The following is a 55,793-nucleotide window of genomic DNA, read 5'->3' on the forward strand; positions in this document are numbered from 1 at the left end:
CGACCCGCTGCTGGGTTCGGCGCCGACGGTGCGGTACCGGGGTGCGGGGCTGCCGGGCAACGCGGACGTGCAGAACCCGAAGGCGCTCAACGCGGTGCTTCCCGCCGACGTGGACACGTCCACCGGCAAGGACGGCGACAACGTCTTCACCCGGGCCCCGCAGCTCGGCAAGTTCACCGTCGCTGCCGCCCCCGGCTCCGCCGAGCGGTACACGCTGTGGGCCGCGAGCAACCACTACTCGTCGGGGCCGGACAGCCGGGTCGGGCAGCGCCGGGAGCAGGCCGCGTACGGCGCCGCGATCGTCACCGCGATCGAGGCGTCGGATCCGCACGCGCGGGTGGTCTATGGCGGGGACCTCAACGTCTTCCCCCGCCCCGACGATCCCATCGCCACGGCGGCCGATCCCACCGGGTCCGACCAGCTCGGGCCGCTGTACGAGGCGGGCATGCGCAACCTCTGGGACGACCTGCTCGCCGACGCGCCGTCGTCGGCCTACTCGTACAGCTTCGAGGGGCATGCGCAGACGCTGGACCACCTGTTCGTTAACGGCGCGCTGCACCAGGACCTGGTGCAGATGCGGGCCGCGCACGTCAACGCCGACTGGCCGGCCGACCACGCGGCCGACGGCAGCCGGGGCTCCAGCGACCACGACCCGCAGGTGGCCCGCTTCCGCTCCCGGGCCTCGCTGAGCGTCGGCGACGCGTCGGTGGTCGAGGGCGACCGGGGCACCCGGCCGCTGACCTTCACGGTCACCGTGTCACGCCCGCTGTCCCAGCCGGTGCTGCTCTGCGCCGCCACCTACGGCACCACGGCCCAGGCCGGCGCGGACTACGACCCGTACGTCGGCTGCAAGGTCCTGGCGGCCGGGCAGACCTCGCTGGCGTTCCCGGTGGCCGTGCGCGGTGACCGGAAGCGGGAGGCCGACGAGAAGGTGAACCTGGTCGTGGCCGGCGTGCCCGGCCTGCGCCTGGCAGACCCGATCGCCGTGGGCACCATCGCCGACGACGACTGACGTCGCACCGGAGCAGGTCCCGACGGACCGCCGCCCAGGGGGCCCCCCGGCGGCGGGGCCGCCGGTTCACCACGGGGAGAGGGGGGGGGGGACGCGCGGCAACGGGGGTACGCGCGGCGGCGGGGGCACGCTGCGGTACTTCGCGACCCGCACCTCCCACTGGCTGCGCCGCCGCATGGCGTCGCGGACCCGGCGATCGCGGTGGAACGTCTCCGGCGGGCGGGCCAACCCGTAGACGTCCGCCCACCACTCTCCCGGCTCGGGGTCGAGAATGGTGTCCAGGTGCGAGGGGTAGCGACGCCCCGCCCCGTCGCGGGTGTCCTGCCAGTCCCGCATCGGCTTCAGCACGCGCCCGAACTCGTCGACGACGGCCAGCCGGAACCCGGCGACCCCGATGATGCGGCGCAGGAGCAGGATGCTCGGCACCAGCCGGCCCGCCTCGATCCGCCCGACGGTGGAGTGGTTCACCCCCGCCCACCGGGCCAGCTCCCGCTGGCTGAGGCTGGCGTACCGCCGGACCGCCCGGACGATGCCCGCGGCCGGCCACGGCGTGTCGAACGGCTCGGTCAACATCACGGGCGGCTCGCGCGAGCCCGACGCGGCGCCCTCAGGACCCGGCGCGGCGCCCTCAGGACCCGGCGCGGCGACTTCGGAGCCGGGCGCGACGGCGGAGTCCGGCACGGCGGCAGAGCCCGGCACGGCGTCGGGATTCAGGGGCCGGCCACTCGCCGGTTCTGCGGGTAGGACGGTCATCCGGTCACGCTCCCCTGCTGCCGGGCCCTCCCGCAATCCCACCCACGCTGCCTGTGGATAACCCAGCCGCCTGTGGAAAACCCACCGTCCGACCCCACGCCCGCAGCAAGCCGACCGCCCCTTAAGTGGTCACGCTCAGCAACCAAAAGTGAGCGCTCGCCAATCCTCACTCTGTGCGACTTCCTCGGGCGCCTCGAAGCGACCCTCAGCGACCACATCTACGACCGAAACCGCCTGACCAGCAGTTTTATCTTCCGGCCCGTTTCGGAGCCACCCACCTCCGCGCGCCCTTTGCTCTGCAGCCACATACGCAACAGCCACGCAGAGTTGCCGGTGCGTAAATGGATGCAGAGCAAAGCGTCCGGAGGTCACTGACCTTCGAATGCAGGGCTATCACTTAACGTGACGAACGTTCGACCGTTTCCGGCGAGCCAACGGGTGCCGGGTAGCGGCGAGCCAAGGGGCGCCAGGCAGCGGCGAGCCAACGGATGCCGGGCAGCGCCGATGAGGTGGCACCGACATCTGAGGCTGTCGGCGAGGCGCCGAAAGCGCGCCGCCGGCAGCAGCAAGCACCAGCGCAGAGCCCGCCGGCCCCGGCACGACCCAGCACGGCACGACCCAGCACGACCCGGCACGGCACGACCCAGCACGACCCGGCACGGCACGACCCAGCACGACCCGGCACGGCACGACCAAGCACGACCCGGCACGGCACGACCAAGCACGACCCGGTCGGGCTCGACCGTGGACGTCCGTGCAGGTCGGCAGCGACGTGTTGACGAGCCGGGAAGGGGCGCCGGGCGGACGGAGTTGCGGGTCCGGCAGAGGGCGGCGGGTCGGGAGGGTGCCGGTCTGGCGGAGTTACAGGTTGGGCGGGGGCAGCCGGTCAGTAGCGCTGGCGGAGGAGTTGGGCGGCCTCGACGGCCCAGTAGGTGAGGATGATCTGCGCGCCGGCCCGACGGATCGAGGTGAGCGTCTCCATCATCACCCGCTCCCGGTCGATCCAGCCGTTCGCGGCGGCCGCCTCGACCATCGCGTACTCGCCGGAGACCTGGTAGGCGGCGACCGGGACGTCCACCGCCGCGCGGATGGCCGCCACCACGTCGAGGTACGGCAGGGCGGGCTTGACCATCACCATGTCGGCGCCCTCGGCGACGTCCAGCTCGACCTCGCGCAGCGACTCCCGCAGGTTGGCGGGGTCCTGCTGGTAAGCGCGACGGTCGCCCTCCAGGGCCGACTCCACCGCGTCCCGGAACGGGCCGAAGAAGGCCGAGGCGTACTTGACGGCGTACGCCAGCACGGCCACGTCCTGGTGGCCCGCGGCGTCGAGCGCCCGGCGTACCACCGCGACCTGGCCGTCCATCATCCCGGACGGCCCGACCACCCCGACCCCGGCGTCGGCCTGGGCGACGGCCATCTCGGCGTACGCCTCCAGCGTGGCGTCGTTGTCGACGCCGCCGTCGGGGGCGAGCAGGCCGCAGTGCCCGTGCGAGGTGAACTCGTCCAGGCAGAGGTCGCTCATCACCACCGTGGCGTCGCCCACCTCGGCGACGACGTCGCGGATCGCGACGTTGAGGATGCCGCCCGGGTCGATCCCGCCGGAACCGGTGGGGTCCCGTCGCTCCGGCACGCCGAAGAGCATGATGCCGCCGACGCCCGCCTGGACCGCCTCGGCGGCGGCCTTGCGGAGCGAGTCCCGGGAGTGCTGGAGCACTCCCGGGAGCGACGCGATCGCCCGCGGTTCCGTCAGCCCCTCCTTGACGAACATCGGCACGACCAGTTCGGCCGGGTCGACGCGGGTCTCGGAGACCAGCCGCCGGACGGCCGCGTTGCGGCGCAGCCGGCGGGGCCGGATCTCGGGGTACGGCATCACGGACCTCCTGCTACGACTACCGGAACCTCAGGGCGGTCGGCCCCTGCACCTTCGAGCCACGGCGCTGCTTCGCCGGCATGGCGGCGAGCTTCTCGCGCAGCTCGACGGCGTAGGCGGCCAGCGCCTCCACCAGATCGGGGACCGAGGCGTGCGGCGGCTGGACGTCGACCCGCAGGCCGAACTCCGTCGCGGTCTCCGCCGTCTTGGGCCCGATCACTGCAACGACGGTACGGGCGTGCGGCTTCCCCGCGATACCCACCAGATTGCGCACCGTGGAGCTGGACGTGAAGAGCACCGCGTCGAAGCCACCCGACTTGATCGCGTCCCGGATCTCAGCGGGCGGCGGGGCGGCCCGGACCGTCCGGTAGGCGGTCACGTCGTCGACCTCCCAGCCGCGCTCGGTGAGCCCGGCGGCGAGGGTCTCGGTGGCGATGTCGGCGCGCGGCAGCAGCACCCGGCCGACCGGGTCGAGGATCTCGTCGTGCGGCGAGAACTCGGCGAGCAGCCCCTCGGAGGACTGCTCCCCGGACGGGATCAGCTCGGGCTGGATGCCGAACGCGCGCACGGCGTCGGCGGTCGCCTCACCGATACAGGCGATCTTGACGCCGCCGAAGTGCCGGGCGTCGAGGCCGTGCTCGGCGAACTTCTCCCAGACCGCGCGTACCGCGTTGACGGAGGTGAAGATCACCCAGGCGTACCGGCCGTCGACCAGGCCCTTGACCGCCCGCTCCATCTGGGCGGGGGTACGCGGCGGCTCGACCGCGATCGTCGGCACCTCGCAGGGGATGGCCCCGTACGCGCGCAGCCGCGCGCTCATCACGCCGGCCTGCTCCTTGGTGCGGGGCACGAGGACCTTCCAGCCGTACAGCGGCCGGTTCTCCCACCAGCTCAGCTTGTCGCGCTGGCCGACGCCCTCGCCGACGGTGAGGACCACCCGGCCGGTGAAGCCGAGCGCCGCCGCGACGAAGGAGTCGACGGTCGAGGTGGTGGTGTACTGCGTCTCGCCGGTGCCGTCGCCGGTCACCCCGACGCCGGTGGTGCCGTCCACCCCGGCCGCGAGCAGCCCGTCGCGGATCGCGGCGAGGTCACCGGCGTCCACGGCCAGGGCGAGCGAGCCCCTGCCGACGGCCGCGGCCAGCGCGTCGAAGTCCAGCGCGCTGACGTCCTCGACGTCGGCCGCCGTACGCACGCCCGGCAGCGGCACGCCCGCGTAGGTCGCCACCCCCTCGGCCTGGCCGACGCCGGGGACCACCTCGAAGTGCGCGGCGGTCCGCGCGACCGCCTGCACCTCCTTGACGACCGACTCGTGGCCGAACGGGTCGCCGGCGACCAGGTGCACCGCGTTCAGCCCGGAACGGGCCGCCGAGATCAGCACCTTCGCCACGTCACCCGGCGCGCCCTCCGCCGGGGTGAACTGGGCGTCCTCCCTGGCCTGGGCGCGGACGGCGTCGAGCAGCGACTCGGGGACTCCCCGGTCGTACACCACCTGGTCGGCGTCGACCAGGGCGTCGTGCGCCCGGCGGGTCAGCAGGCCCGGGTCGCCGGGACCGGCCCCGACGAAGGCGATGCGGCCTACGGGCTTACGGGTGCGGGTCATTCTGTGCTCCCAAATTGCTGGGTCCCCGGGCCGGCGTGTCCATCGTGGCCGAGGATCGAGTCGGCGCCGAGGTCGAGGAGTTCGGCGGCGAGTGCCTTGCCGATCTCCGCCGCGTCGGCGAGCGTTCCGGTGCGGGACAGCCGGAGGTCTCTCGTACCGTCCGGACTGATCACCGCCCCGCGCAGATAGATCTCCTGGACGACATCGCCCTCGGCACCCGAGCCGGTTGGCTCGCCTTCGGCGACGACGGCGTAGGCGGCGACCGGAGCGGAGCATCCGGCCTCCAGGGTGGCCAGCAGCGCCCGTTCCGCGGTGACCGCGGCGTGGGACGGTGCGTGGTCGAGCACGGCGAGCAGCTCGACCAGGTCAGTGTCGTCGGCCCGGCACTCCACCGCCAGCGCGCCCTGGGCGGGCGCGGGCAGCATCAGCATCGGGTCGAGCGTCTCGGTGATCGCGTCGGTACGCCCGATCCGGGCCAGCCCGGCCCGGGCCAGGACGACGGCGTCGAGGTCGGCCTCCGGGCCGAGCACCCGCGCGAGGCGGCTGTCGACGTTGCCGCGGATCGGGGTGACCTCCAGCTGCATCCCGAGGGCGTGCAGCTGGGCGATGCGGCGCAGCGCGCCCGTGCCCACGGTCGCGCCGGAGGGCAGCTCGGTGAGCGTCCGGCCGTCCCGGGCGACCAGCGCGTCCCGCGGGTCCTGCCGCGTCGGCACCGCCGCGATGTGCAGCCCGGCCGCCGCCGCGGTGGGCAGGTCCTTGTAGGAGTGCACCGCGAAGTCGATGGTGCCGGCGGTCAGGGCGTCGCGCAGGGCGGAGACGAAGACGCCGACGCCGAGCCGGTGCACCGGCGCGGACGAGCGGTCGCCGGCGGTGACCACCTCGACCAGCTCGACGGGCCGGCCGGTGGCGGCGGTCAGGGCCTCGGCGACGTGGCCGGACTGGGCCATCGCCAGTTTGCTGCCCCGGGTACCGAGGCGCAGGGGCGTGCTCATCGCTCACCTCCGATGGGCGGGACGTCGGCGGAACCCGTCGACGGTGGAATGTCGGCGTGCCCGACGGGCGGCGGAACGTCGGCGAGGCCGAAGGGCGGCGGGACGTCGGCGAGGCCGAACGGCGGCGCGGCGTCGCCGGCGACGATGTCGGGGACGTTCTCGACCGGGGACGTCTGCGGCACCTGGAGGTCGAACAGCTCGCGCAGCAGGGCCGCGTACTGGTCGCCGCCGGGTTCGGCCGCCAGCTGGCGCACCCGCACGGTCGGCTGGTGCAGCAGCCGCTGCACGACCCGGTGCACCGTCCGGGCCACCTCGGCGCGCTGGTCGTCGGTGAGGTCCGGGCGGCGCTGGGCGAGCCGGCGCAGCTCGGCGCCGACCACGTCGTCGGCGCGGCCACGCAGGGCGGCCACCGTGGGCGCCACGTCGGCGCCGCGCAGCCAGGTGAGGAAGGCGTCGACCTCGCCGGCCACGATCCGCTCGACGGCGGCGGCATCGGTGGCGGCGGGCCCGTCGGCGAGCAGCGTCGCCATCCGGTCGATGTCGATGACCTCGACGCCGGGCAGCTCGGCGACGCCGGCCTCCACGTCGCGCGGCACGGCCAGGTCGAGCAGGACCAGCGGCCCCCGGCCGGGGTCGCGTCCGGCGAGCGCCCGGGTCACCACGTCACGGGTGAGGACCGCTTCGGTGGCCGCGGTGGCGGCCACTACGATGTCCACTGTGGAGAGAACGGTGGTCAGCTCCGCCATCGGTGTCGCACTGGCCCCGTACGCCTCGGCCAGCCGGACGGCCCGGTCGGCGCCCCGGTTGGTGACCGTGAGCGGCCCGGCGCCCAGCCGGGACAGCGTGGCGACGCCCAGCGAGCCCATCGCGCCCGCGCCGACCACCAGCGCGGGACGGCCGGCGAGGTCGCCGTCGAGGTGCCCGGCGGCCAGCTCCAGCGCGGCGGTCACCACGCTCTGGCCGGCCCGGTCGATCCCGGTCTCGGCGTGCGCCCGTTTGCCGACCCGCAGCGCCTGCTGCATCAGCTCGTGCAGCAGCCGCCCGGCGGTGTCGGCCCCGGTCGCGGAATGGTAGGCGTCGCGGAGTTGGCCGAGGATCTGCGCCTCGCCGACCACCATCGAGTCGAGCCCGGCGGCGACCCGGAAGACGTGGTCCACGGCGGCGGCGTCGAAGTGCACGTAGAGGTGGTTGGCGAGCGCGGCGGGCTGGCAGCCGGCCTGCTCGGCCAGCACCGCGCAGATGTCGCCGAGGCCGCCGTGGAAACCGGACACGGCGGCGTAGATCTCCACCCGGTTGCAGGTGGAGACGAGCACGGCCTCGGTCACGTACGGCTGGGCGACCAGGCGGTCCAGGGTGCGGGTGAGGTCCGCGGGGCCGACCGCGAGCTGCTCCAGCGTGGCGACGGGAGCGGTGCGGTAGGACGCGCCGACGACGAGCAGTTTCACGTGCCTATCGCCTCCTGCGGGTCGGTGACGGCGAGCCCCCCGGGCAGGGCGGTGAGGGCGGACCCACCGGTGGCGGGCAGCGCGGTCAGCGATGCCTTGCGGTGCTCGTGGAAGGACAGGATCTGCAGCTCGATCGCGAGGTCGACCTTGCGCACGTCGACCCCCTCCGGAACCGAGAGTACGCACGGGGCGAAGTTCAGGATGCTCGTCACACCGACGGCCACGAGCTGGTCCGCCACCGCCTGGGCGGCCGGGGCCGGGGTGGCGATCACGCCGATGGCGATGGCCTCCTCGACGGCGACCCGGGGCAGCTCGTCGATGTGCCGGACGACCAGCCCGTTGATCTCCTCGCCGACCCGGGCGGGGTCGGCGTCGAAGAGGGCGGCGATCCGGAAGCCGCGGCTGGCGAAGCCGTCGTAGCCGGCGAGGGCGTGACCGAGATTACCCACGCCGACCAGGGCGACGGCCCGTCGCTGGGTGAGCCCGAGCACGTACTCGATCTGGTCGACCAGCAGCGCCACGTCGTAGCCGACGCCACGGGTCCCGTACGAGCCGAGGTGCGAGAGGTCCTTGCGGAGCTTCGCGGAGTTCACGCCGGCGGCGCTGGCCAGCCCCTCGCTGGACACGGTCTCGTGGCCGGTTTCGGCGAGGTTGTGCAGGGCACGGAGGTATTCCGGGAGCCGCGCGACGGTCGCCTCCGGCAGATCCGGGAGCGCCGGTACGGCACCGGCGCGGCCGGGCGCGCCAGGGTGACGGTGCTGACTCATGAGACTCCGTGCGGTGCGATCCTCGGCCAACTCGGGCGGCCGGCCGTTTCGGGATCCCCGCTGGCGACCGAGATTGCCGGCTGTGCTAGCAGGGCGCGTCGGAACTACAGAGTAGGCGCTTGTGAAGGCGTGCACAAATCGCGATCTTGAAAGCTCGCGACGCGGCTTCACCAGCCCCTCCATTCCGCAAGATCGATCCAGCCACCCCGGCCGGCCGCCATCCGGCCTCCTGGCGGCGGTCGACCGTGCCAGCCGCGCCGATTATTGCTCAATTAAGACTTCTCTGACCAATCACGCGGCCCACGGCTCGCCCACGATCCGGTCACGGTAGGGCCAGCCCTACGCCGGAGAGGCGGGCCGACGGGATGGGTCGGCCACCCCGCGCTGCCTAGCCTCTTGACATGACCGCCGTACCCGTCGCCGCCGATCAGCCCGTGCCGGCGCCGACCATCTCCCGACAGCTCCTGCTGGACTCCGGCTACGTGCTGCTGGGCCTACCGCTGGCCCTGGCCAGCTTCGTCGTCCTGCTGGCCGGCCTGGCGGCCGGGCTCGGGCTGGTGGTGACGGTGATCGGCCTGCCGATCCTCAGCGGCACCCTCTACGCCGCCCGGGGCCTCGCCGACATCGAGCGGCTCCGCCTCCCCGCCGTGCTCCACCTGTCCCGGATCCGCCCCCAGTACCGGCTCCCCGAGCCCGGGGCGAGCGCCTGGCGGCGGATCTTCGTGCCGATGGGGGACGCGCAGTCCTGGCTCGACCTGGCGCACGGCATCCTCAAGCTGATCGTGGCCATCGTCACCTTCGTGGTCACCCTGGTCTGGTGGACCGGCGCCGTCACCGGCACCCTCTACTGGGCGTACGACTGGGCGCTGCCGCGCGGCGACCCGGACAACGTCGGCCTCCCGCAGCTCCTCGGCCTGGGCGACTCGACCGTCGCCCGGATCGGGCTGCACACCGCGATCGGGCTGTTCTTCCTGATCACCCTGCCGATCGTGGCCCGGGGCTGCGCGCTGCTCCAGGCCGGCTTCGGTCGCGCCCTGCTCACCGGCGTGGCCGAGATGCGCAACCGGATCACCGTGCTGGAGGAGCAGAAGCGGGCCGCCGTCTCCGCCGAGGCGAGCGCGCTGCGCCGGCTGGAGCGGGACATCCACGACGGCCCGCAGCAGCGCCTGGTCCGGCTCGCGATGGACCTCAGCCGCGCCCGCCAGCAGCTCGCCACCGACCCGGAGGCCGCCGCGCGCACCCTCGACGAGGCCGTCACCCAGACCCGGGAGACGCTCGCCGAGCTGCGCGCCCTGTCCCGGGGCATCGCGCCGCCGATCCTGGTCGACCGGGGGCTGCCCAGCGCCCTGGCGGCACTGGCCGGGCGCGGCCTGATCCCGATCGAGCTGCGGGTGGACCCGGAACTGGCCAGCCCGGCCGGCCGGCTCGACCCGGCGGTGGAGAGCACCGCCTACTTCGTGGTGTCCGAGGCGCTGACCAACGTCGCCAAGCACAGCCGGGCGACCGAGTGCCAGGTCACCGTGGCCCGGCACGACGGGCGCCTGGAGGTCGACGTCGACGACGACGGGCAGGGCGGCGCCCACCTGGCCAAGGGGCACGGGCTCGTCGGCATCGCCGACCGGATCCGCGCCGCCGGCGGCCGGCTGCGGGTGACCAGCCCGGCCGGCGGGCCCACCAGGATCCGCGCGGAACTCCCCCTGTGAGCCGTACGTGGTAGACAACAGGACATGCGGATCGTGATCGCGGACGACGCGGTGCTGCTCCGGGAGGGGCTGGTACGGCTGCTCACCGAACGCGGGCACGAGGTGGTCGCCGCCGTGGCCGACGGAGAGGCACTGGTGACGGCCGTGGTGGCGCACCGGCCGGACGTGTCGATCGTCGACGTCCGGATGCCGCCGTCGCACACCGACGAGGGACTGCGCGCGGCCGTGGAGGCTCGCCGGCTGGTGCCCCGCACCCCGATCCTGGTCCTCTCCCAGTACGTCGAGGTGTCGTACGCCGACGACCTGCTCGCCACCACCGGCGGCGGCGGGGGCGGGATCGGCTACCTGCTCAAGGACCGGGTGGCCGCGATCGACGAGTTCCTCGACGCGCTCGACCGGGTGGCCGGCGGCGGCACGGTGCTCGACCCCGAGGTGGTCGGTCAGCTCTTCGCCCGGCGCCGGCGCGACGACCCGCTGCGCGAACTCACCCCGCGCGAACGCGAGGTGCTCGCGCTGATGGCCGAGGGCCGTTCCAACACGGCGATCGCGAGGACCCTGGTGGTCACCGACGGCGCCGTCGAGAAGCACGTCCGGAACATCTTCACCAAGCTCCAGCTCCCGCCCGACACCGAGCAGCACCGGCGGGTCCTGGCCGTGCTGGCCTACCTGCGCAACTGACCACCGGGCCGGTCAGGGCAGGGTGGCCGCCAGGCCCACCGCCTCGCTGAGGGTGTCGGCGACCGGGTGACCGGAGGCGCGCAGCCGGTTCGGATCGGTGAACCCGCCGGTGTAGAGGACGGCGCGGCCGCCCACCGACACGGCGGCGTCGGCGTCGTCGATGGAGTCCCCGATCAGCACCACGTCCCGGCCGTCCACGCCCAGCTCCGCCAGGTGCCGCCGGAGGGACTCGGCCTTGCGGTCCCCGCCGACGCTCGCCCGCAGCCCGTCCACCCGGACGAAGTGCCCGGTGAGTCCGTACGTGTGCACGGTCGGCACCAGCTCCTCGTGGAACCACATGGACAGCAGGGACTGGCTGCCCGGCCAGGCCGCCATCGCGACGCCTGCGTCGTGCGCCAGCTCGCAGGTCGTCAACCCGGTGCGGTACGCGTCGTGGAAGATCCGGTCCAGCAGACCGAACGCGTCGTCGTCGACCGCCCGGCCGAGCACCTCGGCGTAGTAGTCGGCGATGGGCCGGCGGAACCGCACCCGGTGCTCGTCGGCCGTCACGGCGGGCCCGCCGACGCTGGCGAAGGCGGCGTTGGTGGAGGCGACCACCAGGCTCAGGTCGTTGAGCAGGGTGCCGTTCCAGTCCCACACCAGGTGGTGGCGCGCAGGGGTCATCCGAGCACCCTAACGCGCGGTCCTAGAGCTGCGGCGTGGTCAGGTCGCGCAGCAGCCGCTCCTCCTCCACCCGCCAGTAGCCGTGCTCCTTGCCGTCGAGCAGCACCACGGGCAGCCGGTCGCCGTACTCGCGTTCCAGCTCGATGTCGTCGGTGACGTCCTTCTCGGTCCACCGGTCCCCGGTGACCGCCACCACCCGGTCCAGCGCCACCTTCGCCTCGTCGCAGAGATGGCAGCCGGGGCGGGTGATCAGGGCGAGTCGGGGCTCACGCATCGGTCTCCTCCGTCGTGCTGGCGCCGGCCGGGGCCGGCGGGCGGGTCTCCGGTGACGCCGCCGGGGACGGCACCGGGGCCGCCGGGGGCGACGCCGGCCGGAGCAGGGTCTTGCGCACCTTGCCGATCACCGAGTGCGGCAACCCGTCGACGAACTCGACGGCGGTCGGGCACTTGAACCGGGCCAGGTTGCGGGCGCAGTGGGCGAGCAGTTCGGCCTCGGTCACCGCAGCCCCCGGCGCCGCCACCACGTACGCCCGGACAGTCTCGCCGGTGCGCGCGTGCGGTACACCCAGTACCGCCGACTCGGCCACCCCCGGGTGCGCGGACAGCACCAGCTCGACCTCGTGCGGGTACACGTTGAACCCGTTGACCAGGATCAGCTCGCCGATCCGGTCCACCAGGAAGAGGTCGCCGTCGTCGTCGGCGTACGCCACGTCGCCGGTGGCCCACCAACCGTCGGCGTCCGGGCCGCCCCGGCCGTCCGGCCAGTAGCCGGCGAAGACGTTCGCGCCGCGCACCACGACCTGCCCCGGGTCGGTGCCCGGCGTGACGTCGGAGAGGTCCAGTTCGTCGGCGTCGTCCTCGGGCTCGGCCACGCCGTCGCGCCACAGGTCGGACCCGTCGGTGCCGACCAGTCGCAGCTCGACGCCGGGCAGCGGCCGGCCGATCGAGCCGGGCTTCGGCTCCCCGCCGACCAGGGTGGAGGTCAGCACCGGCGCGGTCTCGGTCAGGCCGTACCCGACGTGCACCGGGCGCCCGGCGACCTCGGCGAAGCGCGCCGCGACGGCGGGCTCCAGCGGCGCCGCGCCGCAGACCACGACCCGCACCGACGCCATCGCCGCGGTGAGGTCGGCGGCATCCGCCGTGGACCAGGCGGCCACCATCGACGGTACGCCGACCAGCACGGTGACCCGGTGCCGGGCGATCTCGGCCAGTCCCGCGTCGGTGCCCAGGTCGTCGACGAGCACCCCGGTCGCGCCGTGGTGGACGACCGCGCCGAGCCCCGCGTTCAGTCCGTACGCGTGGAACAGCGGCAGCGCCAGCAGCACGGTGTCGTCCGGGCCGACGACGGGCGGGTCGATGCGGCCGACCTGCTCGTGGTTGGCCGCCAGCGCCCGGTGCGTCAGCATCGCGCCCTTCGGCCGCCCCTCGGTGCCCGACGTGTAGAGCAGCAGCGCCAGGTCGTCGCCGGCCCGTCGGGGGAACGGATCCCCGGCGGGCGCCACGGGGGGCACGGTGTGCACGGCGACGAGCGCGGGCAGGTCCCCGGCGATCCCGGCGACCAGGTCGCACACGCGCCCGGTGCCGATCAGCACCGAGGCGCCGGAGTCCGCCAGCACGTGCCGCAGCTCGGGGGCGGTGAGGCCGGGGTTGACCGGCACCGCGACCAGCCCGGCGCGCAGCGCGGCCAGGCAGCTCACCACGAAGTCCGGCGAGTTGCCGAGCGCGACGGCGACGCGGGGCGGGCACCGGCCGGTACCGCCGGGTGCCGGGTCGGACCCGGCCGGCGGCGTCCCGGCCAGGGCCGCCAGGGCGTGGGCGGTGGCCGTCACCGAGGCGTCCAGTTCGGACCAGGTCAGGGTCCGCTCGCGCCAGTGCAGCGCGGGTCGGTCGCCGCCGGCGGTGGCCGCACGGTGGAGCCGCTCGACGAGGGTCGAGGCGGAGCTGTCGGATGCGTCCTGCACGGTGGCTGAGTCTGGCACAGCGCGGGGCCTGTGGGCCATGCCGCCGAGTGGCGCAGGGACAGCCGGGGGCAGCGGGAACGCCGGCCCACGGCAGTCCCGTAGACGGGACGACCGGAGCCCGCGAGCCGGATGGCACCTGTTCCGCCGACGGGACACGTCCGGATCGTCGGCCCGGCCGCCCCGTCCTGAACCGACACCCGCGCCGCGACCCTCGCCAACGCCCACAATCCGGCCGCTGACCTGGAATTTCTTTCACAACCACGCCGCACTCCGAAAGTCAACCACACACGACGGACAACGGGTCCGCCAGGTGTGCGACGCCGCCGGAAATACTTCCGCCCTGTGTAACGGACTTGCCACGCGTGGGTGACGTTGGCCCTATCATCACTCGGGTCGGCTCACCCCATTTGCCGTGAGTCGACACCCCTCGGCCCGAGGAGGCCCCCGTGCCTGTGAGCGCATTGGACCAGCACCTCAAGGGGATCTGCCGCCCGTCGGCACACCCCGAGCCAGCCCTGCCCGGCCGTGCCGGCCGGGCCATGACGGCGACACGCCGACCGTCCCGGTCGGCCGGCGGGACGGAGGCGGCGCGGTGACCACCTTCGGATACGCGGAACGGCCGGCCGGCCTGACCAACCCGGTGATTCGCGGGCCGGTGAACGAACGACCCGCCGCCCGGGGCCCGCTGGACGACGCGGGCGGCCTCGCCGTCCGGGGCGAGGGCGCGTCGAGCCGGACCCGCAACCGGCCGCACCAGAACGAACCACCGCCACGCCCCGCGGCGCCGGGAGGCAACGCGAAGCCGGCCGGCGGGCGGGTCGCCGTTCCCGCCCGGCCCACCATGCCCGCCCAGGGCCGCCGCACCACGGAGCCGACCAGGACGCCCGACGAGTCGGGCACGGAGACGGCGGTGATCCCGGCGGTGCCGGCGGCCCCCGCCCCGGTCAACGCCGCCACGGGCTTCCCCAGCCGCCCGGACCCGTCCGACCCCGCCACGGAGGTCTGGGGGCTGGTCGAACGGGCCCAGGCCGGCGAGTCGGAGGCGTTCGGGCTGATCTACGACCGGTACGTCGACACGGTGTTCCGGTTCGTCTACTTCCGGGTGGGCAACCGTCAGCTCGCCGAGGACCTCACCTCCGACACCTTCCTGCGCGCCCTCAAGCGGATCGGCAGCTTCACCTGGCAGGGTCGTGACCTGGGCGCCTGGCTGGTCACCATCGCCCGGAACCTGGTGGCGGACCACTTCAAGTCCGGCCGCTACCGGCTGGAGGTCACCACCGGGGACGTGCTGGACGCCGACCGGGAGGACCGGGGCCCCGAGGGCAGCCCGGAGGCGGCGGTGGTCGAGCACATCACCAACGTGGCCCTGCTCAGCGCCGTCAAGCAGCTCAACCCCGAGCAGCAGGAGTGCATCGTGCTGCGGTTCCTGCAGGGCTTCTCCGTGGCCGAGACGGCCCGCGCGATGGGCAAGAACGAGGGCGCGATCAAGGCACTGCAGTACCGCGCGGTGCGAGCGCTGGCCCGGCTGCTGCCCGACGGCTTCCAACCGTAGTCCCGTTCCAGGAGACTGCCGTGCATCGATCGACGTACGCGCAGTTCAGCGGCGTCACGCCCCCGTGTCGGCGATCACTTTCCGTGATTTCGCCTCCGTCGGCCCCGTAACCCATGTCCGGTGCGGACCGTTTCTCCGGGTGCGACCGGTGGTAGCCCCGGTGTCCCCCGGGCCCCGAGGCCCGGTGGTGCGGCCGACCACGACCTTCGTCCTGGTGCCACGCCGTCACCGGTCGCTGTCGACGACAGCGGCCGACCGGCCGCGACCAGCGAGAGGAGGTGCCCACGGTGGACAGCAACCTCTTCTCCCGTCGGCGCGCGGAGCGTTTCGCGCAGCTTCTCGACGAGGCCAACGGGGGCCGGCGACACCACGTCCGTTCCCGGGCCGACGACCAGTTGGCCACCCTCGTCGCGGTGGGTCAGCGGCTGACCTCCGCCCCGCCCGCCGTGCAGGTGGACCCGGAGTTCCGTACGGGGCTGCGGGCCATGCTGCTGGCCACGGCCGAGCGCGAGGGCATCGGCGCCCCGGCCGCCGCCCCGGCCGAATCCTCGTCCCGACGTTCCGTCGCCGAGACCGGCCGCAACCGGCTGCTACCGGCGGTGACCGCCCGGCGGGCCCGTGCCCGCGGCGCCATCCTGGTCGGCATCGCGGCCGGCGCCGTGGCCGTCTCGGGCATCTCCGCCGCCAGTGAGAACGCCGTCCCCGGCGACGCGCTGTACGGCATGAAGCGCTCCACCGAGCGCGCCCAGCTCGCGCTGGCCAGCTCGGACGTCAGTCGGGGGCAGCTGTTCCTGGACTTCGCCCGTACCCGGCTCGCCGAGGCGGCCGAGATGCGCGGGGACGAGGCCGGCTTCAGCGCCGTACTCGACGACATGGACGCCGACACCCGCCAGGGCGTACGCCTGCTGACCACCGCCGCGACGCAACGCTCGGACCCGGCGGCGCTGGACGCGGTCAACTCCTTCCTCACCGGCCAGCGCCGGGCGGTCGCCGGGCTCCTCGACGACGCCGGCCGGGCCGACCGCGACCGCACGCGCCGCTCGCTCGCCCTGCTCGACGCGGCCCGCAAGCGTTCCGACGCGCTGCGCGCGGCGATCGCCTGCGGCCTGCCCGCGCCGGTGGGCAGCGACGCCCTCGGCCCTGCCCCCGCCAGCTGCCCCGGCGAACGCTGACCGTCGGCCGAGACGCCCGCGCCACAGTTCGTCCCTCGGACGGCCGTCCGCCCCCGGGCCCCGGCTACCCTCGCGGGAGGCACACGTCGCGCCGTCGAGCGGAGGGGAGGTCGCGTGGCCCGCAGCCGCAAGGTGACGGTCAGCACCGACGCCCACGGTCACACCGCCGGTTGGGCGGAGACCGACCTGGAGCCGTTGGCTCCCCCGGAACCCGACCCGGGCGCGGCGGCCTTCTTCGACGTCGACAACACGATGATGCGAGGCGCGTCCATCTACTGGTTCGCCCGGGGCCTCGCCGCGCGCAACTACTTCACCACCACCGACCTGGCCCGGTTCGCCTGGCAGCAGCTGCGGTTCCGGTTGCTCGCCACCGAGCACGCCGGCGACATGTCGCAGGCGAAGGAGGCCGCCCTCGCCTTCGTCGAGGGCTGGCGGGTGGACGACGTGGAACGCCTCGCGGAGGAGATCTTCGACGAGCTGATGGCACCCCGGATCTGGGCCGGCACCCGCCAGCTCGCCCAGCGTCACCTGGACGCCGGCGAGCGGGTCTGGCTGGTCAGCGCCGCGCCGGTGGAGATCGGCCGGGTGATCGCCGCACGGCTGGGCCTGACCGGCGCGGTCGGGACGGTCGCCGAGATCGTCGACGGCGCGTACACCGGCCGGCTGGTCGGCGACCTGATGCACGGCCCGGCCAAGGCGGAGGCGGTCACCCAGCTCGCCGCCGTCGAAGGGCTGGACCTGGGTCGCTGCACCGCCTACAGCGACTCGTGCAACGACCTGCCGATGCTGTCCATGGTGGGCCGGGGCGTGGCCGTGAACCCGGACGCCGCCCTGTTCCGGGAGGCCCGGCAGCGCGGCTGGGACGTCCGCGACTTCCGCACGGGCCGCCGCGCCGTCAAGATCGCCGTGCCGTCCACCGCGGCGGCCGGCCTGGTCGCCGGGGCGGTCACCGCCGGGCTGGCGCTGCACCGTCGCCGCCGCGACGGCTGACGGCGTGGCAGGCGTGCGAGGCTGAGGAAACCGCGCGAAGCTGAGGAACCACTGCCGCCGGGACGCTGATACCTAGGCGGCATAAAAATACCTGTGTGGTATCGAGTCGAGGGGACTGTGCCACGGTCGTCGCGGTCCCGGCGCAGCCGACCGTCGCAGTCCCGGCGCAGCCGACCGTCGCAGTCCCGGCGCAGCCGACCGTCGCAGTCCGGCGCAGCCGGCCACGGCTCAAGAAGCGGACCGTGCCGGCGTCGGGCGGGCGCCCCTCAGGGGCCGAACGGGTCCGGGCGCCGCTCCAGCAGCTGGTGCAGGGTCTGCTGGATGGTCTCCCGCACCTGGTCGGCGAGGTTGAACACGACCAGCGGGTCGTCGGCGGAATCCGTCAGGTGGGCGGTGGGGATCGGCGGACAGAACTCGATCAGCCACTTGCTCGGCAGCGGCACCATGCCCAGTGGACCCAGCAGCGGGAAGGTCGGCGTGACCGGGAAGTAGGGCAGCTTGAGCAGCCGCGCCAGGGGCTTGATGTCGGCGAGCATCGGATAGGTCTCCTCGCCGCCGACGATGGCGACCGGCACGATCGGGGTGCCGGTGCGCAGCGCCGCCGAGACGAACCCGCCGCGGCCGAATCGTTGCAGCTTGTAGCGGTCGGAGTAGAGCTTGCCGACGCCCTTGAAGCCCTCGGGGAAGACGCCGACCAGTTCGCCGTTGCCGAGCAGCCGCTCGGCGTCCGGGTTGCAGGCCACCGTCCCGCCGGTCTTGCGGGCGATCTCGGAGACGACCGGCATCCGGAAGACCAGGTCGGCGCCGAGCAGCCGCAGGTAGCGGCGGGCGGGGTGTTGGTCGTGCAGCGCGGCCGAGAGGATCAGCGCGTCCAGCGCCACGGTGCCGGAGTGGTTGCCGACCACCAGGCCGGCGCCGTCGGCGGGCACGTGCTCCAGGCCGGTGACCTCGGTGCGGAACCAGTCCCGGTAGAGCATCCGCAGCAGCGGGTGGAAGACCGCCTCGGTGATGTCGGGGTCGAAGCCGAACTCGTCGACCTCGTAGTCGCCGGAGAGCCGCCGGCGCAGGAACGCCAGCCCCTTGGCGACCTTGCGGTCCCAGTGGTCGCCCGGCCGGTCCGGCACCGCCGGCCCGCCCACCGGTGCCGCCCCGTTGCGACGCGCGCCGCCCGACTCCGGTCCCGCCACGGTGGCGGCCGGCTCGTCGGTGGCCCCGGTGCCGGGCTCGTCGACGGTGGCCGGCGGGTCGCCCGCGACCGGCTCGTCGGTGGCGGCCGTGTCCGGCTCTGAGGACGGGCGGTGGTGGTGCCCGTTGGCCCGCGCGGGCTCGGTGCCCGGTGCGCCGACGATCAGCGGTACGTCGTAGCGGCCGTCGCGCCGCTCGTCCGGCGCGTTCACGAGCCCTCCCGCACGGCCGACCGCACCTGGCGGATCCCATCCAGCACGAGTTGCTCCGCGACGGCCAACTGATCCCGGTGCACCACGACCCCGCCGTGGTGGGCGCGGATGAAGTCGTCGAACGCGGCGGCGGTCGAGCGCGGCGTGAAGCCGTACTCCCGCTCCAGCCGGCTGGTGTCGACGACCCGGCCGTGTACGAAGAGGTCGACCTGGTCCAGGCCGTAGCGGCCGAAGCCGAGGTTGCGGGCGACCGCGGCGGCGCTGGACAGGCCGGGCTCCAGCACCGGCACGGCGACCCGGCCGGCCCGGCGGATCGCCTGCGACAGGGAGAGCACGCCGGGCCCCGCCACGTTGTACGTCCCCGGGTGGTCCTCGACGACCGACCGGTGCAGCACCTCCAGCGCGTCGTCGAAGTGCAGGAACTGCAACCGCGGGTCGCGCCCGAACACGGTGGGCACGACCGGCCGGGAGAAGTAGCGGGTGAGGGTGGTGTCGGCGGTCGAGCCGATGAACGGCGCGAAGCGCAGCACGGTCGCGGTGACGTCGGACCGGCGGCGGCGGAAGCCGCGGACGTACCCCTCGATGTCGAGGATGTCGCGGCCGAAACCCCCGCGCGGCACCTCGCGCGGCTCGGTCTCCTCGGTGAAGACGGCCGGGTCGCGGAACGACGCACCGTAGGCCGCCGTGGAGGAGCGGATCACGAGCTTGCGCAGGCGCGGAGCGCGCTGGCAGGCGGCGAGGAGCTGCATCGTGCCGATGACGTTCTGCTCCTTCATCGCCGAGCGGCCGCCGTGCTGCGGGTCCGGCGAGGTGACCAGGGCGAGGTGGACGACCGCGTCGACGTCGAGGTCGGCGAGGAGGCCGCCGAGCGAGCCTGCGTCGATGCGGACGCGCTCGACCCGGTCGAGCAGATCGGTGAACTCGGCACCGGGCTCGGGCTGGTCCACGCCGATGACCCGCTCGATGCGGGAGTCGGCGGCGAGGCGGGCGGCGACGTGCGCCCCCAGGTAGCGGCTGACCCCGGTCACGACGACGACCCCCGGGGCACCTGGGGTGCCACCGGGGGTCATGCCGCGCACCTCCCCTGGCAGGCGGGATCGAGCCGGGAATTCCGCGGCGTGATCACCTGAGCCTCCGGGGGTCGACAGTTGGCAAGTGACGACGGGAGCCGGGCCGGGACCCGGCTCCGGTCACTTGCCGAGACGGCGACGCTGGACGCGGGTCTTGCGCAGCAGCTTGCGGTGCTTCTTCTTAGCCATGCGCTTGCGGCGCTTCTTGACCACCGAGCCCATACGAAAGCCTTTCGATGCAACGTGCGGGGCGACCGGGTGACGCCACGAGGTGACGTCGGCGACCGCTTGCGGACAACGGACCGGACCAGCGGGGTAAGCGGCAGGCGCGCCTGCGGTCACGGTCGGGGTCCAGGGTAGCCGGAGAGCGTCAGCAGGACCAACGCGCCCCCGTCGATGCCCGTTACGTCGCCCTCCGGGGGCCGTCCGCGGGAGGGTCAGGCGGTTTCCTGAAACGCGCCCCGCAGGTATTCGTGCACCGCGTGTTCGGGCACCCGGAACGACCGGCCGACCCGGACCGCGGTGAGTTCACCGCTGTGCACGAGGCGGTAGACCGTCATCTTCGACACCCGCATCACCGCCGCCACCTCGGCGACGGTGAGGAACTTGACCTCCGACAGCCGTCCGTCGGACTGCGACCCGGCCATGGCTCACCGACCCATCCCATGCCCGGCGCGTGCGACCGGACGGGTTCGTCCCGCCCGGACCGGCGACGCGCGTGTTACCAGTACGGTAGCGGGACGGCTGTGACCGGCGCGATCCCTTCGTACAACTGATCATGGTTCTCGTCGGTGACCACCCGACCGGTCGGTTCGTTGTCGAACCCGTTGCGCGCGGCGTCCGGTCGGTCCTGGTTCCGCCGGACAGGGGCCGCGGGCGCTCTCGCCCCGGCGATCCGGCGCATCCGGGTCGGGGCGGCCCGACGCCTCGGGGTCGGGCGGCCCGACGCGGAAGGCGCCCGGTGGCCCGACGCGGAAGGCGCCCGGTGGCTCCGGCGGCGCCACCGGAGCCACCGGGCGGGTGCCCCGGACCGCTTCCGGACGCGGACCGGGGCTCCGCGCTGGGAGCGGGCACCAGTGTGTCAGGTCGGTCGGCGCCACCCGACAGCGGTCGATCATGGATGCCACCGGCGCGGCCCCGGGCGCCACCACGGCACTGGTCGATTCCGTCAGCCGACCACGGCGCGGACGTACCCGACGCACCCGTCGTGCAGGACGGACCAGGGTTCGCCGAGGACCCGCTCAGCCGCCCGGTCGACCGGGGTGCGCTCGTGCACCACGGCCGCGAAGAAGGCGAGCAGCCGATCCGGGCCGAACCGGTCGACCAGGTGCCGGACCGCCAGGTAGGAGATGCCGTAGCTGCCGCTGACCCGCTCGGCCGGGGCATCGTCGGCCGGGCTGAGGCTGTCGAGCCGGCCGTCCCAGCCGCCGCCGAGCAGGCCTCGCACCTCGTCCAGTCCGGCGTACCGGTCGACCGGCACGCCGTCGGCGCCCGCGTACTCGGCCAGCCCTTCGACCAGCCACCAGGTGCCCTTGCCCGGGTAGCCCCGCTCGGGCAGGGACGCGGCGTGGGTCAACTCGTGCCGCAGCAGGTCGTCCATCCCGCCGGCGACGAGCCCGTCGGCGTTGAGCACCACCTCGTGGTGGCCGCCGCCGACCGTGACCGCGTACCCGCCGGTCCACTTCGGCCGGCCACCGCCGTACCAGCGCTGCCACTCGCCCCGGCCGGCGTAGAAGATCCGGTACCGGTCCGGGGTGCGGCCACCGACGGCGTACGTGTCGGCGAGCCTGGCGGCGGCCTCCGCCTGGGCCAGCAGGCCCGGCAGTTGCCTGCGCAGGGCGGGAGTGGTGGCCACGAGCGTACGCGGACCGACGGCCACGGCCAGCTCGCTGACCTCCCAGGGCCGGGTGCCGGTCGCCGCGGAGCGGGACGGTTCCACGGCCAGCAGCCGGGGCCGCTCCCCCTCCCGCCAGCGGGTGCCGGTCAGCACCCGGCTGGTGCGGCAGTCCGGCGTGACGAAGCAGTAGCGGAACTCGACCAGCAACCGCCACTCGCCGGGCCGGCCCTCGACGGGGGTGGGCAGGCCGTTGGCGGCGGCCTGCCAGGCCGTGACCCGCAGCGCGCGCAGCGCGGCGTACCGGCGGCGCAGGTCCCGATGCGCGACCGGCTCGGCGACCGCCAGGAACCCGGCGCGGTCCCCGCCGAGCAGGGCCGTGGACTGCCGGGCCAGTTCCGCCGTCATGCGCTCCCCGAGCCGGCGGGCGGCCGCGGTGGCGGGGTCGTCGGCCGGCACCGAGGACGAGGCCGGGGCCGGCCGGTCACCGGCACGCACCAGGCCGGCCACCAGCGCCGCCGGCAGGCCGCACGCCGCCAGCAGCACGACCACCGCCAGCGCCACCCCGAGCGGCCGAACCCGCCGCGCCGGCCGCCCGCCTCGCACCGCCAGCGGGACGGGCCCGACGGGCAGGTCCGGGCCGTCGGCGGGGGCGGGCCCTTCCGTCGCGGTGGCCGGCGTGCCGTCCGTCACCGGTCGGCCGTCCGTCGCGGGCTGCCCGTCAGTCACCCGCCGAAGGGTACGACCATCCGGCCGGCCGGGCGAGAAGGTACCGCGAGCCACGCCGCCGGCGGCCACGGCCCGTTCTCCGGCAGGGACCACGGGCTTGACCTCATCCCGGCTGCAGGTCGCACGATCGCGTCATGCCGCTCCCCCGCGCCACCGTCGCGCACCTGCGTATCGCCCGACCGAGCCGCGACCTGGCAGCCGCCGAACGCTTCTGGGCCGGCGGGCTCGGCCTCGACGTGCTCTGGCGCTCCGCCGCCGGGGCGCCGGGCGAGCACGACCTGCTCATGCTCGGGCGGCCGGGTGACCAGTGGCACCTGGAACTCGTCGGCGGGGAGCAGCTCGCCGTCGTACCCGCACCGACTCCTGAGGACCTGCTGGTGCTCTACCTCGACGACCCCGTCGAAGACGAACTGGTGAGGGAACTGCAACGGGCCGGCGGGACGAGGGTCTCCGCCGGCCCGTACTGGGACCGCTGGGGGGTAGCGGTGGCTGATCCGGACGGCTACCGCCTGGTGCTCTGCACCCGGGGCTGGTCGAACGGCTGACTCACTTCCTCGACATCACGGCCCGGCCGAAGAACACCAGGTTGGCGGGGCGCTCGGCGAGCCGGCGCATCAGGTAGCCGTACCAGTCCTCGCCGTAGGGCAGGTAGGTCCGCACGGTGTAGCCCTCGCCGGCGAGGCGGGCCTGCTCCTCGGGGCGGATGCCGTACAGCATCTGGAACTCGAACCGCTCGGGACCGCGGTCGAACCAGCGGGCCCGGTCCTCCCCGATGGCGATCAGACGGGGGTCGTGGGTGGCCAGCATCGGGTAGCCGTCGCCGGACATCAGGATGTTCATGCAGCGTACGTAGGACTTGTCCACCTCGCGCGCGGACTGGTAGGCCACCGACTCCGGCTCCTTGTACGCGCCCTTGCACAGCCGCACGCGGGAACCGGCCGTGGCCAGCTCGCGGCAGTCCGACTCCGTGCGCCGCAGGTACGCCTGGAGCACGGCACCGGTCGACGGGTGGTCCTTGCGCAGCTTGGCGAGGATGTCCAGGGTCGAGTCGGTGGTGGTGTGGTCCTCCATGTCCAGGGTGACCGTCGTGCCCGCCTCCTCCGCGGCGGCGCAGATCGCCCGGGCGTTGTCGTAGGCGAGCTGCTCGTCGAACATCTGGCCGAGCGCCGACAGCTTGACGCTCACCTCGGCGGCCGGCGTGAGCCCCGCGCCGGAGAGCCGCCTGAGCAGCCCGACGTACTCGTCGCGGGTGGCGGTGGCCTGCTCGGGGGTGACGGTGTCCTCACCGAGGTTGTCGAGGCTGACCGCGAGACCGTCGTCGACGAGTTCGCGGGTCGCGCGCAACGCGTCGTCGGTCTTGGCACCGGCGACGAACCGGCGGACGAGGTCCCGACTGAACGGGGCCGTCGCGACGAGCCGCTCGACCTGGGGTGACCGGGAGGCGGCGAGGATGACGGTACGGAGCATGGATCGAGCCTAACGCCCGCCGGTGGCCCCGCGCGGGGCAGCGGGCGCAGCCTGCGCGGCCAGGTCCCAACCGCATCACAGGCCTCCCCGGCGGGCGGACGGCGTTGGCCCCCATCGGTTACAACGATGGTGTGGAACAACGCCCCCGCCGCCGGCTCCGGTCGGCCTCCGTGCAGCTCGGCGCGCTCACCGTCCTCGCGCTCACCCTCTCCGGCTGCAACATGACCTCGGACGACGACGATGACGACTGCGCCCTCGGCCCGGTGGGCGGCGGCGACACCGTGGCCCTGGCGTTGCGGACGCCCGTGGTGACATCCGGGCGCACCGCGCCGGAGCCGACCGCCGCGGCGGTGCCCGACCGGGGCGGCTTCGGCACGCACCTCGCCGCCTGCGGCGGCTGAGGTGCGCCGGGAGTCGGTCACCCCCCGCCCGGACTGGGACGCCACGATCCGCTCGCAGGGCCTGGTGTACGTCGACACCGAGCTGCCCGACGGCGGCATCATGTCGTACTGGGACGAGACCGCCGCGTACGCCTTCGAGCTGGACGAGGTGCTGCGCCTGGAGGAGGCGACCGAGGAGCTGCACCGGATGTCGGTCGCCGCCGCCGAACACGTCGTCGCGCGCCACCGTCACGCCGAGTTCGGCATCCCCGACTGGGCGGCCGAGGCCGTGGCCCGGTCGCTGCGCGAGGCGCCCCCCACCCTCTACGGGCGCTTCGATCTCGCCTACGACGGGACCTGGCCACCGAAGCTGCTGGAGTACAACGCCGACACCCCCACGGCGCTGGTCGAGGCGAGCATCGTGCAGTGGTACTGGCTGGAGCACACCCGGCCGGAGCTGGACCAGTGGAACAGCCTGCACGAACGCCTCGTCGGCGCCTGGGCGAAGATCGGCGCCGGCCTGCACGACCGCCGGGTGCACGTGCTCTGGTCGAACGAGGAGGAGTCCGGCGAGGACCACATGACCGCCGGCTACCTCGCCGAGACCGCCCGCCAGGCCGGGCTGGAGGTCACGCTCCAGCCGATCCAGCACATCGGCTGGGACGGCCGGCGCTTCGTCGACGCGGCCGACCAGCCGGTCACCACCTGCTTCAAGCTCTACCCCTGGGAGTGGATGCTCGCCGAGCCGTACGGGCCACTGGCGCTTCGGCCGGGCACCCCGACGACCTGGATCGAGCCGGCCTGGAAGCTGCTGCTGTCCAACAAGGCGCTGCTCGCCGTGCTCTGGGAGCTCTATCCCGGGCACGAGCTGCTGCTGCCCGCGTACCTCGACTCGCCGCGCGGCATGACGGAGTACGTGGCCAAGCCGCTGCTCGGCCGGGAGGGCGGCTCGGTGCGGATCGTCACCGGCGACACCGAGATCAGCAATCCGGGCATCTACGGCGACGAGGGCTGGTGCTACCAGGAGTTCCGGGCGCTGCCCGAGTTCGCCGGCAACCACATGGTGCTGGGCAGCTGGATCGTCGACGGCGAGTCGGCCGGGGTGGGGGTGCGGGAGAGCGCGAGCCTCATCACCGACGGCTACGCGCGGTTCCTGCCGCACTACATCGACGCGCCACGGCTCCCCTGAGTCGTCTACGGTTGTGGGCGTGAACTTCGACGCGTACGCCCGGACCGGCGTTGACCTCGTCAACGCCCGCCTGGACGACCTCGACGACCTGCGGGCCCTCTTCCCCGACGACAACGCGTGGATGCGCGACGAGGTGGCGGAGCGGGACCTCACAACCTTCCGGCGGGCGCAGAAGCGGCTGCGCGACGTCTTCGAGTACGGCACCTCCGGGCGCGACGCCCAGGCGGTGATCGAGCTCAACGGGCTGCTGGAGGCGTTCCCGGTGCAGCCCCGCATCTCCGGGCACGACTCCAACGACTGGCACATGCACGTGACCAGCCGCGGCGCCTCGGTGAGCGCGGAATACCTGGCCGGCGCGGTGTGGGGGCTGTCGGTCTGGCTCTGCGAGTACGGCAGCGCCCGGTTCGGGGTCTGTGCCGACGAGCGCTGCGGCAACGTCTACCTCGACACCTCGTCCAACTGCTGCCGGCGGTTCTGCTCGGAGCGCTGCGCCACCCGCTCGCACGTGGCCGCCCACCGCGCCCGCAAACGCGCGGCCATCGGCGAGCAGGCCGGCGTGAGCACCAAGGAGTCGCTCAGCACGGTCGTCTGACGCCCTACCCGACCGGTGCCCCTGCGCAGGGGCGCCGGTCGGGTAGGCACGGCGCTCGGGGCCTCGGCCCGGGGCGCCGCCGCCTGGGCCGGGGCAGGGCGCCGCTCAGGGCCTCGGCCGGGCGACGCGGCGCTCAGGCGTCGATCGGCGACGGGGTGCCGAGGTGCTGGCGCGCGAAGGCCAGCGCCTCCCGCAGGTCGGCCTCGCGCACCGCGCGGCTCTTCGCGCCCCGGGTGGTGACCTCCACGGCGACCGAGCCGGTGAAGCCGCGCCCGGCCAGCGAGGAGAGCAGCTCGCCGCAGGGCTGGGTGCCGCGCCCCGGCACCAGGTGCTCGTCGCGTCCCTCGCCGGTGCCGTCGCCGAGGTGGACGTGGGCCAGGGACGCGCCCATCCGGTCGGCCATCGCCATCGCGTCGGTGTGCGAGGCGGCGCAGTGCGACAGGTCGAGCGTGTAGGAGGCGTACCCCGTCTCGGTCGGGTCCCAGCCCGGCACGTACGGCACGAACTGCCGGCCGGCCATCCGGACGGGGTACATGTTCTCCACGGGGAAGCTCAGGTCCGGGTACTCGGCGGCGATGGCGGCGAGCCCGTCGGCGAAGTTGCGCGCGTAGTCGCGCTGCCAGGTGAACGGCGGGTGCACCACCACGGTGGGTGCGCCGAGCTCCGCCGCCATCTCCGCGGACCGGCGCAGCCGCTCCCACGGGTCGGGGCTCCACACCCGCTGGGTGACCAGCAGGCAGGGCGCGTGGACGGAGAGCACCGGCACCCCGTAGTGCTCGGCGAGCCCACGCAGCGCGCCGACGTCCTGGCTCACGGCGTCGGTCCAGACCATCACCTCGAGGCCGTCGTAGCCGAGCGCGGCGGCGAGCTGGAACGCCGCCGCGGTCCGCTCAGGGAAGACCGAGGACGTGGACAGGAGCACGGGGACGCGGGAAGTCACACCATCGAGGGTAGCCGGGATCGATCGACACCTCGTGACGAGAGACCGCAAACCGCCCAGATCACATCGGACCGACTCCTGTTCGCGGCGGGGCCCGCCAGCTCACTCCTGGCTGATCTGGTCCAGGCGGCGCAGGATCACGCCCTCGCGCAGCGCCCAGGGACAGATGTCCAGCGCGTCCACGTCCAGGCGGCGCAGCACGGCCTCGGCGACGACCGCCCCGGCGAGCAGCTGGTGGGCCCGGCCGGCGCCGACCCCCTCCAGCTCGACGAGCTGGGCCGGCGGGATGTGCCGGATGAACGCCAGCACCTGCCGCAGGCCGGCGCGGGTGAGCCGGCGCGGCGCCCACAGACCGGCGGCCGAGGGGGCCGCGCCGGCCAGCCGGGCCAGGGTCCGGAACGTCTTCGAGGTGGCCACCGGCCGCTCCCAGCCCACCTCGGTCATCTGCGCGACGACCGGGTCCAGCAGCCCGTCGACGTACGCCCGCAGCTCCTCGACCGCCTCGGCCGACGGTGGCGCCGCGCTGTCGGGGGCCACCCGGAGCCGGTCGCGGGTGAGCCGGCCGGCGCCGAGCGGCAGGGAGACCGCGACGGTCGGGTCCTCGTCGATACCGGCCGCGATCTCCAGCGAGCCGCCGCCGATGTCCAGCACCAGCAACCGGCCCGCCGACCAGCCGAACCAGCGCCGCACCGCGAGGAAGGTCAGCCGCGCCTCGTCCGCGCCCGGCAGCACCTCCAGGCGTACGCCGGCCTCGTCGCGCACGCGGGCCAGCACCTCGGCGGCGTTGGTGGCGTCGCGCACGGCGGAGGTGGCGAACGCGATCAGGTCGTCGGCGCCGAGCCCGACGGCCGCCGCCTTGGCCATGCCGACCGCCTTGACCAGGCCGTCCGCGCCGGCCTCGGTGAGCGCGCCGTCCGGGCCGATCTGCTCGGCCAGCCGCAGCACGACCTTCTCCGAGTGCGCCGGCCAGGGGTGTGCGCCGTGGTGGGCGTCGACCACCAGCAGGTGCACCGTGTTGGAACCGACGTCGAGGACACCCAGTCGCATGCTGAAGACACTAGGGCCAACCGGTTCGCGCGGCTCGGCGGACCAGTGGGGGTCCCGGGCGTACGCTGGGCCGGGTGACAGGCCAGATCGAGCTCCGTGTGCTGGTGGACGACCCGGACGACCCGCGCAGTCGCGAGGTGCCCCTGGACTTTCCCCGGGAGTGGATCGAGTTCACCGACCCGGCGGACGACAACCACCTCATCCGTGCCGACCTGACGTGGCTGCTGTCCCGCTGGACGTGCATCTTCGGCCGGGGCTGCCACGGCATCGTCGCCGGCCGCGCCGCCGACGGCTGCTGCTCGCACGGCGCGTTCTTCACCGACGCCGAGGACGAGCAGCGGGTCCGGGCCGCGGTCAAGCGGCTGACCCCGTCGACGTGGCAGCACTTCCGGCGCGGGTTCAAGAACTGGACCGAAGACGACACCATCGACGGCAAGAACTCCGCCCGCCGCACCGCCACCCAGGAGTCGGACGGGCCGTGCGTCTTCCTCAACGACGCCGGCTTCCCGGCCGGCGCCGGCTGCGCCCTGCACGCGCAGGCGCTGCGCGACGGCGTGCACCCGCTGGAATACAAGCCCGACGTCTGCTGGCAGCTGCCGATCCGCCGCGACCAGGAGTGGGTCAAGCGGCCGGACAACACGAAGGTGCTGGTCTCCACGCTCTCCGAGTTCGACCGGCGGGGCTGGGGAGCCGGCGGGCACGACCTGGACTGGTGGTGCACCTCCTCCACCGACGCGCACGTCGGCTCCGAACCGATGTACGTCTCCTACGGTCCGGAGCTGACGGCGTTGGTCGGCGCCCCCGCGTACGCGAAGCTGGCCGAGGTGTGCGGGGCGCGCAGGCGGCAGGGCATGGTCGCCCCGCATCCCGCCGACGGCGCCTGACCGACCGACGGCGAAGGGGCCCGCGCGCGTGCGCGGGCCCCTTCGTGCGTACGCGGATCAGGGCTCGAACTTGTAGCCCAGACCCCGCACCGTGACGATGAAGCGCGGCGCGGACGGCTCCGGCTCGACCTTGGAGCGCAGCCGCTTGACGTGCACGTCGAGGGTCTTGGTGTCGCCGACGTAGTCGGCCCCCCAGACCCGGTCGATGAGCTGGCCCCGGGTGAGCACCCGGCCGGCGTTGCGCAGCAGCAGCTCCAGCAGCTCGAACTCCTTGAGCGGAAGCTGGACCGGGGCGCCGTCGACGGTCACCACGTGCCGCTCGATGTCCATCCGCACCGGGCCGGCGGCCAGCGTCGGACCACCTGACTCGGCGGCCTCGGCGCTCTGCCGCCGCAGGACCGCGCGGATCCGGGCGACGAGCTCCCGGGGCGAGTACGGCTTGGTCACGTAGTCGTCGGCGCCGATCTCCAGGCCGACCACCTTGTCGATCTCGCTGTCGCGGGCGGTGACCATGATGATCGGCACGTGCGAGCGCTGCCGCAGCTGCCGGCACACCTCGGTGCCGGACATCTCGGGCAGCATCAGGTCGAGCAGCACGATGTCGGCGCCGGTCCGGTCGAACTCGGTGAGGGCGGCGGTTCCCGTCGCGGCGACGGAGACCTCGAAACCCTCCTTGCGGAGCATGTACGACAAGGCGTCGGAGAACGACTCCTCGTCCTCGACCACCAGAACGCGGCTCAACGGGACTTCCTTTCCATGTGCTGTCGGGCCTGCCGAAGCTCGGCCGTGCCGGCCTCGATCCCAGCGGACGGTGATGTCGCCAGGACCTCGTCGGGGCCACGGGTGGGCAGCCGTAGGGTGAACGTCGATCCACCACCAAGAGTGCTCGACACCTGCACCCTTCCGCCATGGTTGCCGGCGATGTGTTTCACGATCGCCAGTCCCAGGCCGGTGCCGCCGGTCGAGCGCGACCGGGCCTGGTCGGCACGGTAGAAGCGTTCGAAGATCCGGTCCACGTCGGTCGGGGCTATCCCGATGCCCTGGTCGGCGACGGAGATCTCCACGTGGTCGTCGGTGGCGCGGGCGGTAATCCGGACGGTCGTGTCCTCGCCCGAGTAGTTGACGGCGTTCTCCACCAGGTTGGACACGGCCGTGGCGAGCTGCGCGTCGCTGCCGTGGACGGTCAGGCCCTGCTCGGCGTCGACGGCCACCTCGATCCGTCGGGCGGCGGCGGAGGTGCGGGTGCGGTCGATCACCTCGGCGATCACCCAGTCGATCGCGACCGGCTCGGGGGGCGGCTGCGGCTCGGCGCCCTGGAGCCGGGTCAGCTCCAGCAGCTCCTGCACGAGGCGGCCCAGCCGGGTCGACTCGTGCTGGATCCGCTCGGCGAACCGGCGGGCGGCGACCAGGTCCTCGGAGAGGTCGGGAGCGCCCGCCCCGGCCGGCTCGGTGGCGTCCAGCAGGGCCTCGGCGAGGAGTTGGAGGGCCCCGATCGGGGTCTTGAGCTCGTGGCTGACGTTGGCCACGAAGTCGCGGCGGACCCGCGCCAACCGGTGCGACTCGGTCACGTCGGACGCCTCGACGGCGATGAAGCCCGCCCCGATGCCCATCGCCCTCAGGTGCACCCCGAGCGGGTTCACCTCGGCGCTGTCGCGGCCCCGCGGCAGGTCGAGCTCGATCTCGCGGCGCACGCCGGTGCGCCGCACCTGCCCGGCGAGCGTACGGATCAGCGGGTGGGCGGCGATCGAGCCCGGGGTGGCCCCGGTACGCAGCAGCCCCATCGCGCGGGCGGCGGGGTTGACCAGGACGGGCAGGTCGTCGGGGTCGAGCACGACCACGCCGGCCCGCAACGAGTCGATGGTGCGGCGACCGGTCCCCGACTGCGGATCCTCGGCCATCGGGAGCCTCCCCCAGCTGTGGGGGAAGCCGGACCGGCTCCCCGCCCGCGTGGCGCGTCGGCCCGCCGCCGGGACGAGCCGGGGCAGCAGCACCCCGGCGATCAGTCCGACCGCCAGCCCCACGGCCACCGCGACCGTCACCGCCCATTCCACCCGGCGATCGTAGGGTCATTGTTAACCTGGCAACCACCACAAAGGGGATGAATCACCTTCGCTTCCGGGAAAGTTCACTCCCCCGTCCGGCGTCGTTCACCGAGGTTCACCTCGGGTCTCCCCGTCCGACCTAGCGTGGGCCGCGCACCTGCTCCCCCGCCGGCCCCCGGGTCGGCGACCAGCGACCACGCCGCCGGCGACCGGGCCGGCGACCACCGACCACAGGACGTGACAATGCGCGACGAGTTCCGGGCTGACCTGCAGATCGTCAGCCAGCTGCTGGTGGACATGGCGGAGGGGGTCCGCGCCGCCATGCGGCAGGCCACCCACGCCCTGCTCACCGCGGACCGCCGGGCGGCCGAGACGGTGATCGAGCGGGACGCCGAGATCGACGAGCTCTACCGGCACGTCGAGGAGCGGGTCTGCGACCTGCTCGCCCGGCAGGCCCCGGTGGCCTCCGACCTGCGCGCGATGATCACCGCGCTGCACGTCGCGGCCGACCTGGAGCGGATGGGCGACCTGGCCGACCACGTCGCCAAGACCGCACTGCGCCGGCACCCCTCGCCGGCCGTGCCCGCCGAACTGCGGCCGACCTTCACCGACATGGCCGCCATCGCCGACCGGATGGCCATCAAGATCGGCTCGGTGCTGGCCAGGCCCGACGCCGATCTCGCCGCCGAGCTGGACGGTGACGACGACGCCATGGACGACCTGCACCGGAGCCTGTTCGGGCTGCTGCTCGGCGAGGACTGGCCGTACGGGGTGGAGACCGCCATCGACGCCACCCTGCTCGGCCGCTTCTACGAGCGCTTCGCCGACCACGCCGTGAACGCCGGCGAGCACGTGGTCTACCTGATCACCGGGCAGACCACGCCCACCGCGAGCTGAGACGCAGGAAAGGGCCCCTTCCCCCGCGCTTCCGCGCCGGGAAGGGGCCCTTTCGTGCGTACGTCAGCGGCCCTGGTTGGCCACCGCGGCGGCAGCGGCCTTCGCGGCAGCCGGGTCCAGGTACGTGCCGCCCAGGGTGAGCGGGCGCAGCTGCGGGTCCAGGTCGTAGCGCAGCGGGATGCCGGTGGGGATGTTGAGCTTGGCGATCGCGGAGTCGGAGATCTGGTCCAGGTGCTTGACCAGGGCGCGCAACGAGTTGCCGTGCGCGGCCACCAGCACCGTCCGGCCGGCCAGGATGTCCGGCACGATCGAGTCGTACCAGTAGGGCAGCATCCGCTCCACGACGTCCTTGAGGCACTCCGTGCGGGGCATCAGCTCGCCCGGCAGCAGCGCGTAACGCGGGTCGCCGACCTGCGAGAACTCGTCGTCGTCGGCGATCGGCGGCGGCGGGGTGTCGTACGAGCGGCGCCAGAGCATGAACTGCTCCTCGCCGTACTCCTCCAGGGTCTGCTTCTTGTTCTTGCCCTGGAGGGCGCCGTAGTGCCGCTCGTTGAGCCGCCACGACCGGCGTACGGCGATCCAGTGCCGGTCGGCGGCGTTGAGCGCCAGCTCGGCGGTGCGGATCGCGCGGCGCATCACGCTGGTGTGCACCACGTCCGGCAGCAGGTCGTGCTCGCGCAGCAGCTCGCCGCCGCGGCGCGCCTCCTTCTCGCCCTTCTCGGTCAGGTCGACGTCGACCCAGCCGGTGAAGAGGTTCTTGGCGTTCCAGTCGCTCTCGCCGTGCCGCAGCAGGACCAGCGTCCCGACGGTGGGCCCCTCGCTAGCAGTCATGCCGATCATCCTGCCGTACGCCGTCCGGTGACGCGCGGGCGGTGGTCGTGACGACCACCACGTGGAAAAAGCGCTGCCCGGACGACCGGCCCGACACTAGGTTGTAAGCCGCGACAATCAGGGCGGTCATTACGGGGCGGGGCGCCGATGCGAACGACGCAGGGTTGGCTGCGGGAGACCACCGGCGGCCTGCCGGTCACCTTCTGGTACCTGTGGGCCGGCACGCTGATCAACCGGCTCGGCTCCTTCGTCCTGGTCTTCCTGGCCATCTACCTGACGCAGGAGCGCGGCTTCTCCGCGTCGCAGGCAGGGCTGGTGCTCGGCCTGTGGGGCGTCGGCGGCGCGATCGGCACCACCGCCGGTGGCACGCTGAGCGACCGCTGGGGACGCCGGCCCACCCTGCTCACCGCGCACCTCGGCGCGGCGGTCATGATGCTCGCCCTCGGCTTCGCCAGGGAGCTGTGGGCCGTGGCGCTCGGCGCCCTGCTGCTGGGCATGTTCGCCGAGGCGGCCCGGCCCGCGTTCGGCGCGATGGTGATCGACGTGGTGCCGGAGAAGGACCGGCTGCGCGCCTTCTCGCTGAACTACTGGGCGATCAACCTCGGCTTCGCCAGCGCGGCGATCCTCGCCGGCCTCGCCGCCGAGGCCGGCTTCCTGCTGCTGTTCGTGGTCGACGCGACCACCACCGTCGTCACCGCCCTGATCATCTTCGTCAAGGTCGGCGAGACCCGGCGGGCCCCCACCGGCGGCGGCCACCAGGGCACCGGCGCTCCGGTCGGGGCGCTGCGGACCATCCTGCGCGACCGGGTCTTCCTCGGTTTCGTCACGCTCAACCTGTTCGCCGCGCTGGTCTTCCTCCAGCACATCTCGATGCTGCCGATCGCGATGGGCGACTCCGGCCTCAGCCCCACCACCTACGGTTCGGTGATCGCGCTCAACGGGGTGCTGATCGTGGTCGGCCAGCTCTTCGTGCCCCGGCTGATCAGGGGCCGGAGCCGGTCGCACGTGCTCGCCCTGGCGTCGGTGGTGATGGGCGTCGGCTTCGGGCTCACCGCCTTCGCCGACACCGCCTGGTTCTACGGCCTCACCGTGCTGGTCTGGACGGTCGGCGAGATGCTCAACTCGCCGTCCAACGCCACCCTGATCGCCGAACTCTCCCCCGCCGAGCTGCGCGGCCGCTACCAGGGCGTCTTCTCGCTCTCCTGGCAGGCGGCCGCGGCGATCGCGCCGGTCCTCGGCGGTCTGGTCCGGGAGCAGGCCGGCAACGCCCCGCTCTGGTTCGGCTGCGCCGCCATCGGCGGCCTGATGGCGCTCGCCCACCTGGTCTCCGGTCCGGCCCGGGAGCGGCGGGCCGCCATCCTGCGGGCGGCCACCGGACCCGCCGTGCCGGTGGTGGCGATCCAGCCGCCCGCCCCGCAGGCCGCCGAGGTGGCGGCGACGGCCCCCGCCGAGCCGACGCAGGTCGAGGCGCGGACGTAGGCGACGCGGACGTAGGCGACGCGGACGTAGGCGGCACGGACCCACGCGGCGCGGACGTAGGCGGCGCGGTGACCAGGGACACGCTGGCGCGACGGCCGTCGGCTCCCTACGGTCGAGGCCGGTCCGGTCAGGAAACAAAACTGTCGGAGGGACGGGTGCGGACGCTGCGCCGCTGGCTGTACGACACCGCGGGCGGGCTCCCGGCCACGTTCTGGTATCTCTGGGCCGGCCTGCTGATCAACCGGGCCGGCGCCTTCGCGATGCTCTTCCTGCCGCTCTACCTGACCGAGGCGCGGGGCGCGAGCGAGGCGCTCACCGGGACGGTGGTCGGGGCGTACGGGCTGGGCGGCGTCGCCGGCGTGCTGCTCGGCGGCGTACTGGCCGACCGGTGGGGTCGACGGTCCACCCTGCTCGCCGCCCAGCTCGCCACCGCCGGACTGATGATCGGGCTGGCCTTCAGCCGGCACCTGATGATGATCGCGGCGCTCGCCGCCCTGGTCGGGGTGGCGCACTCGATGCCCAGCCCCGCCTTCGTGGCGGCGATCGTCGACGTGGTGCCCGAACGGCGTCGCTCCCGGGCCTTCAACCTCCAGTTCTGGGCCTTCAACCTGGGCATGGCCGTGGCCTCGCTGTTGGCCGGCCTGCTCGCCGAAGCGAGCTTCGTGGCGCTCTTCCTGGTCGACGCCACCGCCACCCTGGTCGCGGCGGCCCTCATCGCCTGGAAGGTCCCGGAGACCCTGCCCCGCCGCGCCGCCGGGCTGAAACCGATCTTGGACACTTCCCGTTCCGACCGGACGGCAGGTGTCCAAGATCTTCGGCCGGCGGCGGTCGGCGGTGGCGGAGCGGCGCCGCGACGGGCGGAGGTCGCGCGGCAGACGGAGGCGGGACGGGGGCGGCCGGCGGAGTCGGGAGCGGGACGGGGGCGGCCGGCAGGGTCGGTACGGCCGGCAGGGCGACGGGGGAAAGGGCGGGCGGGGCTGGGACGAGCGGGGCGGCCGCGGCAGCCGGGGCTGCACACGGCGCTGACCGACCGCACCTTCCTCATCTTCGTGGGCCTGACTTTCGTGCTGGCCGTACTGACCATGCAGACGTCGACGATCATGCCCCTCGCGATGCGGGCGGACGGCCTGCGCCCGTCGGCGTACGGCGCGGTGGTGGCGCTCGGCGGAGTCCTGATCGTGCTCGGGCAGCTCTTCGTGCCGCGGCTGATCGAACGGCACCGCAGGGACCGCGTACTGGCCGTCTCGACCGCGCTGCTGGCGCTCGGCTTCGCCAGCCTCGCGTTCGCCGACGACGTGGCCGTCTACCTGGTCGCGGCGGTGGTCTGGACCTTCGGGCAGATGCTCGCCGCACCGCCGAACGCACAGATCAACGCCGACCTCGCCCCACTGGAGCTGCGGGCCCGCTACCAGTCCGTGTTCTACCTGGCGTTCCCGGCGGCGTCGTTCGTGGCGCCCACCCTCGGCGGGGTGAGCCTGCAGTACCTCGGGGACCGGCACTGGCTCATCGTCGGCGGGCTCGGACTGCTGGCCGCCGGCTGCCACCTGCTGGCCGGCCCACCCCGCGAACGCCGCGTCGCCGCCCTCCGCCAACTCTCCACCCCCCTCCCACCTCCCCCCACCCCGACCCCGACCCCCGTGCGGTGATCATGAGGTTGGCGGCGTACGGAGAGATCGACATCGCCGTCAACCCCATGGTCAACGGAGGCCCCGAGCGGCGGGGGAGGCGTGGGGAGGCGGGCGGGTGGGCCGGGAAGGGAGGGCCGAGGGCGGCGGCGGTTGGCAGCGCAGGCCCAGGCCCAGGGTAAGGCCGGACGGGGTGGGGTGGGTGGTTGCGGGGGACAGCAGAACGCCCATCGCGACTCGTGATCGCGATGGGCGTCCGCACCGTATGACCGGGGGCGGGGGGCCAGGCCCACCCCCGTAGGCGTCGCCCGCTCACGCCGCCGGTCCAAACAGGTGGCCACCGTCCCCCAACGGTGTGATTCCACCCGTCCCCCGCACCTCACTCGGTGCACGGATCTGATCGATCCACCGCTCCCCCGAACGGTTCCGAGCGTGGCGCGGTGCAATAAAGTTAGTTCGCCCGGTATTACGAAGACAACCTGGATGGGCTGTCTCGCCGGTCACAGCTCCCGGTGTGGCACCGAGGTGTGCCCACTTCGGGCCTCGGTCATGGCAAACAGCGCTTACCCGTGGACGATTCCCCGAAACACGTCAGGCGTCCTCACGATCGGGCGACTCCGTCCGGAAGAAGTTGCTCTGCCGGCCGTCCCGGAGCTGCTCCTGGTAGATCAGGTTCAGCCTCCGCTCGTCGAAGGTGCGGAACCAGTCGTCCCAGGTGATCTCGCGTATCCGGCTGCTCTCCCGGTAGCCCGGCATGTTGAAGGTGAGCACGCCGGGCCGCCCCTGCCGCTCGGTGCCCGCGATCGTCGCCGGTTGGGCGCCACGCTCGCGCGCCCAGCGCTGGATCACCTCGTGGTTGGTGGTCACCAGGCTGCGGCCGGGGCGTTCCGGCCGATCGGCGGTGGACGAGACGAGCTGCGAGGAACGCACCGACCGCGAACTGCTCCGGCCGGTGCGGACGCCGGTCGTCGTACCGCCGCGCGTCGCGCCCGTCCGCGACGAGGCCGGCGCGGACTTCCGGGCCGCCGACGTGGTCTTCTTCGCCGGGGCCGTCTTCCCGGCAGCCTTCCTGGCCGGAGCCTTCGCCGCCGCCGCCTTCCTCGCCCCCGGAGCCTCCGCCGCCGGGGTCTTCTTCGCCGCCGTCTTCTTCTCCGCCGGAGCCTTCGCCGCCGCCGTCTTCCTCGCCGCTGCCTTCTTCGCCGGGCCCGCCTTGTTCGCCGCCGACGCCCGACCCGGGGCCGCCTTGTTCGCCGCCCGACCCGACGCCGCCTTCTTCGTGGCGGCGGCCCGCCCGGCGGACGCCCGCGTCCCCGTCGCCCGACCGGCCGGCCCGGTGCTGCGCCGCGCGGCCCCACCCGAGGGACGCTCCGCCCGCAGGGTCTTCGCCAGCGTCTTCACCAGTTCCGGCTTGCGCAGGGCGGAGATGCCGGAGACCCCACGCTTGCGCAGCTGTCCCCGGATCTCGTCGACCTTCATCCGGGAGATGTCGGACTCGGAGATCGTCGGGGTGTTCGGGGTCTGGTTGCCCGCCTGCCGTTTCGTCCTGGTCGCAGTCCCGCCGCGACCTGAGCTGTTCCGCTGAGCCATGGGACGCTCACGCTCCTCGACAGTTGGTCCTCGGCGCGCGGCGGGTCCCAGTGCCGCACCGCGCGGTGCGGCATACCCGTCAGGACCGGTCCGAACCTCCGGCCGGGGCACCGGTGCCCGAGACGTCGTCGAGGGCGCCTCCAGCCGGCCCGGCGGCACCGGGCTCATCGGCCGCGCCCGGTTGCCCGGCCGCGCCCGGGGACGGCTCGAAGAGGTGGGCGAACGCCGCCAGGTTGGCCGTTGACTCGCCCCGCTTCACCCGCCATTCCCACTCCCGCCGGATCGAGCTGCCGAAGCCGATCTCCAGCATCGTGTCGAAGGACTCGTCGGAGTACGTCAGCACCGCGCCCAGCAGGCGGTCCAGCTCGTCGGCGTCGATCCCGGCCGGGTTGACCCGACCGGTCAGGTAGACGTCGCCGACCGCGTCGACGGAGAACGACACGCCGTACATGCGGGCGTTGCGCTGCAACAGCCACGCCCACAGCTCCTCGCGGCGCTCGTCCGGCTGGCGCATCACGAACGCCTCGATCCGCAGCGCGTGCTCGCCCACGATCAGGTTGCAGATCGTCTTCAGCTTGTGGGTACCCGGCAGCGTGACCGCGTACGAGCCCGGGCCGGTCGACTCCCAGGCCAGCTCCCGCTCGTCGCAGACCGACTCGATCAGGGCCGCAAGATCGCTCTTCCCGCTCATCGGATCCACTCTACGGCCGCCACCGCCCCGGCACCGGGCGACGACGGGCGGCACGACAGCGCCGGCGGCCGGTGCGCGACGGGGTCACCAGGAGCAGGACATGGCCGGGCCGCAGACCAGCTCGGAGGCGAGCCGGGCCCGGTGCGCGGCGATCGCCTCGCCGTAGACGGCGAGCAGGCCGGAGGCGGTGCGGTGCCAGGAGAAGTTACGGGCGTGCCGCGCGGCACCCCGGGCCAGTTCGGCACGGCGGAGCCGGTCGGGCAGCAGGTGCCCGAGCGTACGGGCCCAGTCGGCCGGATCGTGGCCGTCGATCAGCACACCACTGACCTGGTCCCGCACGGCGGTCACCAGCCCGCCGACGGCGGCGGAGACCACGGGCGTACCGCAGGCCTGCGCCTCCAGCGCGACCAGACCGAAGGACTCGTTGTACGACGGCACCGCGACCAGGTCGGCCGCCCGGTACAGGGCGGGCAGGTCGTCGCCGGTCTGCGGCGGCAGGAAACGCACCCGGTCGGCGACGCCGAGCGTGGCGGCCAGCTCCATCAGGGCGGTCGGCCGGTCCAGCCCGCTGCCGCTGGGCCCCCCGCAGATCACCACGGTCACCTCGTCGGCGAGCACCGGGTCGCGCTCGCGCAGCGCGGCCACCGCGCGGAGGAGCACGTCCGGGGCCTTCAGCGGCTGGATGCGGCCGACGAAGGCCACCACGTAGCCGGCGGCGGGCAGTCCGAGGCGGCGGCGGGCGGCGGCCGCGGCGCGGTCGCGGTCGCCCGGGGCGGGACGGAACCGGTCCAGGTCCACGCCGGGCTCGACGACCGCGACCCGGGCCGGATCGGCGTCGTACCGGTCGATGAGGTCGCGGGCCTCGACCGCCGTGTTCGCGACCAGGCGGTCGGCCTCGGCGACCACCTGTTCCTCGCCGATGACGCGGGCCTTCGGCTCGGGCCGGTCCCCGGCGGCGAGCTGGGCGTTCTTGACCTTCGCCAGGGTGTGCGCGGTGTGCACCAGCGGCACCCCCCAGCGCTCCTTGGCCAGCCAGCCGACCTGCCCGGAGAGCCAGTAGTGGGAGTGGATCAGGTCGTAGTGGCCCGGCGGCCGGGACGCCTCGGCGCGCAGCACGCCGGCGGTGAAGGCGCAGAGCTGGCCCGGCAGCTCCTCCTTGGTGAGCCCTTCGAGGGGGCCGGAGGTGACGTGCCGGACGTGCACGCCGGGCGCCGTCTCGACGACCGGGGGCAGGTCGCCGGAGGTGGCCCGGGTGAAGATCTCCACCTCGACGTCCGCCTCGGCCAGCCGCCGGGCGACCTCCAGGATGTAGACGTTCATGCCACCGGCGTCGCCGGTGCCGGGCTGGTGCAGGGGCGAGGTGTGCACCGAGAGCGTCGCGATCCGCCGGGGGCGGGGCCACGGGCGCGCACCGCGCTGACGACCCACACCGGTGTGCAAATCCGCCACTTCCGCTCCTTTTGTCACGGTTCAAGCCGTCGGCACGCCCGGCGCTCCTGGGACAACGTCCTCGGCCGATGTCATCTTCCCCATGGGCCACCCGTAATTCGCCGGAACGGCCCCTGGGCGTGACGGACCTCATCACCGCCCCGCCGCCCTCCCGCGCCGGCACCCGGGGAGAATGACCGGATGACCTCTGTCGCCGTCGTCACCGGAGCGTCCAGCGGGATCGGGGCGGCCACCGCCCGCCGGCTCGCCGCCGAGGGATTCCACGTCATCGCCGCCGCGCGGCGTACCGACCGCCTGGCCGCCCTGGTGGCCGAGATCGAGGCCGCGGGAGGCGCGGCCACCGCCGTGGCCTGCGACGTCACGTCCGACGGGTCGGTGTCCGACCTGGCCGGCGCGGCGGCGGCCCTGGGCCCGGTCACCCTGCTCGTCAACAACGCCGGCGGCGCGCGCGGGCTGGACCCGGTCGAGTCCGGGTCGGTCGACGACTGGCAGTGGATGTACGACGTCAACGTGCTCGGCACACTGCGCGTCACCCAGGCGCTGCTGCCGGCGCTGGAGGCGTCCGGGGCCGGCACCATCGTGGTCGTCTCCTCGACCGCCGGCTTCACCGTGTACGAGGGCGGAGGCGGATACACCGCCGCGAAGCACGCGCAGACGGCGATCGCCGGCACGCTGCGGCTCGAACTCTGCGGCCGGCCGGTGCGCGTGATCGAGATCGACCCCGGCATGGTCCGGACCGACGAGTTCGGGCTGGTCCGCTTCGCGGGCGACGCCGAACGGGCGGCGGCGGTCTACGCCGGGGTCCCCGAGCCGCTGGTCGCCGAGGACGTCGCCGACTGCGTCGCCTGGTGCGCGACCCGCCCGCAGCACGTCAACGTGGACCGCCTCGTCGTACGCCCGCTGGCCCAGGCCGCCCAGCACAAGGTGCACCGGGTCGGCTGAGCCGGCCCGGGCGGTCACGGACGATGGCGGGCGCGGCGCGGCACCGGCCGCTCGGCGCGGTGACCCGGGGGACGACGAACCCGAACCGGCTCCGCCGGGTGGACAACTGGATCGTCGAGACCTGCGGGGAGGCGCTGCGCCGGGCGGCCGATCCGCTGGTGGTGGACCTCGGCTACGGCGCCAGCCCCGTGACCGCCGTCGAACTGCGCGCCCGCCTGGCCGTCGCGGTACGCCCGGACGTGCGCCTCGTCGGGTTGGAGATCGATCCGGTACGCGTCGCCGCCGCCCAGCCGTCCGCCGACCCGCCCCGGCTCACCTTCGCCCGGGGCGGGTTCGAGCTGGCCGGGCTGCGCCCCGCCCTGGTCCGCGCGTTCAACGTCCTGCGGCAGTACGACGAGCGCGAGGTCGCCGACGCCTGGCGAACCATGACCGCCGGGCTGGCCCCGGGCGGGCTGCTGGTCGAGGGCACCTGCGACGAGTTGGGGCGGCTCGGCGGTTGGTTGCTGATCGACGCCGACGGCCCCCGTACGCTCACCCTGGCCGCGAAGCTCACCACCCTCGGCACCCCGGCGGAGCTGGCCGAACGGCTACCCAAGGCGCTGATCCACCGCAACGTGCCCGGCGAGCGGGTCCACGACCTGATCCGCGCGCTCGACGACGCCTGGCAGGCCGCCGCCGGCTACGCCCCGTACGGCCCCCGCCAACGCTGGCTGCGCGCGGTCTCCGCCCTCCGCGAGGCGGGCTGGCCGATCCTCGACGGCCCCCGCCGCTGGCGCCACGGCGAACTCACCCTCCCCTGGCCCACGATCGCCCCCACCTAGCCCACACCCCCACCCAGCCCTCGCCCGCACCCCGCCCCCGCCGTCGTCGATCATGCAGTTGCGGTGGGGGACAAATGCCTCGTAATACCCCGAAACGCCCAACACAACTGCATGATCGACGCGCACGGAGGGGGTGCGCACGGGGGCGGGAGGAGCCCTCCGGGGAGGGGAAAGGAGAGCGGGAGAGGTCAGATGGTGCAGTTGACGAGGACGGGTTCGGGGTGGAGGGTGACGCCGAAGCGGTCGTGGACGCCGTCGCGGATCTCGCGCGCCAGCTCAACCAGGGATGCGGTGCTGGCGGTGCCGCTGCGGTTGGTCAGGGCGAGGGTGTGCTTGCTGGAGATGGCGACGCCGTCGGGCCCCGGATGCCCCTTGCCGAATCCGGCCTTGTCGATCAGCCAGGCCGCGCTGACCTTCACCACGTCACCCGCGCCGGGCCAGGCGGGCGGCTCGCCGATGTCGGCGGCGCGCTCCCGCAGGAGCGCGTACGCGGCGCCGTCGAGCACCGGATTGGTGAAGAACGAGCCGACCGAGCGGGTGTCCGGGTCGGTCGCGTCGAGCACCATGCCCTTGCCGGCGCGCAGCCGCAGGACCGCGGCCCGGGCGTCGGCCAGCGGCACCCGCTCCCCCACCTGCACGCCGAGCGCCCGGGCCAGTTCCGCGTAGCGCACCGGCCCCGACAGCGGCGAGCGGGCGAGCCGGAAGTCGACGGAGAGCACCACCCAGCGGTCGCTGTACTTGAAGATGCTGGAGCGGTACGCGAAGCCGCAGTCGGCGGCGGCGATCCGCCCGACGGTCCCGTCGACCCGGTCGTGGACTTCGACGCCGGTGATGGTCTCGGCGACCTCCTGCCCGTACGCGCCGACGTTCTGGATGGGGGTGGCGCCGGTCGAGCCGGGAATGCCGGAGAGGCACTCCAGGCCGGACCAGCCGTTGGCCACGGTGGCGGCGACCAGTTCGTCCCAGGGCTCGCCGGCCTCGACGCGCACGGTGACGGCGTCGGCGTCCTCGGCGACCACCCGCAGGCCCCGGGAGCGCACCAGGACCACCGTGCCGGGGAACCCGGCGTCCCCGATCACGACGTTGCTACCCCCGGCGAGGAGCAGGACCTGCTCGTCGCGTGCGACCGCCTCCCGCACCGCCCGGACGATCCCGTCGGCGTCGTTGCCGGCGACGACGCGGCCGGCCGGGCCGCCCAGGCGCAACGTGGTGTATCGCGCCAGGTCGCACGTCGTGGGCTGTTCGGTTCCGGTTGTCGGCTGGGCGTAGACGTCTGACACGCCTTTCACCCTAGGCTGAGGGGTAGCCGCGGCGCCCACTGGTGGCCCGGTCACCCCCGGGAGGATGGCGATGAGCAGACTGCACGGTACGAAGGACTTCTGGTTGGGAGCACTCCGGGCGGAGGGCCCGGCGTTCGCCGCAGCCGTGGCGGAGGCGCCGCCGGAGACACCGGTGCTGTCCTGTCCCGGCTGGAACGTCGCCGACCTGACCCTGCATCTGACCTCCCTCTACCGCTGGGTGCACTCGTTCGCGGGTGCGGGCGCGACCACCCCGTCGCCCGGGAGGCCCGAGCCGGTCGAGCCGGAGCCGGGTGTCGCCCCGCTCCAGCTCTGGCAGCAGGCGTACGACCAGCTCATGACCCTCTTCGACGGCCTCGACCCGGAGGCCCCGGCGTGGAACTGGGCGCCGCAGCCGAAGAAGGCGGGCTTCTGGCCGCGCCGGATGGCGCACGAGACCGCGGTGCACCGCTGGGACGCCCAGCTCGCCATCGCGGCGGGCGATCCGGTCGAGGCGAAGCTCGCCGCCGACGGGGTGAGCGAGATCCTGGACACCTGGCTGCCGGCCGGCCGGCGCCGCACGGCCGGCCAGTGGCACGGGGTGGTGCAGATCTCCGCCTCCGACGCCGGGCAGGAGTGGTTCCTGCGGCTGCGCGGCGAGGGCGTGGCCCTGCTCGACACCGCCACCATCTTCGACCACGACGACCACCACGCCCGCGCGCAGGTCAGCGGCACCGCGAGCGACCTGCTGCTGGCGCTCTGGGGCCGGGTGGGCCTCGACACGCTCGACGTCGCCGGCGACCGCAGCCTGCTGGAGGGCCTGCGCGTCGGCTGACCCACCGCCGCGTGGAACCGGGCCCCGAGGGTTCCGCGCAGTTTCACCGCACGTCCGAGGAGAGTGGCCGCCAGGCACAGGCGGCCACTCTCCTCGTTTCCGGCCCCGGCGGGACCGGCGGAGAGCGCTCTCTTGACACCGGCCGAGCCAACCACCACCCTGTCGTGAGAGCGCTCTCTCAGCTCTGTTCCACCACCTGCCTCACCACCTCAGACGACCTGAGAGGGGTCTGACCGACATGGGTGTCTTTCCGCGCCGCCGCCTGGCGGCGGTGGCCATCGCCGCCGCCACCGCGCTGCTCGCCACCGCCGGCTGCGCCGGCGACGAACCCGCCGAGGACGGCAAGATCACGTTGACCGTGGACGTGTTCAGCCAGTTCGGCTACGAAGAGCTCTACAAGGAATACATGGCCAGCCACCCGAACGTGAAGATCGTCGAGCGTGGCACGGGCACCAACCTCGACGACTACTCGCCGAAGCTGACCCAGTGGCTCGCCGCCGGCAAGGGCGCGGGCGACGTCGTCGCCATCGAAGAGGGGTTGATGGTCGAGTACAAGGCCAACCCCGACAACTTCGTCAACCTGCTCGACCACGGCGGGGCGGAACTCCAGGGCAACTTCCTGGAGTGGAAGTGGAAGGGCGGGACGACCCAGGACGGCAAGCTGATCGGCCTGGGCACCGACGTCGGCGGCATGGCGATGTGCTACCGCAAGGACCTCTTCGCCAAGGCCGGCCTGCCCACCGACCGCGAGGCGGTGTCGAAGCTCTGGCCGACCTGGCAGGAGTACATCAAGGTCGGCGAGCAGTTCAAGGCGAAGAACACCGGCGCGGCGTTCCTGGACGCGGCGACCAACATCTTCAACACGATCGTGCTCCAGACGGCCGGCAACGCGCAGGGCCACCACTACTACGACACCAGCGACAACCTGGTGGTGGACAGCAACCCGGCGGTCCGGCAGGCCTGGGACACCACGATGGACATCATCGACTCCGGCCTCTCCGGCAAGTACGGCTCCTGGTCCGAGGAGTGGGTGTCGGCCTTCAAGCAGGCCAAGTTCGCCACCATCGCCTGCCCGGCCTGGATGACCGGCGTCATCGAGGGCAACGCCGGCGCGGAGGCCAAGGGCAAGTGGGACATCGCCCGGGTGCCCGGCAACGGCGGCAACTGGGGCGGATCGTGGCTCGCCGTGCCGACCCAGAGCCAGCACCGCGCCGAGGCGATCGAGCTGGCGAAGTTCCTGACCAGCGCCAAGGGCCAGATCGGGGCGTTCAAGGCCAAGGGTCCGCTGCCCTCCTCGCCGCAGGCGCTGGCCGACCCCGCGATCGTCGACGCCAAGAACGCGTACTTCTCCGACGCGCCCGTCGGGCAGATCTTCGGCGAGGGCGCCAAGACGCTGAAGCCCGTCTACATGGGACCGAAGAACCAGGCCGTCCGCACCGAGGTCGAGAACGCCGTGCGGACGGTGGAACTGGGCCAGCGCAACCCCGAACAGGGCTGGACGGACGCGGTCAACAACGCGAAGAAGGCCGCCGCCAAGTAGCCCGAGCCGGAGTGCGGGTGGGAGGGGCGCCGGGGGTGCCGGTCCCGCCCGCACCCGGGAAAGGAGTCCTCCGGGCATGACCGTTCAGCTCGACGCCCGCCCGCCGGTCGCACCGGCGCCCCGCACCGGTCGGCGTCCACCGGTGATGCGGTTCAGCCGCCTCGACACGAAGTACTCGCCCTACCTGTTCATCGCCCCGTTCTTCGTGCTCTTCGGGGTGTTCGGGGCGTACCCGCTGATCTACACCTTCTGGGTCTCCCTGCACGACTGGGACCTGCTCGGCAGCAACCACCCGTTCGTCGGGCTGCAGAACTACAGCCAACTGCTGGCGGACGCCGACTTCTGGCACGCCGTCGTCAACACCCTCGGCATCTTCGTCATCTCGACGGTTCCGCAGCTGCTGGCCGCGCTCTGGCTGGCCAACCTGCTCAACCGGCAACTGCGGGCGCGGACCACGTTCCGGATGGCGGTGCTGATCCCGAACATCACCTCGACCGCCGCGGTCGCGATCGTCTTCGGGGTGCTCTTCGGCCGCGAGTTCGGCATGGTCAACTGGATGCTCGACCTGGTCGGCATCGACGCGATCGAGTGGAAGTCGAACCGGTTCGCGTCCTGGGTGGCCATCTCCACCATGGTCGACTGGCGGTGGACCGGCTACAACGCGCTGATCTTCCTGGCCGCCATGCAGGCCATCCCGCGCGACCTCTACGAGTCGGCCGCCATCGACGGGGCCGGCCGGGCCCGGCAGTTCTGGTCGATCACCGTGCCGCTGCTCAAGCCGACGATCATCTTCACCGTCATCATCTCCACCATCGGCGGGCTCCAGCTCTTCACCGAGCCCCGACTGTTTCACTCCGGGACCAACCCGATCCGGGGCGGGACGCTGCGGGAGTCGCAGACCGTGACCATGTACATGTTCGAGAACGCCTTCGCGCCCCACTACAACTTCGGGTACGGCTCGGCGGTGGCGTGGCTGCTCTTCGCGCTGATCGCGGTCGTCGCGGCGATCAACGTGCTGCTCCTGCGCCGACTCGGCGGCGCGAAGCCGGCGAAGGAGGACGCGAAGTCGAAGGAGGGAGCGCGATGACCCGCCTCTGGGCCGCCAGCCGGCTCACCTACGCCGCGCTGATCGCCGCCGGGGTCCTGTCGATCTTCCCGATCTACTGGATGTTCGTGGTCGCGAGCCGCTCCAACGACGCGATGGGCCAGCTGCCGCCCCCGGTGACCCCCGGCGGCAACTTCGGCGCGAACGTGTCCCGGCTGCTCGACAACACCGACGCGTACTTCGTCGCCGGCCTGGTCAACTCGGCGATCGTGGCGACCACGGTCACCGTCTCGGTGGTCTTCTTCTCCACGCTGGCCGGGTTCGCCTTCGCCAAGCTGCGGTTCCGGGGGCGCAACGCGCTGCTCATGGTGATCATCGCGACGATGATGGTGCCCACCCAGCTCGGCGTCATCCCGCTCTACCTGCTCATGACGAAGCTGAACTGGAACGACCGGCTGCCGGCGGTGATCGTGCCGGCCCTGGTCACCGGCTTCGGGGTCTTCATGATGCGGCAGTACGCGGGCCAGGCGGTGAGCAACGAGCTGATCGAGGCCGCACGGGTGGACGGCTGCAACACCGCGCGGATCTACTGGAACGTGGTGCTGCCGGCGCTGCGCCCGGCCGCCGCCGTACTCGGGCTGCTCACGTTCATGACGACCTGGAACGATTTCCTCTGGCCGTACGCTGTCCTCAACGATCCGGAGAACCCCACCGTGCAGCTGGCACTGCGCACCCTGTCCGACGGGTACTACACGGACATGTCCCAGGTGTTCACGGGGACGGCCATCGCCACCCTCCCGCTGTTGCTGGTCTTCGTCCTGTTCGGCCGCCAGATCATCGGCGGCATCATGGAAGGTGCGGTCAAGGCGTGAGCACTCTGCGATTCCCCGACAACTTCGTCTGGGGGGCGGCCACCGCCGCGTACCAGATCGAGGGCGCGGCCACCGACGACGGTCGCGGCCCGTCGATCTGGGACACCTTCAGCCGTACGCCGGGCAAGGTCCACCACGGGCACACCGGCGACGTGGCCTGCGACCACTACCACCGGTACGCCGACGACGTGGCGCTGATGGCGGAGCTGGGGCTGCGGGCGTACCGCTTCTCGGTGGCCTGGCCCCGCATCCAGCCGGACGGCACCGGCCCGGTCAACCCACGCGGCCTGGACTTCTACGACCGGCTCACCGACGCGCTGCTGGCGCGGGGCATCGACCCGATCGTCACGCTCTACCACTGGGACCTGCCGCAGGCCCTCCAGGACCGGGGCGGCTGGACCAACCGGGAGACCGCCGAGCACTTCGCCACGTACGCCACGGCGGTGCACACCCGCCTCGGCGACCGGATCCGCACCTGGACCACGCTCAACGAGCCGTGGTGCTCGGCCTACCTCGGCTACGGCAACGGGGTGCACGCCCCCGGCGAACAGGACCCGGGCGCGGCCTTCGCCGCCGTACACCACCTGCTGCTCGGGCACGGCCTGGCGGCCCGCGCCCTGCGCTCGGGCGGCGCGCAGACCGTCGGGATCACGGTCAACCCGGCCGACGTGTGCGCGGTCGACGCGGACAGCGCCGCCGACGCGGCGGCGGTCCGCCTGGTCGACGGCCTGCACAACCGGATCTTCCTCGATCCCCTGCTGCGCGCGGCCTACCCCGACGACGTGCTGGAGCACGTGTCCCGCATCGTCGAGCCGACGTTCCTCCGCGACGGCGACGAGAAGCTGATCGCCGCCCCGATCGACCTGCTCGGCATCAACTACTACGCCCCCACCTACGTCGCGGGACGGCCGGACGGCGCGGGCGGCAGCGCCTGGCCGGGCACCGAGGGCGCGGTGGAGTTCCTCCCGCCGGCCGGGCCGCTGACCGACATGGGCTGGATGATCGAACCGGCCGGGCTGACCCGGCTGCTGGAACGGATCGCCAGGGACTACCCCGGCGTGCCACTGATGGTCACCGAGAACGGCGCGGCGTTCCCCGACAAGCCCGACGCCGACGGTTCCGGGCAGGTCATGGACGCCGACCGGATCGCCTATCTCGACGGGCACCTGCGCGCCGTGCACGAGGCGATCTCCCGGGGAGTGGACCTGCGGGGCTATCTCGTATGGTCGTTGCTGGACAACTTCGAGTGGGCCGAGGGCTACCGTCGACGGTTCGGGATCATCCACGTCGACTACCTGACCCAGCGCCGCACACCGAAGTCCAGCGCCCGGTGGTACCAGGAGGTGATCTCCCGGAACGGGCTGTGACGAGGGTGGTAACGGGGATGACGACGGCGCAGCGGCCGACGCTGGAAGCGGTGGCCCGGCGGGCGGGGGTCTCGCGGGCAACCGTGTCCCGGGTGGTGAACGGTTCCACGACGGTCGCCGAGCCCATCCGGGAGGCGGTCCGCCGGGCGGTGACCGAGCTGGGGTACGTGCCGAACCTGGCCGCCCGCAGCCTGGTCACCCAGCGGACCGACTCGATCGCCCTGGTGCTGCCGGAGGCCGCCACCCGGGTCTTCTCCGACGACCAGGTCTTCCCCGGGATCATCCGGGGCGCGGCGCAGGAGCTGGAGGCGGCCGACAAGCAGCTCGTGCTGATGCTGGCCGGCTCCCCCGCCGGGCACGACCGCGTCGAGCGCTACACCACCGGCCGGCACGTCGACGGCGTGCTCTTCGCCTCGCTGCACGGCGAGGACCCGCTGCCCGGCCGGCTCGCCCGGCTGGGCATCCCGGTCGTGTGCAGCGGACGGCCGCTCGACGGCGCCGACGTGCCCTACGTCGACGTCGACCACGTCGGCGGGGTGGCCACGGCGGTGCGGCACCTGCTCGACGGCGGGCGCCGCCGGATCGCCACCATCGCCGGCCCGCAGGACATGGTGGCCGGCATCGAGCGCCTCGCCGGCTACCGGAACACGGTAACCGAGGCCGGCCTGCCGGAACTGGTGGCGACCGGCGACTTCACCCGCGAGTCCGGGGCGACGGCCATGCGGCAGCTCCTCGCCGAGCACCCCGACCTGGACGCCGTCTTCGCCGCCTCCGACCTGATGGCGCACGCCGCCCTGCGGACGCTGCGCGAGGCGGGTCGGCGGGTGCCCGACGACGTGGCGGTGATCGGCTTCGACGACATCGAGACGGCCGCGTACACCGAGCCGCCGCTGACCACCGTCCGCCAGCCGATCGTGCAACTGGGCCGGCAGATGACCCGGCTGCTGTTGCGGCTGGCCGCCGGCGAGGCCATCGAGCCCGTGGTGCTCCCCACCGAGCTGATCGTCCGCGAGTCCGCCTGACCGGCCGGCGGATAACCGGTCGAGCCGCCCGGGGGTCCGGCGGTAGCGTCACCGCCGTGACCCCACCGACCCGGCTGATCCGCGTGCCCGCCCTCTCCGACGTCGCGGAGTACGCGTACGCGGCCACGGTCGAGCCGCCCGCCCGGCTGGTGTTCACCGCCGGCGCCTGCCCGCTCGACGCCGAGGGACGGACCGACCAGCTCGTCGAGGTCGAGGCCGTCGCCGCCGTACGCGAGGAGAACTGACGTGCGAATCCGGACCGCCCGCCCCGACGACGCGCCCGCCGTGGTGGCGATGCGCGCGCTCGTGCACCCCTACCTGGTACGCGGCGTCGAGTCGACCCGGAAGATGATCGCCCAGCCCCCGCCCGACGAGGACTGGACCGCGTACGTCGTCGAGGTGGACGACACGGTCATCGGCTGGGCGTCGGCCTACCGCAACGCCCAGACCTCCGAGCCGGACGTCGGCGAGATCTCCACCCTGCACGTGCACCCGGAGCACCGGGGCCGGGGCGCCGGCACCGCGCTGCTGACCGCCGCGCTGGGGCACCTGCGCGACATCGGGGCGCGCCGGGTGCGTACCTGGGCGCTGCCGGAGTCGCTGCCGTTCGCCCGCCGGCACGGCTTCACGCCGAGCCGGGAGCTGCGCTACTCGGCACTGGACCTGCGGCCGGCCCCGCCGATGCCGGAGCCGCCGCCGGGCGTACGGCTGCTTGCGCTGACCGACGTCGAGCCGCGCCGGGTCTACCTGGCCGAGGTGGCGGCGGCGGCCGACGAGCCGGAGGACGTGCCCGCCGACGCGACCAGCTACGAGAGCTGGCGCTCCGAGATCTGGGAGAACCTGGGCCTGGACCACGTGGCCAGCACCGCGGCCGAGATCGACGACGAGATCGTGGCGTTCAGCCTCGTCAACCGCGACGGCGACCGGATGTGGTCGGACTACACCGGCACCCTGCCGACGCACCGGGGGCACGGGCTCGCCCGACTGGTCAAGACGGCGGCGCTGCACCGCGCCGCCGCCCGAGGGGTACGCGTCGCCTACACCTCCAACGACGAGGCGAACGCGCCGATGCTGGCGGTCAACGTCCGGCTCGGCTACCGCCCGGTCGGGTCGGGTTGGTCCTGCCTGCGCGACCTGCCCTGACAGGTCCCGGTCCTTCCTGACAGGGTCCCGGTCGGCGGCCCCTCCTGACGGGTCCCGTCAGCCGGCGGCGTGGCCGGGCCCGGCCGGCGCAGGCACGGCCCGCTCCTCCGTGATGGGCTGGCCGAGGGAGCGGCGGGCCAGCAGTGCGGCCCCGGCGACGGCGGCCGGCATGACGATCACCGCGCCGAGCGGGATCAGGAAGCAGACGAAGACCGCCACCCCGAAGCCGAGCGTGGTCGGCCGGTCCGCCTTGAGGTGTGCCCGCCGGTCCGGCAGCCGCATCCCGCGCCGGTAGAAGGGCGCCCCGACCAGCTCCACCGCGAGCAGCCAGCCGCCGACCGCCGCCCCGATCACCGGCACCACGGTCTGGCCGAGCACCGGGATGAAGCCGGCGGCGAAGAGCGGGATGCCGAAGAGGATCGACAGGCCCACCAGCCGCAGCGAGTCGGCGATGCTGCGCCGCAGCGACGGCCAGAACGGCACGTCGACCGCGTTGGGGGTACCGCCGAGGCGCTCCTCGACTCGTTCGGAGATCTTCTCGTAGAACGGGTCCCCGATGACCAGGGTGACGGCGGTGAAGCTGACCACCGCGAGCAGGCCACCGAGGCCGAGGAAGGCCAGCCCGGCGATCACCCGGACCAGGCTGCGCGAGGTGGTCGACCAGTCGTCGGCGAACGGGGTGACCAGCGCGGCCAGGTCCTCGACGAAGTACGCCAGGGTGGCGAACGCGGTCACGAAGATCGCGCCCGAGATCAACGCCGGGATGACGCCGAGCAGCATCAGCCCGGGGCTGCGGACGTAGAGACCGAGGCCGCGCAGGAGCAGGCCCACGCCGGCGAAGAACCGGCCGGCGGCACCGGTCACGGGCGCGGCGATGCGGGGTGCGTTCACGACCGCAGAGCCTAGTTGTACCCCACCAGTGCGGGCTCCGGGCCCGCGCGCTACTGCCAGATGGCGCTGTCGGGGTCGATGTCGTGGGCGCGTGCGTTGGCGTCGATGCTCTGCCGGAGCCACGTGGCAAGGCCGGTGCGGATGCCGTCGTAGTGTCGTCCCGGTCGTGCAGCGCGGACCGTCACGCCCAGACCTGGCCGACGGTCAGGCCGTCGGCGTCGGTGGCGTCAGGCATGCTCCTCATTGTCGCCGCGACCGGCGCCCGGTGGGGTGATCCCGATGGCTTCAAGGTTGCGCGCCTCCTGGCTGGCCGGATCGAAGGGCTTCGCCGCGGTGAAGATGATCCGTGCGTTCTCGGGGGTGATCACCTCCACGTCGCGGGTGTTCCAGGGGGTGTCCCGTGGTCCGTCGACCGAGTCCGGGTTCAGCGCACGGCAGGCCTCGACGAGGGAGTCGATCTGGTTGAGCACGCCCGAGAAACTGAAGCTCATCGCCGGTGCCTGCGCCGGCACGCTCTCCGCCGAGCGGAGGAGCACGTCCTGGAACGCCCACCGGCGCAGGTGCACGAGCGTGCCGGGGATGCTGAACAGCGCGAAGAACCCGAGACCACGAGTCCAGAAGTCCACCGACGCCGCCAGGTCGGTCGTGGGGATCGTCACGAACGCCGGCATTCCGTAGATGCCCCGGTACGGCTCCGGCGCGACCGCGTCCGGGCCGGGGGTGGGCACGGGACTCATCTCGAAAGCGTCGTAGTAGTCACTCATGCACCCACCCTCCGGCCTCACGCACCGTGAGGGTCAAGCCGGATCCGTGACAGTCCCGCCGCGCAGTCGTGGGCGCGACCGGGCGACGCCGGAGGAGGCGAGCCACCGGCTGGGGCGGCCGAGCGGGCACGGCAGGATGGACGGGTGCGGGCGGCCCGGTTGATCTCGTTGGTTCTGCTGCTCCAGGCGCGCGAGACGATGACCGCGGCGGAGCTGGCGCGGGAGCTGGAGGTCTCGGAGCGGACCGTCTACCGGGACGTGCTGGCGCTCTCCGCCGCCGGGGTGCCGGTCTACGCCGACCGGGGTCGCGCCGGCGGCTACCGGCTGCTCGGCGGCTACCGCACCCGGCTGACCGGGCTGACCCGAGACGAGGCGGAGGCGCTCTTCCTGGCCGGGCTGCCCGGACCGGCGGGCGACATGGGCCTCGCCGACGCGGTGGCCTCGGCCGAACTCAAGGTGCTGGCCGCGCTGCCGCCCACGCTCCGCGACGCCCCGGCCCGCACCGGGCAGCGTTTCCACCTGGACGTGCCGGGCTGGTTCCGGGAGGTCGGGCCGCCGCCGTGGCTGACCGAGCTGGCCGGCGCGGTCTGGCGGGACCGGGTGGTCGAGCTGCGTTACCGGCGCGGCGAGCGCGAGGTGACGCGTACCGTGCGGCCGTACGGGCTGGTGCTGAAGAACGGCGTCTGGTATCTGGTGGGCCGGGTCGGCGACGACCTGCGCACCTACCGGGTGGACCGGGTCACCGGGGTCCAGGTGCGACCGGAGACCTTCGACCGGGACGAGGGCTTCGACCTGGCCGGGTACTGGCGGGAACAGGCCGAGGCGTTCCACCGGGGCGTGCTGCGGGAGCGGGCCACCGTCCGGCTCAGCCCCGCCGGCCTGCGCCAGCTCCGGCACGTGGCGGACGCCCCCTTCGCGTACGACGAGGCCGTCGCCGCCGCCGACGGCCCCGACGGGCAGGGCTGGGTGGTGACCCGGCTGCCCGTCGAGTCCGTCGACGTGGCGTACCACCAACTGCTCGGGCTGGGTCCGGAGGTGGAGGTGCTCGACCCGCCGGAGCTGCGGGCGCGGCTGGCCGAAGCGGCCGAGCGGACGGCCCGCCGCTACGCCGGCCGGGACCCCGATCCGGGTCAGCGGTAGCCGGTGTCGTCGGCCGGCCGGCCGGGCTCCACCACCTCCGTGTGGTAGCGCGCCCAGTGCGGTCGGGTGCCGTCCAGGTCGGTGAAGCCGTACACCTGGGCCAGCCCTCCGCTGTCGAGCGACTCGCCGTTCCAGCGGGCCCGGTCCGGGTCGGCGGCCAGGGCGGCCACCGCACGACCGACGAAGGCCGGCGTCTCCGACATGACGAAGTGCGGTTCCTTGGCGGCGCCGTCGCGCCAGTTCTCCTCGGTGACGCCGAAGTGCTCCAGCATCGCCTCGGAGCGCAGCCAGCCCGGGGTGAGCGCGACGGCGGTGCAGCCGTGCGGCTTCAGCTCGTGCGCCCAACTGAAGGCGAGCCGGTTCACGGAGACCTTGGCCAGGTCGTAGAAGACCGAGAGGCGGTAGTTGGTCTCGTTGTGCTCCCGCGTGCCGTCGCCGACCTCCACCACCAGGCCGCCGGGACGGCGGATCATCAGCGGCAGGGCGAAGTGGGCGGTGACGATGTGCGTGTCGATCGCCAGCCGCAGGCTGCGGAAGCCGGCGTCCAGCGGCTGCTCCCAGACCGGCTTCTCCCAGGTGGTCAGGGGGTCGCCGCCCCAGATGTCGTTGACCAGCACGTCGAGTCGGCCCTGCTCGGCGTCGATCCGGGCGACCAGGTCACGGACCTGCTCGGGTACGAGGTGGTCGACCCGGACCGCGACGCCGGTGCCGCCGGCGGCGGTGACCAGTTCGGCGGTCTCCTCGATGGTCTCCGGGCGCCCCATCTCGGAACGGCCGGCCCGGCTGCTGCGGCCGGTGGCGTAGACCGTGGCGCCGGCGGCACCGAGCTGCACCGCGATCTGCCGGCCGGCGCCCCGTGTCGCCCCGGCGACGAGCGCGATCTTCCCTGTCAGCGGTTTCGTCATGCGGCGAGCCTGTCAGCGATACCTGACAGCCGAAGTCCGGTTTCGCGAAGCCGTGTCGTCCGTCATGCTCGCCGGCATGCACCTGCTGCTCTCCGGGATCGTCGGCTCGGTCGCGTACGGGCTGGCCGGGCCGGGCTCCGACGTCGACCGGATCGGCGTCTTCGCCGCGCCCACCGTCGCCTTCCACGGGCTGCGCCCACCCCGCGAGTCGGTGGTGACCACGGACCCCGACATCACCCTGCACGAGGCGGCGAAGTGGTGCCGCCTGGCGCTGAGCGGCAACCCGACCGCCACCGAGCTGGCCTGGTTGCCGGAGGACTGCTACGAGACCCGGACGGAGTTCGGCGACCGGCTGGTCGCCATCCGCTCGGCGTTCCTCAGCGCGCCCCGCGTCCGCGACGCCTACCTGGGCTACGCCGGCCAGCAGTTCCGCAAGCTGGAGTCCCGGGGCGACGGCCCGTTCTCCGCCGACACCCGGCGGCGCACCGCCAAGCACGCCCGGCACCTGGCCCGGCTGGTGCACCAGGGCCGGCTGCTCTACGCCACCGGCGTACTGGAGATCCGGCTCGCCGACCCGCAGTGGTTCCGCGGCTTCGGCGAGCGGGTGGCGGGCGGCGCGTTGGACGAGGCCCGGACCCTGGTCGCCGAGGCGGAACGGGACTTCGACCGGATCCGCACCCCGCTGCCGGACCGCCCGGACGAGGCGACCGTGGAACGCTGGCTGCTCGACGTGCGCGCCGCCCACCTGCCACCGGCTCCCGCCACGCCCTGACCTCCCCCGGCCGATCCTGGCGGGCGCCGACGAACTGGTGGCCGCCTGCGCCCCGGTCGGCGGCGCTGGTGCGCGATGGAGCGCTGCGGCAACCGGCACAAGGTCCGCTCGTTGCGCGCCCGCCGCGCCGAGTAAACCCGTTGCCCGGCGGACACGGTCCCCTGTTAGGGTTCCGGCACGCCCTCGTCGAAGAAAGGGAGGTGAGCGCCGTGTCCACGACATCGCTGTGCTCCCGCCCGGCCACGAGGGCACCACGGTTCTGAGCCGGGGGCACGAAACCCGGAAGGACCTCATGACCGACCTGGTCATCCGCCCGCTCACCGCGGGCGAGGAAGCACTGTTCGACTCCCTGCCCCACACCAGGCTGGTGGGGCGCGCCGCCTTCGGCGACAACTACTCCGACATGGCCGCCGACGGTCAGTACCGTCCCGAGTGGAGCTGGGTCGCCCTGCGCGCCGGCACCGTGGTGGCCCGCGCCGCCTGGTGGGGTGGGCCGGACGACGAGTCTCCGCTGGCCCTCGACTGGCTCGACTTCACCGACCACGAGGCCGCGGTCCGGCTGCTGCGCGCCGCGCCGCTGCGGGCCGAGTACTCCCTCTCGTTGCCATCCGGCTGGCGGGACGACCCGGCCGTCCGGGCGGAGGCGCAGGCCCGCATCGACGCGGCGACCGCCGCCGGCATGTCCCCGCTGGTCGCGCGGTACCGGTACCGGTGGACGCGGGAGCACGGGCTGCCCGCCCGGCCCGGCCGGTTGGAGTTCCGCCCGGAACCCGACGACGCCGTGATCCTCGACGTGCTGCGCCGCGTCGGCGAGGGGAGCCTCGACGCCCACACCCGCCGCGCCGCCGCCGAGCACGGGCCGGAGGCGGCGGCGCGGGAGGAGCTCGACCTGTTGCGCTGGCTGCCGAGCCCGCGCGACTGGTGGCGGCTGGCCTGGACGCCGGCCGGTGAACTGGTCGGCGTCACCGTGCCGGCCCGCAACCACAGCGATCCGGTCGTCGGCTTCGTCGGCGTGGTGCCCGAGCAGCGCGGGCACGGCTACGCGTACGACCTGCTGGTCGAGGCCACCCACCTGCTCGTCGAGGCGGGAGTGACCGAGATCGTGGCGGCCACCGACCAGACGAACCACCCGATGGCCGCCGCCTTCGCCCGGGCGGGCTACCCGATCG

Annotated in this window: 54 protein-coding genes and 2 pseudogenes (2 of these 56 cut by a window edge); 28 read left to right on the forward strand and 28 right to left on the reverse strand. The window is 73.6% G+C overall.

The window, feature by feature from the left end; translation table 11 throughout:
• Nucleotides 1–1,012 carry the end of a lamin tail domain-containing protein gene (locus V6U77_RS00235; RefSeq protein ID WP_334603999.1) on the forward strand. Its footprint begins 2,267 nt before the window's first position, so the window shows 1,012 of its 3,279 coding nt (coding positions 2,268–3,279); its start codon lies off the left edge, out of view; it ends in the stop codon at nucleotides 1,010–1,012.
• Nucleotides 1,013–1,078: 66 nt separating this feature from the next.
• Here the strand turns inward: V6U77_RS00235 and V6U77_RS00240 are convergent, their stop codons facing one another.
• The 6 genes from V6U77_RS00240 to V6U77_RS00265 form a co-directional block, all read right to left on the reverse strand.
• Nucleotides 1,079–1,585: a helix-turn-helix domain-containing protein gene (locus V6U77_RS00240; RefSeq protein WP_334604000.1), complete on the reverse strand. Its 507-nt coding sequence runs from the start codon at nucleotides 1,583–1,585 to the stop codon at nucleotides 1,079–1,081.
• Nucleotides 1,586–2,651: 1,066 nt separating this feature from the next.
• A complete protein-coding gene (gene hemB, locus V6U77_RS00245) occupies nucleotides 2,652–3,635 on the reverse strand; it encodes a porphobilinogen synthase (protein WP_334604001.1) in 984 nt (327 codons plus the stop codon).
• A gap of 19 nt (nucleotides 3,636–3,654) precedes the next feature.
• On the reverse strand, nucleotides 3,655–5,235 hold the full coding sequence (locus V6U77_RS00250; RefSeq protein ID WP_121399975.1) for a uroporphyrinogen-III synthase: 1,581 nt from the start codon (nucleotides 5,233–5,235) through the stop codon (nucleotides 3,655–3,657).
• Nucleotides 5,232–6,227 carry a hydroxymethylbilane synthase gene (hemC, locus tag V6U77_RS00255; RefSeq protein WP_121399976.1) on the reverse strand — a complete coding sequence of 332 codons (996 nt, stop codon included), beginning with the start codon at nucleotides 6,225–6,227 and terminating at the stop codon, nucleotides 5,232–5,234. The genes V6U77_RS00250 and hemC overlap by 4 nt, the downstream gene beginning before the upstream one ends.
• Nucleotides 6,224–7,672: a glutamyl-tRNA reductase gene (locus V6U77_RS00260; protein WP_334604002.1), complete on the reverse strand. Its 1,449-nt coding sequence runs from the start codon at nucleotides 7,670–7,672 to the stop codon at nucleotides 6,224–6,226. The genes hemC and V6U77_RS00260 overlap by 4 nt, the downstream gene beginning before the upstream one ends.
• Nucleotides 7,669–8,439 (reverse strand): redox-sensing transcriptional repressor Rex, encoded by a 771-nt coding sequence (locus V6U77_RS00265; RefSeq protein WP_121399977.1) that lies wholly within the window; start codon nucleotides 8,437–8,439, stop codon nucleotides 7,669–7,671. The genes V6U77_RS00260 and V6U77_RS00265 overlap by 4 nt, the downstream gene beginning before the upstream one ends.
• Before the next feature lie 401 nt (nucleotides 8,440–8,840).
• On the opposite strand from V6U77_RS00265, the gene V6U77_RS00270 reads away from it, so the two are divergent.
• Both V6U77_RS00270 and V6U77_RS00275 read left to right on the forward strand, forming a co-directional pair.
• Nucleotides 8,841–10,142, forward strand: a complete 1,302-nt coding sequence (locus tag V6U77_RS00270) for a sensor histidine kinase (RefSeq protein ID WP_334604003.1) — start codon at nucleotides 8,841–8,843, stop codon at nucleotides 10,140–10,142.
• A gap of 24 nt (nucleotides 10,143–10,166) precedes the next feature.
• Complete coding sequence (locus V6U77_RS00275; protein ID WP_334604004.1) at nucleotides 10,167–10,820, forward strand: response regulator transcription factor; 654 nt, start codon at nucleotides 10,167–10,169, stop codon at nucleotides 10,818–10,820.
• A 12-nt stretch (nucleotides 10,821–10,832) separates the two neighbouring features.
• Here V6U77_RS00275 and V6U77_RS00280 read toward each other — a convergent pair whose 3' ends face one another.
• The 3 genes from V6U77_RS00280 to V6U77_RS00290 are packed head-to-tail and all read right to left on the reverse strand — an operon-like array spanning nucleotide 10,833 to nucleotide 13,483.
• On the reverse strand, nucleotides 10,833–11,483 hold the full coding sequence (locus tag V6U77_RS00280; RefSeq protein WP_334604005.1) for an HAD family hydrolase: 651 nt from the start codon (nucleotides 11,481–11,483) through the stop codon (nucleotides 10,833–10,835).
• 22 nt (nucleotides 11,484–11,505) lie between these two features.
• A complete protein-coding gene (locus tag V6U77_RS00285; RefSeq protein ID WP_101412885.1) occupies nucleotides 11,506–11,757 on the reverse strand; it encodes a glutaredoxin family protein in 252 nt (83 codons plus the stop codon).
• Entirely contained in the window at nucleotides 11,750–13,483 is a 1,734-nt protein-coding gene (locus V6U77_RS00290; protein ID WP_334604006.1) for an AMP-binding protein, read from the reverse strand. The genes V6U77_RS00285 and V6U77_RS00290 overlap by 8 nt, the downstream gene beginning before the upstream one ends.
• Nucleotides 13,484–14,036: 553 nt before the next feature.
• Between V6U77_RS00290 and V6U77_RS00295 the strand changes: the two genes are divergently transcribed.
• From V6U77_RS00295 to V6U77_RS00305, 3 genes are all read left to right on the forward strand, one after another.
• Nucleotides 14,037–14,996: an ECF subfamily RNA polymerase sigma factor, BldN family gene (locus V6U77_RS00295; protein ID WP_334604007.1), complete on the forward strand. Its 960-nt coding sequence runs from the start codon at nucleotides 14,037–14,039 to the stop codon at nucleotides 14,994–14,996.
• Between the two features lie 287 nt (nucleotides 14,997–15,283).
• A complete protein-coding gene (locus V6U77_RS00300; protein WP_334604008.1) occupies nucleotides 15,284–16,168 on the forward strand; it encodes a DUF5667 domain-containing protein in 885 nt (294 codons plus the stop codon).
• A gap of 114 nt (nucleotides 16,169–16,282) precedes the next feature.
• Complete coding sequence (locus V6U77_RS00305; RefSeq protein ID WP_334604009.1) at nucleotides 16,283–17,158, forward strand: HAD family hydrolase; 876 nt, start codon at nucleotides 16,283–16,285, stop codon at nucleotides 17,156–17,158.
• Between the two features lie 266 nt (nucleotides 17,159–17,424).
• Here V6U77_RS00305 and V6U77_RS00310 read toward each other — a convergent pair whose 3' ends face one another.
• The 6 genes and pseudogenes from V6U77_RS00310 to V6U77_RS00335 form a co-directional block, all read right to left on the reverse strand.
• The gene (locus V6U77_RS00310) at nucleotides 17,425–18,297 is read right to left on the reverse strand and encodes a lysophospholipid acyltransferase family protein (RefSeq protein WP_334604210.1); all 873 of its coding nucleotides are present in this window, start codon (nucleotides 18,295–18,297) and stop codon (nucleotides 17,425–17,427) included.
• Nucleotides 18,298–18,551: 254 nt separating this feature from the next.
• Complete coding sequence (locus V6U77_RS00315; protein WP_334604010.1) at nucleotides 18,552–19,625, reverse strand: NAD-dependent epimerase/dehydratase family protein; 1,074 nt, start codon at nucleotides 19,623–19,625, stop codon at nucleotides 18,552–18,554.
• A gap of 120 nt (nucleotides 19,626–19,745) precedes the next feature.
• On the reverse strand, nucleotides 19,746–19,847 hold the full coding sequence (locus V6U77_RS00320; protein ID WP_007465623.1) for a 30S ribosomal protein bS22: 102 nt from the start codon (nucleotides 19,845–19,847) through the stop codon (nucleotides 19,746–19,748).
• Nucleotides 19,848–20,062: 215 nt separating this feature from the next.
• Nucleotides 20,063–20,272, reverse strand: coding sequence for a helix-turn-helix domain-containing protein (locus V6U77_RS00325; RefSeq protein ID WP_145773774.1), 210 nt, complete (start codon nucleotides 20,270–20,272; stop codon nucleotides 20,063–20,065).
• A gap of 331 nt (nucleotides 20,273–20,603) precedes the next feature.
• Nucleotides 20,604–20,750, reverse strand: a pseudogene (locus V6U77_RS00330) (ABC transporter ATP-binding protein); the annotation flags it as partial.
• Between the two features lie 43 nt (nucleotides 20,751–20,793).
• Nucleotides 20,794–22,188 (reverse strand): hypothetical protein, encoded by a 1,395-nt coding sequence (locus V6U77_RS00335; protein ID WP_334604011.1) that lies wholly within the window; start codon nucleotides 22,186–22,188, stop codon nucleotides 20,794–20,796.
• Between the two features lie 134 nt (nucleotides 22,189–22,322).
• Here V6U77_RS00335 and V6U77_RS00340 point away from each other — a divergent pair, with 134 nt between their 5' ends.
• A complete protein-coding gene (locus tag V6U77_RS00340) occupies nucleotides 22,323–22,733 on the forward strand; it encodes a VOC family protein (RefSeq protein WP_334604012.1) in 411 nt (136 codons plus the stop codon).
• A 1-nt stretch (nucleotide 22,734) separates the two neighbouring features.
• Here the strand turns inward: V6U77_RS00340 and V6U77_RS00345 are convergent, their stop codons facing one another.
• On the reverse strand, nucleotides 22,735–23,655 hold the full coding sequence (locus V6U77_RS00345; protein ID WP_334604013.1) for a proline dehydrogenase family protein: 921 nt from the start codon (nucleotides 23,653–23,655) through the stop codon (nucleotides 22,735–22,737).
• Between the two features lie 131 nt (nucleotides 23,656–23,786).
• Here V6U77_RS00345 and V6U77_RS00350 point away from each other — a divergent pair, with 131 nt between their 5' ends.
• The 3 genes from V6U77_RS00350 to V6U77_RS00360 are packed head-to-tail and all read left to right on the forward strand — an operon-like array spanning nucleotide 23,787 to nucleotide 25,816.
• Entirely contained in the window at nucleotides 23,787–24,056 is a 270-nt protein-coding gene (locus V6U77_RS00350; RefSeq protein WP_334604014.1) for a hypothetical protein, read from the forward strand.
• A gap of 1 nt (nucleotide 24,057) precedes the next feature.
• Nucleotides 24,058–25,224, forward strand: coding sequence for a glutathionylspermidine synthase family protein (locus tag V6U77_RS00355; protein ID WP_334604015.1), 1,167 nt, complete (start codon nucleotides 24,058–24,060; stop codon nucleotides 25,222–25,224).
• Nucleotides 25,225–25,243: 19 nt separating this feature from the next.
• Entirely contained in the window at nucleotides 25,244–25,816 is a 573-nt protein-coding gene (locus V6U77_RS00360; protein WP_334604016.1) for a CGNR zinc finger domain-containing protein, read from the forward strand.
• Nucleotides 25,817–25,949: 133 nt separating this feature from the next.
• On the opposite strand, the gene V6U77_RS00365 is transcribed toward V6U77_RS00360, so the two are convergent.
• Together V6U77_RS00365 and V6U77_RS00370 are read right to left on the reverse strand one after the other, a co-directional pair.
• Nucleotides 25,950–26,756, reverse strand: a complete 807-nt coding sequence (locus V6U77_RS00365; protein WP_334604017.1) for a sugar phosphate isomerase/epimerase family protein — start codon at nucleotides 26,754–26,756, stop codon at nucleotides 25,950–25,952.
• A gap of 102 nt (nucleotides 26,757–26,858) precedes the next feature.
• Nucleotides 26,859–27,803: a Ppx/GppA phosphatase family protein gene (locus V6U77_RS00370; protein ID WP_334604018.1), complete on the reverse strand. Its 945-nt coding sequence runs from the start codon at nucleotides 27,801–27,803 to the stop codon at nucleotides 26,859–26,861.
• A gap of 74 nt (nucleotides 27,804–27,877) precedes the next feature.
• On the opposite strand from V6U77_RS00370, the gene V6U77_RS00375 reads away from it, so the two are divergent.
• Nucleotides 27,878–28,687 (forward strand): hypothetical protein, encoded by an 810-nt coding sequence (locus V6U77_RS00375; protein ID WP_334604019.1) that lies wholly within the window; start codon nucleotides 27,878–27,880, stop codon nucleotides 28,685–28,687.
• A 57-nt stretch (nucleotides 28,688–28,744) separates the two neighbouring features.
• Here the strand turns inward: V6U77_RS00375 and V6U77_RS00380 are convergent, their stop codons facing one another.
• On the reverse strand, nucleotides 28,745–29,428 hold the full coding sequence (locus V6U77_RS00380) for a response regulator transcription factor (RefSeq protein ID WP_334604020.1): 684 nt from the start codon (nucleotides 29,426–29,428) through the stop codon (nucleotides 28,745–28,747).
• Complete coding sequence (locus V6U77_RS00385; protein WP_334604021.1) at nucleotides 29,425–30,738, reverse strand: sensor histidine kinase; 1,314 nt, start codon at nucleotides 30,736–30,738, stop codon at nucleotides 29,425–29,427. Before V6U77_RS00385 ends, V6U77_RS00380 begins: the two co-directional genes overlap by 4 nt.
• A gap of 234 nt (nucleotides 30,739–30,972) precedes the next feature.
• Between V6U77_RS00385 and phoU the strand changes: the two genes are divergently transcribed.
• Nucleotides 30,973–31,626 carry a phosphate signaling complex protein PhoU gene (phoU, locus tag V6U77_RS00390; protein ID WP_334604022.1) on the forward strand — a complete coding sequence of 218 codons (654 nt, stop codon included), beginning with the start codon at nucleotides 30,973–30,975 and terminating at the stop codon, nucleotides 31,624–31,626.
• A 63-nt stretch (nucleotides 31,627–31,689) separates the two neighbouring features.
• On the opposite strand, the gene V6U77_RS00395 is transcribed toward phoU, so the two are convergent.
• Nucleotides 31,690–32,457, reverse strand: a complete 768-nt coding sequence (locus V6U77_RS00395) for a phosphoglyceromutase (protein WP_334604023.1) — start codon at nucleotides 32,455–32,457, stop codon at nucleotides 31,690–31,692.
• Between the two features lie 147 nt (nucleotides 32,458–32,604).
• Between V6U77_RS00395 and V6U77_RS00400 the strand changes: the two genes are divergently transcribed.
• Nucleotides 32,605–33,936, forward strand: coding sequence for an MDR family MFS transporter (locus V6U77_RS00400; protein WP_334604024.1), 1,332 nt, complete (start codon nucleotides 32,605–32,607; stop codon nucleotides 33,934–33,936).
• A gap of 155 nt (nucleotides 33,937–34,091) precedes the next feature.
• Nucleotides 34,092–35,582: an MFS transporter gene (locus V6U77_RS00405; protein WP_334604025.1), complete on the forward strand. Its 1,491-nt coding sequence runs from the start codon at nucleotides 34,092–34,094 to the stop codon at nucleotides 35,580–35,582.
• A gap of 570 nt (nucleotides 35,583–36,152) precedes the next feature.
• On the opposite strand, the gene V6U77_RS00410 is transcribed toward V6U77_RS00405, so the two are convergent.
• The 3 genes from V6U77_RS00410 to mshA form a co-directional block, all read right to left on the reverse strand.
• Nucleotides 36,153–37,148, reverse strand: a complete 996-nt coding sequence (locus V6U77_RS00410) for a hypothetical protein (protein ID WP_442934342.1) — start codon at nucleotides 37,146–37,148, stop codon at nucleotides 36,153–36,155.
• Nucleotides 37,149–37,227: 79 nt separating this feature from the next.
• Nucleotides 37,228–37,839 (reverse strand): YbjN domain-containing protein, encoded by a 612-nt coding sequence (locus V6U77_RS00415; protein WP_334604026.1) that lies wholly within the window; start codon nucleotides 37,837–37,839, stop codon nucleotides 37,228–37,230.
• Between the two features lie 84 nt (nucleotides 37,840–37,923).
• Nucleotides 37,924–39,288, reverse strand: coding sequence for a D-inositol-3-phosphate glycosyltransferase (gene mshA / locus V6U77_RS00420; RefSeq protein WP_334604027.1), 1,365 nt, complete (start codon nucleotides 39,286–39,288; stop codon nucleotides 37,924–37,926).
• A gap of 180 nt (nucleotides 39,289–39,468) precedes the next feature.
• Here mshA and V6U77_RS00425 point away from each other — a divergent pair, with 180 nt between their 5' ends.
• Both V6U77_RS00425 and V6U77_RS00430 read left to right on the forward strand, forming a co-directional pair.
• Nucleotides 39,469–40,230, forward strand: coding sequence for an SDR family NAD(P)-dependent oxidoreductase (locus V6U77_RS00425; RefSeq protein WP_334604028.1), 762 nt, complete (start codon nucleotides 39,469–39,471; stop codon nucleotides 40,228–40,230).
• 23 nt (nucleotides 40,231–40,253) lie between these two features.
• The gene (locus V6U77_RS00430) at nucleotides 40,254–41,051 is read left to right on the forward strand and encodes a class I SAM-dependent methyltransferase (RefSeq protein WP_334604029.1); all 798 of its coding nucleotides are present in this window, start codon (nucleotides 40,254–40,256) and stop codon (nucleotides 41,049–41,051) included.
• Between the two features lie 188 nt (nucleotides 41,052–41,239).
• Here the strand turns inward: V6U77_RS00430 and V6U77_RS00435 are convergent, their stop codons facing one another.
• Nucleotides 41,240–42,331: a UDP-N-acetylmuramate dehydrogenase gene (locus V6U77_RS00435; protein WP_334604030.1), complete on the reverse strand. Its 1,092-nt coding sequence runs from the start codon at nucleotides 42,329–42,331 to the stop codon at nucleotides 41,240–41,242.
• Nucleotides 42,332–42,401: 70 nt separating this feature from the next.
• Here V6U77_RS00435 and V6U77_RS00440 point away from each other — a divergent pair, with 70 nt between their 5' ends.
• The 8 genes and pseudogenes from V6U77_RS00440 to V6U77_RS00475 all read left to right on the forward strand — a co-directional run bounded on the left by V6U77_RS00440 (nucleotide 42,402) and on the right by V6U77_RS00475 (nucleotide 50,152).
• Nucleotides 42,402–43,163, forward strand: coding sequence for a maleylpyruvate isomerase family mycothiol-dependent enzyme (locus V6U77_RS00440; protein WP_334604031.1), 762 nt, complete (start codon nucleotides 42,402–42,404; stop codon nucleotides 43,161–43,163).
• A gap of 238 nt (nucleotides 43,164–43,401) precedes the next feature.
• Nucleotides 43,402–44,703 (forward strand): ABC transporter substrate-binding protein, encoded by a 1,302-nt coding sequence (locus tag V6U77_RS00445; RefSeq protein WP_334604032.1) that lies wholly within the window; start codon nucleotides 43,402–43,404, stop codon nucleotides 44,701–44,703.
• A gap of 76 nt (nucleotides 44,704–44,779) precedes the next feature.
• Nucleotides 44,780–45,790 (forward strand): carbohydrate ABC transporter permease, encoded by a 1,011-nt coding sequence (locus V6U77_RS00450; protein WP_334604033.1) that lies wholly within the window; start codon nucleotides 44,780–44,782, stop codon nucleotides 45,788–45,790.
• Complete coding sequence (locus V6U77_RS00455; RefSeq protein ID WP_334604034.1) at nucleotides 45,787–46,620, forward strand: carbohydrate ABC transporter permease; 834 nt, start codon at nucleotides 45,787–45,789, stop codon at nucleotides 46,618–46,620. Before V6U77_RS00450 ends, V6U77_RS00455 begins: the two co-directional genes overlap by 4 nt.
• Nucleotides 46,617–47,987, forward strand: coding sequence for a GH1 family beta-glucosidase (locus V6U77_RS00460; RefSeq protein ID WP_334604035.1), 1,371 nt, complete (start codon nucleotides 46,617–46,619; stop codon nucleotides 47,985–47,987). Before V6U77_RS00455 ends, V6U77_RS00460 begins: the two co-directional genes overlap by 4 nt.
• 17 nt (nucleotides 47,988–48,004) lie before the next feature.
• Entirely contained in the window at nucleotides 48,005–49,009 is a 1,005-nt protein-coding gene (locus tag V6U77_RS00465; protein WP_334604036.1) for a LacI family DNA-binding transcriptional regulator, read from the forward strand.
• A gap of 56 nt (nucleotides 49,010–49,065) precedes the next feature.
• Nucleotides 49,066–49,203: pseudogene (locus V6U77_RS00470) on the forward strand (RidA family protein); the annotation flags it as partial.
• 52 nt (nucleotides 49,204–49,255) lie between these two features.
• The gene (locus V6U77_RS00475; protein ID WP_334604037.1) at nucleotides 49,256–50,152 is read left to right on the forward strand and encodes a GNAT family N-acetyltransferase; all 897 of its coding nucleotides are present in this window, start codon (nucleotides 49,256–49,258) and stop codon (nucleotides 50,150–50,152) included.
• 57 nt (nucleotides 50,153–50,209) lie between these two features.
• Here V6U77_RS00475 and V6U77_RS00480 read toward each other — a convergent pair whose 3' ends face one another.
• Both V6U77_RS00480 and V6U77_RS00485 read right to left on the reverse strand, forming a co-directional pair.
• Nucleotides 50,210–51,043 (reverse strand): EI24 domain-containing protein, encoded by an 834-nt coding sequence (locus V6U77_RS00480; RefSeq protein ID WP_334604038.1) that lies wholly within the window; start codon nucleotides 51,041–51,043, stop codon nucleotides 50,210–50,212.
• Between the two features lie 227 nt (nucleotides 51,044–51,270).
• Nucleotides 51,271–51,807 carry a VOC family protein gene (locus tag V6U77_RS00485; protein WP_334604039.1) on the reverse strand — a complete coding sequence of 179 codons (537 nt, stop codon included), beginning with the start codon at nucleotides 51,805–51,807 and terminating at the stop codon, nucleotides 51,271–51,273.
• A 144-nt stretch (nucleotides 51,808–51,951) separates the two neighbouring features.
• On the opposite strand from V6U77_RS00485, the gene V6U77_RS00490 reads away from it, so the two are divergent.
• Complete coding sequence (locus V6U77_RS00490; protein WP_334604040.1) at nucleotides 51,952–52,947, forward strand: helix-turn-helix transcriptional regulator; 996 nt, start codon at nucleotides 51,952–51,954, stop codon at nucleotides 52,945–52,947.
• Here the strand turns inward: V6U77_RS00490 and V6U77_RS00495 are convergent.
• Nucleotides 52,938–53,852, reverse strand: coding sequence for an SDR family oxidoreductase (locus V6U77_RS00495; RefSeq protein ID WP_334604041.1), 915 nt, complete (start codon nucleotides 53,850–53,852; stop codon nucleotides 52,938–52,940). The two genes, V6U77_RS00490 and V6U77_RS00495, sit on opposite strands and share 10 nt — an antisense overlap.
• Before the next feature lie 76 nt (nucleotides 53,853–53,928).
• Here V6U77_RS00495 and V6U77_RS00500 point away from each other — a divergent pair, with 76 nt between their 5' ends.
• The 3 genes from V6U77_RS00500 to V6U77_RS00510 form a co-directional block, all read left to right on the forward strand.
• Nucleotides 53,929–54,624, forward strand: coding sequence for a nucleotidyltransferase domain-containing protein (locus V6U77_RS00500; RefSeq protein ID WP_334604214.1), 696 nt, complete (start codon nucleotides 53,929–53,931; stop codon nucleotides 54,622–54,624).
• A gap of 45 nt (nucleotides 54,625–54,669) precedes the next feature.
• A complete protein-coding gene (locus V6U77_RS00505; RefSeq protein WP_334604215.1) occupies nucleotides 54,670–54,759 on the forward strand; it encodes a CGNR zinc finger domain-containing protein in 90 nt (29 codons plus the stop codon).
• A gap of 157 nt (nucleotides 54,760–54,916) precedes the next feature.
• A protein-coding gene (locus V6U77_RS00510) for a GNAT family N-acetyltransferase (protein ID WP_334604042.1) crosses the window boundary here: on the forward strand, nucleotides 54,917–55,793 show its 5' portion. 26 nt of this gene lie beyond the right edge of the window; only the first 877 of its 903 coding nucleotides appear in the window; the start codon lies at nucleotides 54,917–54,919; its stop codon lies beyond the right edge, outside the window.

The sequence above is a fragment of the Micromonospora sp. CPCC 205546 genome (genome assembly GCF_036902715.1).
In the GTDB taxonomy this organism is placed as follows: Bacteria; Actinomycetota; Actinomycetes; order Mycobacteriales; family Micromonosporaceae; genus Micromonospora.

Excerpts from the sequence above, each read along its gene's own strand:
- V6U77_RS00285 (WP_101412885.1), bottom strand. The coding sequence starts at position 11,757 with ATGCGTGAGCCCCGACTCGCCCTGATCACCCGCCCCGGCTGCCATCTC.
- V6U77_RS00340 (WP_334604012.1), top strand. The coding sequence starts at position 22,323 with ATGCCGCTCCCCCGCGCCACCGTCGCGCACCTGCGTATCGCCCGACCG.
- phoU (WP_334604022.1), top strand. The coding sequence starts at position 30,973 with ATGCGCGACGAGTTCCGGGCTGACCTGCAGATCGTCAGCCAGCTGCTG.
- V6U77_RS00430 (WP_334604029.1), top strand. The coding sequence starts at position 40,254 with ATGGCGGGCGCGGCGCGGCACCGGCCGCTCGGCGCGGTGACCCGGGGG.
- V6U77_RS00325 (WP_145773774.1), bottom strand. The coding sequence starts at position 20,272 with ATGGCCGGGTCGCAGTCCGACGGACGGCTGTCGGAGGTCAAGTTCCTC.
- V6U77_RS00270 (WP_334604003.1), top strand. The coding sequence starts at position 8,841 with ATGACCGCCGTACCCGTCGCCGCCGATCAGCCCGTGCCGGCGCCGACC.
- hemB (WP_334604001.1), bottom strand. The coding sequence starts at position 3,635 with ATGCCGTACCCCGAGATCCGGCCCCGCCGGCTGCGCCGCAACGCGGCC.
- V6U77_RS00410 (WP_442934342.1), bottom strand. The coding sequence starts at position 37,148 with ATGGCTCAGCGGAACAGCTCAGGTCGCGGCGGGACTGCGACCAGGACG.
- V6U77_RS00250 (WP_121399975.1), bottom strand. The coding sequence starts at position 5,235 with ATGACCCGCACCCGTAAGCCCGTAGGCCGCATCGCCTTCGTCGGGGCC.
- V6U77_RS00275 (WP_334604004.1), top strand. The coding sequence starts at position 10,167 with ATGCGGATCGTGATCGCGGACGACGCGGTGCTGCTCCGGGAGGGGCTG.
- V6U77_RS00440 (WP_334604031.1), top strand. The coding sequence starts at position 42,402 with ATGAGCAGACTGCACGGTACGAAGGACTTCTGGTTGGGAGCACTCCGG.
- V6U77_RS00400 (WP_334604024.1), top strand. The coding sequence starts at position 32,605 with ATGCGAACGACGCAGGGTTGGCTGCGGGAGACCACCGGCGGCCTGCCG.
- V6U77_RS00265 (WP_121399977.1), bottom strand. The coding sequence starts at position 8,439 with ATGAGTCAGCACCGTCACCCTGGCGCGCCCGGCCGCGCCGGTGCCGTA.
- V6U77_RS00445 (WP_334604032.1), top strand. The coding sequence starts at position 43,402 with ATGGGTGTCTTTCCGCGCCGCCGCCTGGCGGCGGTGGCCATCGCCGCC.
- V6U77_RS00425 (WP_334604028.1), top strand. The coding sequence starts at position 39,469 with ATGACCTCTGTCGCCGTCGTCACCGGAGCGTCCAGCGGGATCGGGGCG.
- V6U77_RS00395 (WP_334604023.1), bottom strand. The coding sequence starts at position 32,457 with ATGACTGCTAGCGAGGGGCCCACCGTCGGGACGCTGGTCCTGCTGCGG.
- V6U77_RS00315 (WP_334604010.1), bottom strand. The coding sequence starts at position 19,625 with ATGACCCCCGGTGGCACCCCAGGTGCCCCGGGGGTCGTCGTCGTGACC.
- hemC (WP_121399976.1), bottom strand. The coding sequence starts at position 6,227 with ATGAGCACGCCCCTGCGCCTCGGTACCCGGGGCAGCAAACTGGCGATG.
- V6U77_RS00415 (WP_334604026.1), bottom strand. The coding sequence starts at position 37,839 with ATGAGCGGGAAGAGCGATCTTGCGGCCCTGATCGAGTCGGTCTGCGAC.
- V6U77_RS00320 (WP_007465623.1), bottom strand. The coding sequence starts at position 19,847 with ATGGGCTCGGTGGTCAAGAAGCGCCGCAAGCGCATGGCTAAGAAGAAG.
- V6U77_RS00345 (WP_334604013.1), bottom strand. The coding sequence starts at position 23,655 with ATGCTCCGTACCGTCATCCTCGCCGCCTCCCGGTCACCCCAGGTCGAG.
- V6U77_RS00280 (WP_334604005.1), bottom strand. The coding sequence starts at position 11,483 with ATGACCCCTGCGCGCCACCACCTGGTGTGGGACTGGAACGGCACCCTG.
- V6U77_RS00500 (WP_334604214.1), top strand. The coding sequence starts at position 53,929 with ATGCACCTGCTGCTCTCCGGGATCGTCGGCTCGGTCGCGTACGGGCTG.
- V6U77_RS00455 (WP_334604034.1), top strand. The coding sequence starts at position 45,787 with ATGACCCGCCTCTGGGCCGCCAGCCGGCTCACCTACGCCGCGCTGATC.
- V6U77_RS00290 (WP_334604006.1), bottom strand. The coding sequence starts at position 13,483 with ATGGCCCACAGGCCCCGCGCTGTGCCAGACTCAGCCACCGTGCAGGAC.
- V6U77_RS00495 (WP_334604041.1), bottom strand. The coding sequence starts at position 53,852 with ATGACGAAACCGCTGACAGGGAAGATCGCGCTCGTCGCCGGGGCGACA.
- V6U77_RS00240 (WP_334604000.1), bottom strand. The coding sequence starts at position 1,585 with ATGTTGACCGAGCCGTTCGACACGCCGTGGCCGGCCGCGGGCATCGTC.
- V6U77_RS00485 (WP_334604039.1), bottom strand. The coding sequence starts at position 51,807 with ATGAGTGACTACTACGACGCTTTCGAGATGAGTCCCGTGCCCACCCCC.
- V6U77_RS00450 (WP_334604033.1), top strand. The coding sequence starts at position 44,780 with ATGACCGTTCAGCTCGACGCCCGCCCGCCGGTCGCACCGGCGCCCCGC.
- V6U77_RS00465 (WP_334604036.1), top strand. The coding sequence starts at position 48,005 with ATGACGACGGCGCAGCGGCCGACGCTGGAAGCGGTGGCCCGGCGGGCG.
- V6U77_RS00370 (WP_334604018.1), bottom strand. The coding sequence starts at position 27,803 with ATGCGACTGGGTGTCCTCGACGTCGGTTCCAACACGGTGCACCTGCTG.